Source organism: Sphingomonas morindae (genome assembly GCF_023822065.1).
Classification (GTDB): Bacteria; Pseudomonadota; Alphaproteobacteria; order Sphingomonadales; family Sphingomonadaceae; genus Solisphingomonas; species Solisphingomonas morindae.
Genome location: NZ_CP084930.1, coordinates 2213395 through 2266435 on the forward strand (window position 1 = coordinate 2213395; position 53041 = coordinate 2266435).

Genomic DNA, 53041 nt, shown 5'->3' on the forward strand with positions numbered 1-53041 from the left:
TGGTACAGCGCCGCCGCCGCCGCGCCCATCGGCACCGCCGCGTCCACGCCCTGCGCCGCGGCGAGCGCGAGCTTGAGGTCCTTCAGCATCAGCGCCGCCGCGAATCCGCCTTCATAGCCACGATCGGCCGGGCTTTCCGGCCCGACGCCGGGCAGCGGGCAATAGGCGGTGAGCGACCAGCTCTGGCCGCTGGCCTTGGAGGCGATCTCGTAGAAGGTGGCGGGATCGAGGCCGAGCCGCACCGCCAGCGCCAGCGCCTCGCAGGTCGCGATCATCGTGGCGCCGAGAATCATATTGTTGCAGATCTTGGCGGCCTGGCCCGCGCCCGCTTCGCCGGCATGGATCACCGCCTTGCCCATCGCCCGGAGGATCGGCGCGGCGCGGGCGAAGCCGGCCGCCTCGCCGCCGACCATGAAGGTGAGCGTGCCCGCCTGCGCCGCCGCGATGCCGCCGGAGACGGGCGCGTCCACCAGCACATGCCCCGCCGCCCCCGCCTCCGCCGCGACCGCGCGGGCGGTGGCGACGTCGATCGTCGAGCAGTCGATCAACAGCGTGTCGGGGGCGAGCGCCGGCAGCAGCGCGCGCACCGTGGACGCCACCGCGCCGCCCGCCGGCAGCATGGTGACGATCGCCGCCGCCCCGTCCGCCGCCGCCGCGGCCGACGAGGCGATCCGGCAGCCGCCCGCCTCGGCGCGCGCCAGCGCCGCCGGCGCGAGATCGAAGGCGCGGACATCATGGCCCGCCCGGGCCAGGTTGAGGGCCATGCCGCCCCCCATATTGCCGAGCCCGATAAAGGCGATGTCCATGTTCAGCTCCTCTCCGGCACCGGTCCGCTCTGGCGGCGGACGCGGGTGCGTCCTGGTCAGCGGCCGGTGTAATGGCCGGCGCGTTTCTCGACAAAGGCGCTCATGCCCTCGGCCTTGTCCTCGGTGGCGCAGAGGCCGTGGAAGAGGCGGCGCTCATAGGCGAGGCCCTGGGCCAGCCCGGTCTCGAAGGCGGCGTTGACCATCTCCTTGTTGGCGATGGCCGCGAGCGGCGGCATGGCGGCAACGAGCGCGGCGGTCTTGAGCGCCTCCTCGCGCAGCGCGGCGGCGGGAACGATCCGCGCCACCAGCCCGGCGCGCTCGGCTTCCTCGGCGTCGATCATGCGGCCGGTCAGGCACATCTCCATCGCCTTGGCCTTGCCCACCGCGCGGGTGAGGCGCTGCGAGCCGCCCATGCCGGGGCCGACCCCCAGCTTGATCTCGGGCTGGCCGAAGCGTGCCGTATCGGCGGCGAGGATGAAGTCGCACATCATCGCCAGCTCGCAGCCGCCGCCCAGCGCATAGCCGGCGACCGCCGCGATCATCGGCTTGCGGGTGCGGGTGAACTGCTCCCAGCCGGCGAAGAAATTGCCGGCATAGGCGGCGGCGAAGCCCATCGCCTCCATTTCCTTGATATCCGCGCCGGCGGCGAACGCCTTGTCGCTGCCGGTGAGCAGGAGGCAGCGCTGACCGGGATCGGCATCATAGGCGGCGGTCACCGCCAGCAGCTCGGCCAGAACCTGCGAATTGAGCGCGTTGAGCGCCTTGGGCCGGTTGAGCGTGACGAGCGTGACCGCGTCGTGCCGCTCCACGAGAAGGGTTTCGTAGGTCATTGCTTCATCATCTCCCGCGCCACGATCATGCGCATGATCTCGTTGGTGCCCTCGAGAATGCGGTGGACCCGGAGATCGCGCCAGAAGCGTTCGATCGGGTAATCCTGCAAATAGCCGTAGCCGCCATGCAGCTGGAGCGCGCGGTCCACCACGGCGGAGCCGGTATCGGTGGCGAGCCGCTTGGCCATGGCGGCGAACTGGGTGCGGTCCGCGCTGCCCTCGGTCACCTTGGCCGCCGCGACATAGAGCAGCGCCCGCGCCGCCTCCAGCTCGGTGGCCATGTCGGCAAGCACGAATTGCGTGTTCTGGAAATCGAGGATTCGCTGGCCGAACTGGCGGCGCTCGCCGGTATAGCGCAGCGCCTCGTCGAGGCAGCGTTGCGCGCCGCCGAGCGAGCAGGCGCCGATGTTCAGCCGGCCGCCGTCCAACCCGGCCATGGCGATCGCGAAGCCCTGGCCCTCGGCGCCGACAAGCTGGTCGGCGGGAACGCGCACATCGTCGAGATTCACCTGGGCGGTGGGCTGCGAATGCCAGCCAAGCTTGCGTTCGGGCGCGCCGAAGCTGAGGCCGGGCGTGTCCTTCTCGACCAGGAAGCAGGAAATGCCCTTCGGTCCGTCCGCGCCGGTGCGCGCCATCACCAGATAGAGATCATTGGCGCCGCCGCCCGAGATGAAGGCCTTGGATCCGGTCAGCCGATAGCTGTCCCCGTCGCGCACGGCCTTGGTGCGCAACGCCGCCGCGTCCGATCCCGAGCCGGGCTCGGTCAGGCAGTAGGAGCCGATCGTGCGCGCCGTCACCATGTCCGGCAGGAAGCGCGCCTTGAGCGCCGGGCTGGCGAAGCGGTCGAGGATCCAGGCCGCCATATTGTGGATCGAGATGAAGGCGCTGGTCGAGGGACAGCCATAGGCCATCGCCTCCATGATGAGCGCCGCCTCGAGCCGGCCCAGCCCGATGCCGCCGCTTTCCTCCGACACATAGATGGCGCCGAAGCCGAGCGCGGCGGCGGCCTCGATCGTCTCGCGCGGGAAGATGTGGTGCTCGTCCCAGTGGGCGGCGTGCGGGGTGATGGCATCGGCGGTGAAGCGCCGCGCCAGCGCCTGGATCTCGCGCTGCTCGTCGGTGAGGGCGAACTGGTTCATCGCTTCCATCCTCAGCCCATGGTCGGGATGACGAAGCTCGAATCGCCCTGGAGCGATCCGTCGGGCCAGCGTGCCGTCACCGTCTTGGTGCGCGTCCAGAAGCGCACGCCCTCCATGCCATGCTGGTTGGTGTCGCCAAAGCCCGAACGCTTCCAGCCGCCGAAGCTGTGATAGGCGACGGGCACCGGGATCGGCACGTTGATGCCGACCATCCCGACATTCACCCGGCTGGCGAATTCGCGCGCGGCATGGCCGTTGCGGGTGAAGATGGCGACGCCATTGCCATATTGGTGGGCGGACGGCAGCGCGATCGCCTCCTCGAAATCGCGCGCGCGGACGATCTGCAGCACCGGGCCGAAAATCTCCTCCTGATAGGTGCGCATCGCCGGGGTGACATGGTCGAACAGGGTGGGGCCGACGAAAAAGCCCTGCTCATGGCCCTGCAAGGTGAAGCCGCGCCCATCCACGACCAGCTCGGCGCCTTCGTCCACGCCCATCTGGATATAGTGCTCGATCCGCGCCTTGTGCTGCGCGGACACGACCGGACCATAGTGCGCGTCCGGATCGGTGGAGACGCCGACGCGCAACGCCTCGATCGCGGGGATCAGCCGCGCGCGCAGCGCCTCGGCCGTCTCGGCGCCGACCGGCACCACCACCGGCAGCGCCATGCAGCGCTCCCCCGCCGAGCCGAAGGCGGCGCCGGCGAGATCCTGCACCACCTGATCGAGATCGGCATCGGGCATGACGATGCCGTGATTCTTGGCGCCGCCCATCGCCTGCACCCGTTTGCCGGCGGCGGTTCCGCGCTGATAGACATAATGGGCGATGTCCGAGGAGCCGACGAAGCTCACCGCCGCGATGTCGGGATGATCGAGAATGGCGTCCACCATCTCCTTGTCGCCCTGCACCACCTGCAAAATGCCCTCGGGCAGCCCCGCCTCCTGGAACAAAGCGGCGAGCCGCAGCGGCACCGAGGGATCGCGTTCCGAGGGCTTGAGGATGAAGGCGTTGCCCACCGCGATCGCGACGCTAGCCATCCATAGCGGGATCATCGCCGGAAAGTTGAAGGGCGTGATGCCGGCGCCGATGCCGAGCGGCTGACGCATCGAGAAGACATCGATGCCGGGCCCGGCGCCCTGGCTATATTCGCCCTTGAGCGCGTGGGGGATGCCGCAGCAAAATTCCACCACCTCGAGCCCGCGCTGGATGTCGCCGCGCGAATCGGCGAGCACCTTGCCATGTTCGGCCGAGAGCAAGGCGGCGAGATCGTCCATCTCGCGCTCGACCAGCTCCTTGAAGCGGAACAGCACGCGCGCGCGGCGCTGCGGATTGGTGGCGGCCCAGCCCGGCTGGGCGGCGCGCGCGGCGGCGACCGCGCGCTCCAGATCGGCGGCGGTGCCGAGCGCGACCCGCTTGGCGACGGCCCCCAAATTGGGATCGTAAATATCGCCGAAGCGCTGCGCGGGCGCCCCAGCCTCGCCGGCGATGGCATGACCGATCTCGAGCATCGACCTCTCCTTGTCTTTTTACGCGCGCGCTGGCGCGGCCTAGTCTTTTCGCGCGCTTGGTGTCGCGGCTTGCGTTGTCGCCGGCAAGCCCTCCTTCCCGCAGGACGAGGCTGCGTTTATGCAGGGGCATGAACTGGGACGACATGCGCGTCTTCCTCGCGCTCGCGCGCGGCGGGACGCTGGCGGCGGCGGCGCGGCGCTGCAACCAGGATGCCACCACCGTCGCGCGGCGGCTGCAACGGCTCGAGGCGGCGCTGGCGCTGACCTTGTTCGAACATGGCCCTGCCGGCCAGACGCTGACCGAGGCCGGCCAGCGCCTGCTCGCCTCCGCCGAGGCGATGGAGGCGGGCGCGCGCGCCGTGCAGGCGCAGGCCGAAGCGGGGGCGGGGCTGGCGGGTCTGCTGCGCGTCAGCGTGTCCGAGGGGTTTGGCGCCTGGCTGGCCGGCCGGCTGGGCGGCTTTGCCGCCGCGCATCCCGGGATCGCGGTGGATCTCGTCGCCGCCACCGGTTTCCTCAACCCGTCGCGGCGCGAGGCGGACGTGGCGGTGATGCTCGCCCGGCCGCGCGGCGGCCCGTTGATCGCGGCCAAGCTCACCGATTACCGGCTGGGCGTCTATGCGGCGGACCCTTTGGTGGCGCGCGAAGGGGCGGTGCCCACGGTCGCAGCGCTGCGCCAGCGCGCGCTGATCGGCTATGTCCCCGATCTGATCTACGCGCCCGAACTGCGCTACCTGGCGGAGCTTGACGAGCGGCTCGAGGCGCGGCTGCGCAGCTCGAGCATCATCGCCCAGGCGCGGCTGATCCAGGGCGGCGCCGGCTACGGCATCCTGCCCTGCTTTCTGGGCGACGCGCTGCCGGGCGTGACGCGCCTGCTGCCCGGCGTCGCGATCCTCCGCAGCTTCTGGCTGGTGGTGCATCGCGACATGCGCCGGGTCGGCCGCGTCGCCGCCTTTCTCGATTGGCTGCGCGCGGAAACGGCGGCGGCGCAGGAAACGCTGCTGGGCGCGCCGCCGCCGGCGCGCGATTAGCGCCGGGCCTGCGCCTGCTCCAGCTGCTGCCGCCGATAGTCGCCCTGGCGTTCCAGCATCCAGCCGGGATATTCGGGCGCCAGCGCGCTCACCCGATCCAGCGTCGCCAGCTCTTCGGCATCGAGCCGGAGATCGGCGGCGGCGGTATTGTCGATCAGCTGCGCCTCGCGCTTGGCGCCGATGATGACACTGGTCACCGGCGGCTGGTGCAGCAGCCAGGCCAAAGCGACCTGCGCGACGCTGACATCGTGCGCCGCCGCGATCGGCCGCATGGCATCGATGATGTCGAAGCCGCGCGCCTTGTTCACCGGCGGGAAGTCGAAGGCGGCGCGGCGGCCCTCCCTGGCGTCGGTATCGCGATCATATTTGCCCGAGAGGAAGCCGCCGGCGAGCGGGCTCCACACCATCAGCCCGAGCGTCTCGGAGGCGAGCATCGGCGCGATCTCGCGCTCCAGCTCGCGGCCGGCGATGGTGTAATAGGCCTGGAGGCTCTGGAAGCGCGCGAGCCGGTCGCGCTCGGAAATGCCCAGCGCCTTCACGATCTGCCACGCCGCCCAATTGGACACGCCGATATAGCGCACATGGCCGTGGCGGACGAGCGTATCCAGCGCCTCGAGCGTCTCCTCGATCGGGGTGGCGGCGTCGAAGCCGTGGATCTGGTAAAGATCGATATGATCGAGCCCGAGCCGCGTGAGGCTCGCCTTGCAGGCATCGAGCAGATGATAGCGCGAGGCGCCGCGCTGGTTCGGTCCCTCGCCCGTGGGGCCGAAGGCCTTGGTGGCGACGACGATCTCGTCGCGGGCGAGGCCGAGATTGCGGATCGCGCGGCCGGTGATTTCCTCCGAGCGCCCGCCGCCATAGACATCGGCGGTGTCGACGAAGTTGATGCCCGCATCTACGGCGCGGCGCAGCAGGCCATCGGCTTCGTCCTGGCCGAGATTGCCGATCTGGCTCCACAAGCCCTCGGTCCCGCCGCCAAAGGTCATGGTGCCGAGGCAGAGTTCCGAGACGAACAGGCCCGTGCGGCCGAGGCGGTTCATGCGCATGGAAAAGTCTCCGGAGAGTAGGGGGGAGGCGGGGCGCGGACGCCCGGCTTAGCTGGGAAGCGGGTGCCGCCGTTCAATACGCGAAACCCCGCAGCGGCGGCTTGGTGCCGGCGCTCAGCGCATCTCGTCGATGCGGCCGGCCAGATCGTCCAAATCCTGCGCCAGTTCCTCGGCGGCAAAGGCGAGGCCGAAGAGGCGGCCGGCGCCGTCCACGTCGATCGCCTGGCCGGCCTCGTCGCGACGGAAGGCGTCGAACGCCTCGGTGAAGCGCCGCCGGGGCGCCGCGTCCGGGCGCTCGACCCGGCGTGTCTCGCGCAATGCCACGGCGCAGGCCCGCGCCAGCGCCGCCTGGGCGCCGAGCAGCGCCGCCATCGGCCCGGCGAGCGGTGCCCGCGCGGCGTCCGGCAGCGGCCGGGCCAGCGCCCGGCTGATCGGCACCAGATCATTGCGGATGCGCCAGAGGGTGCGCGGCACGGCGGGCGGCATGGCGCGCCGGCTGAGCAGCGAGGCGCGTTCGCGCGCGGCGTCGCTGATCGCCGCCTCGATCTGGCCGAGCTGCGCGCGCAGCGCGGCATGGGCGAGGTGATCGGGCGCCGCGCCGCGTCCGGACGCGGCCTCGGCCAGATGCTCCAGCATCGCCGCCACCGCCTCGAGCAGGCCGGCGATGCGGCCGATCGCCACGCCGTGCGAGCGCGCCGGCAGCACCAGCAACATGGTGATCACCGCGATCGCGCCGCCCAGCCCGATCTCCAGGATGCGATCGATCACGAAGCGGCCCACCGACAGGCCGGCCGGCGCGCTGAGCAGCATGATCGCCGCCGTCACCGGCGCGATCCGCAGCTGCGGGCGCAGCGCCGCGACGAAGGCGCCGACGGCGGTGACGAGCAGCAGCGCCAGGCCGATCCCCAGCGCCGAGCCATCGTGCGCGGCGGCGCCGATCCCGCCGAGCAGCGCGCCGATCAGCGTGCCGAGCATCCTGTCCCCGGCCGCGCCAAGCGTGCCGCCGAGCGAGCCCTGCATCACGATCATCACCGTCAGCACGGCCCAATAGCCCTGCTGCAGATGGAGCAGCCGATAGGCGACATAGGTGGCGGCGGTGGCGACCAGCACGCGCAGCGTCTGGCGCGCGGCGGCGGCGATCGCGGGCGAGGGCGGGGCCATCAGCTCAGCCGATCGAGCGCCTCCTCGTCGAGGCCGCCGGGCACGATCATCACCGGGCAGGGCATCTGCCCGGCACCGGCCGCGAAAAATTCCACCAGCGGGCCGGGTCCGCCGCCCGCTTGCGCGCCCAGCACCAGCGCCGCGATGCCCGGCCGCTCCGCCAGCAGCGCCTGGATGGCGCGGGCCGGCTCGCCCTCGCGCACGGTGATGACGGGGCGCACGCCCAGCTCGTCCAGCAGCTCGCCCGCCGCCTGGTGGAGCAGCGCCTCGGCGCCGAGCCGCGCCTCTTCCTCGATCGCATCCTGCACGCCGCCCCATTGCACGAACTCGGCCGGGGCGACGATCGCCAGCATTTCCACCGTTCCGGCGGTCTTCGCGGCCCGGCGCGCGGCGAAGCGCAGCGCCACCCGCGCCTCGGGACTGCCATCCAAAACCACAAGATAGGTGCGGGGCGCGGGGGCTTGGGTCATTGTGCGAGGCTGCGGCATCCGTGCGTCGCACGCAAGCGCCGAGCCTTGACCGACCTCGGTTCAGCGGCGAAATGGGGCGGCGACAGACAGGAAGGCTTACGCTCCATGCCGATCGAACTCAAAATGCCGGCCTTGTCCCCGACGATGGAAGAAGGGACGCTGGCTAAGTGGCTGGTCAAGGAGGGCGATACCGTCGCCTCCGGAGACATACTGGCCGAGATCGAGACCGACAAGGCGACGATGGAGTTCGAGGCGGTGGACGAGGGCACGATCGCCCAGATCCTCGTGCCCGAGGGCACGGACGGGGTGAAGGTGGGTGCCGCCATCGCCATTCTCGCGGCCGAGGGCGAGGATGCCGCCGCCGCCAAGCAGGCGCGCCCGGCGGCCGCGGCCTCCGCGCCCGCCGCGGCCGCCGGCCAGGCACTGCCGCCCGAGGAGAAGGGCTATGGCGCCTCGCCCGTGGAGGATGCGCCCGTCATCGCCAAGGCCGAGGCCGCCGCTCCCGCTCCGGCGCGCGCTGAGGGCCGGGTGAAGGCGAGCCCGCTCGCCCGCCGCCTCGCCGAGCAGCAGGGGATCGACCTGGCCTCGCTCAGCGGCTCCGGTCCGAACGGGCGCATCGTGAAGGCCGATCTCGCCAAGGGCGGCACGGCCACCGCCCCGGCGGCCGCCGCCGCGTCGCAGCCGGCCGCCGCCGCCTCGGCCCCGGCCGCCGCGCCCGCGCCGAGCCCGGCCGTCATCCCCGACGTGCCGCACGAGATCGCCAAGCTCAGCAACATGCGCAAGACGATCGCGCGCCGCCTGACCGAGAGCAAGCAGCAGGTCCCGCATATCTATCTCACGGTGGATATCCGGCTCGACGCGCTGCTTGCGCTGCGCGGCGATCTCAATGCCGGGCTGGCCGCGCGCGGCGTCAAGCTGTCGGTCAACGACATGCTGATCAAGGCGCTGGCCGTGGCGCTGATCGAGGTGCCGGCGTGCAACGTGATGCTGGCGGGCGATCAGTTGGTCAGCTTCAAGCGGGCCGATATCTCGGTGGCGGTGTCGATCCCCAACGGGCTGATCACGCCGGTGGTGACGGGCGCCGACACCAAGAGCCTCTCGGCCATCGCCACCGAGGTCAAGGATCTCGCCGGCCGCGCGCGCGAGGGCAAGCTGAAGCCGGAGGAATATGCCGGCGGCACCGCCAGCCTGTCCAATATGGGCATGTATGGCATCAAGCAGTTCGAGGCGGTTATCAACCCGCCGCAGGCGATGATCATGGCGATCGGCGCGGGCGAGAAGCGCCCCTATGTGGTGGATGACGCGCTCGGCGTCGCCACCGTCATGTCGGCGACCGGCAGCTTCGACCATCGCGCGATCGACGGCGCCGACGGCGCCCAACTGATGGCGGCGTTCAAGCGGCTGGTCGAGAACCCGCTCGCGATGCTGGCCTGAGGCGACGCGCGTGCTGCATCCCGAGGAGCTGCCGCCGCCGGGCCTGCCGGCGGTCCGCGTCATCGCCATGCCGGCCGATACCAATCCCTATGGGGACATATTCGGCGGCTGGCTGATGAGCATGATGGATTCGGCGGCGGGTTCGGTCGCGTCGCGGCACAGCCATGGCCGCGCCGTCACCATCGCGGTGGAGGGCATGACCTTCCACCGCCCGGTGGTGGTGGGCGACGAGGTGTCCGTCTATGCGCGGCTGGTGCGGGTGGGGCGGACCTCGATGACGATCGACGTCGAGAGCTGGCGCCGCGCCCGCCACGATGACCGCAGCTACAAGGTCACCGAGGCCAAATTCACCTTCGTCGCGATCGGCGAGGATCGGCAGCCGCGCCGGGTGCCGCCGCTGCCGGACGAGACTGTCGCGGCCGCCTGACGGGCGGCGCGGCGCCTATTACCTATGCGGCGGCGCGGGCCGGCGGCGAATTGTCCGGCCGCGCGGATCGGCCGGAAACCAGTGGAAGGGTTGAGATGGCGGATACCTACGATCTCATCGTGCTCGGCTCGGGGCCGGGCGGCTATGTCGCGGCGATCCGCGCGGCGCAGCTCGGGCTGAAGGTGGCCATTGTCGAGCGCGAGAGCCTGGGCGGCATCTGCCTCAATTGGGGCTGCATTCCGACCAAGGCGCTGCTGCGGACGTCCGAGATCTACCATTATATGACCCACGCCTCGGCCTATGGGCTGACGGTGGAGAAGCCGGGCTTTGATCTGCCGGCCGTGGTGAAGCGCTCGCGCGGCGTTGCCGGCCAGCTCAACGCCGGCGTCAAGGGCTTGATGAAGAAGAACAAGATCACGGTGGTCGAAGGCTTCGGCACGCTCACCGGCAAGGGCGGCCTGCGCGTCGAGAAGGACGGCAAGACCACCGATCTTTCCGCCAAGAACATCATCGTCGCCACCGGCGCGCGGGCGCGCGAGCTGCCCTTCGCCAAGGCCGATGGCGAGCGGATCTGGACCTATCGCCACGCCATGACGCCCAAGACGATGCCGACCAAGCTGCTGGTGATCGGTTCGGGCGCGATCGGAGTCGAATTCGCCAGCTTCTATTCGGATCTCGGCGCCGAGGTGACGATCGTCGAGATGCTCGACCGGATCCTGCCGGTGGAGGATCATGAAGTCTCCGAATTCATGGCCAAGGCGCTCACCAAGCAGGGCATGCGCATCCTCTCCAAGGCCGGCGTGGAAAGCCTCGCGGCGACCGGATCGGGCGTGACCGCGAAGATCAAGCTGGCCGACGGCACGATCGAGGAAGGCAGTTACAGCCACGCCATCGTCGCGGTCGGGATCGTGCCCAACACCGAGGCGATCGGGCTGGAGGCGCTCGGCGTGAAGACGACGCGCGGCCATATCGACACCGACGCGATGGGCCGCACCAATGTGCCGGGGCTCTGGGCGATCGGCGATGTCACCGCGCCGCCGTGGCTGGCGCACAAGGCGAGCCATGAGGGCGTGATCGCGGCCGAGGCGATCGCCGGCAAGCATCCGCATGCCATGGACAAGCGCAACATCCCCGGCTGCACCTATTCGCGTCCGCAGGTCGCCTCGGTCGGGCTCACCGAAGCCCGCGCCAAGGAGGAGGGCTATAGCGTGAAGGTGGGCAAATTCCCCTTCATCGGCAACGGCAAGGCCATTGCGCTGGGCGAGGCGGAAGGCTTCATCAAGACGGTGTTCGACGCCAAGACCGGCGAGCTGCTCGGCGCGCACATGGTGGGCGCCGAAGTGACCGAGCTGATCGAGGGCTATACCGTGGCCAAGCAGCTGGAGACGACCGAGGCCGAGCTGATGGAGACGGTCTTCCCCCATCCGACGCTGAGCGAGATGATGCACGAGAGCGTGCTCAGCGCCTATGGCCGGGCGCTGCATTTCTAGCGCCGGCTTTCCCCCATCCGCACCAACGAAGGTGAATGCGCGGCGGGAATCGGTCCCCCATCCGGAACGGGTCCGGTCCTTCCGCGTTGCACCATGCCTGCGGACCTACGACACAGGAGACTAGAATGCGTAAGACCTTTACGATCCTTGCCGCGTCCGCGCTGGTGCTCGGCGCCGCCGCGTGCAGCAAGAGCGAGAACAGCGCCAACACCTCGGCCGGCGACAATATGCTCGTCCCGGCCGACGACAATGCGATGTCGGGCGACATGAACGCCACCGCCGACTCGAACATGGCCGGCGACAACAGCATGGCGATGGACAACGCCGCCGGTGGCGACAACATGATGAGCAACAGCTCGAACGCGCAGTGAGCCCCGTGCGCCGGCCGATCGCTCCGCAAGGACGCCGGCCGGCGCGCGGCGCCGCCGCCTGGCCCGCCACGCGATGAGCGGCGCCGAGCGGGCGGCGCCCCCGGCCGAAGGCGAGAGCCGCCTCGTCCTCTTCGCGGCGTTGGCCGCCAATCTCGGCATCGCCGTCGCCAAATTCGTCGCCGCTGCGCTGACCGGCTCCTCGGCGATGCTGACCGAGGGATTCCACTCGGTCGTCGACAGCCTCAATCAGATGCTGCTGCTCTGGGGACAGCGCCAGTCCGCGCGCCCGGCCGACGAGCAGCATCCCGCCGGCTATGGCCGCGAGCTCTATTTCTGGAGCTTCGTCGTCGCCATCCTGATCTTCGCGACCGGTGCCGGCCTCTCCGTCTATGAAGGCGTGGCGCATCTGCGCGCCCCCGAGCCGCCGCAGGACGCGACCGTCGCCTATATCGTGCTCGCCATTTCCGCCGCGCTGGAAGGCGCCAGCTGGTTCACCGCCGTGCGCGCCTTTGGCCGCGCAAAGGGCGGGCAGGGCTGGTGGCAGGCCATCCGACGCTCCAAGGATCCGCCCAATTTCATCGTGCTGTTCGAGGATAGCGCGGCCTTGCTGGGGCTGCTCATCGCCGGCGCCGGCATCTTTCTCAGCCACGCGCTCAACGATGCGCGCTGGGATGGCATCGCCTCGATCGCGATCGGCGTGGTGCTGGGGCTGGTCGCCATCGTGCTCGCCCGCGAATCCAAGGGGCTGCTGATCGGCGAGCGCGCCTCCCCCCAACTGATCGCGGCGATTCGCGCGGACATAGCGCGGCGTGCCGGCGTCACCTCGGTGGGCGATGTGCTGACGGTGCATATCGGCCCGCGATCGGTGTTCGTCGCGGCCAATGTCGATTTCGACGATGCGGTGCCGGTCGGCCGGATCGAGGCGCTGATCGCGGAGGTGGAGGCGGACCTGCGCCGCGACTGGCCGCAGATCGGCTCGCTCTACATCAAGCCGGTGGCGGCGGGCGGCCGCGCCGGCTGAGCCGCGCCGGCGACGACGCCGGGCTTGTTGACCGCGCGCCCCGGCCTCGGTATAGGGCCGCTCGCCTGCGGGACATGGACCGCCGGCGCGCTTGAACATTGCCGACGCTTGGGAAGGCTCGGGCGGGTCTGTAGCGACCGCCGAGCCTTGTTGCATTTTCGCGACCCCGCTCAGGGAATGGTCCGGGCTTGGCAAAGTAACCACTTGAAAGGTGAAGGCTTCAATGCCGACGATCAACCAGTTGGTCCGCAAGGGCCGCGAACCGCAGAAGGCCAAGAGCAAGGTCCCTGCGATGGAGCAGAACCCGCAGAAGCGCGGCGTCTGCACCCGCGTCTACACCACGACTCCGAAGAAGCCGAACTCGGCGCTTCGCAAGGTGGCCAAGGTGCGTCTCACCAACGCCCGCGAGGTCATCAGCTACATCCCCGGCGAGGGGCACAATCTCCAGGAGCACTCGGTGGTGCTGATCCGCGGCGGCCGCGTGCGCGATCTGCCCGGCGTGCGCTACCATGTGCTGCGCGGCGTGCTCGACACGCAGGGCGTCAAGGATCGCCGCCAGTCGCGGTCCAAGTACGGCGCCAAGCGGCCCAAGTAAGCTCCTGATCGGAAGGTAGACCCAATGTCCCGTCGTCGTCGCCCCGAGAAGCGCGAAATCCTGCCGGACCCGAAGTTCGGTGATGTCGTGCTCTCCAAGTTCATGAACTCGGTCATGCTGGACGGTAAGAAGTCCGTGGCCGAGAACATCATCTATTCCGCGCTGGACACGATCGAGGCGCGCGCCAAGCGCGACCCGCTCCAGGTGTTCCACGATGCGCTCAACAATGTCCGTCCGGGCATCGAGGTCCGGTCGCGCCGCGTCGGCGGCGCCACCTATCAGGTGCCGGTCGAGGTGCGCCCCGAGCGCGCCCAGGCGCTGGCGATCCGCTGGGTGATCTCGGCCGCGCGCGGCCGTTCCGAGCACACCATGGACGCGCGCCTTTCGGCCGAGCTGATGGACGCCGCCAACAATCGCGGCAACGCCGTGAAGAAGCGCGAGGACACGCACCGCATGGCGGAGGCGAACCGCGCCTTCTCGCATTACCGCTGGTAATGCCTATATGGGGTTGAACGCCTTCGGGCGCTCAACCCCATTCTCTTTGGTACAAAGCCCGCCGCGCCGCGCGGCATCGGAGTGAACGATCATGGCCCGCAGCCATCCGCTCGAGAAGTATCGCAATATCGGCATCATGGCGCACATCGATGCCGGCAAGACGACGACGACCGAGCGCATCCTCTATTACACCGGCAAGTCCTACAAGATCGGCGAGGTCCATGAGGGGACCGCGACGATGGACTGGATGGAGCAGGAGCAGGAGCGCGGGATCACGATCACCAGCGCCGCCACCACCTGCTTCTGGGACGATCACCGCATCAACATCATCGACACGCCCGGCCACGTGGACTTCACCATCGAGGTGGAGCGCTCGCTGCGCGTGCTCGACGGCGCGGTCGCCTGTTTCGACGGCGTGGCGGGCGTGGAGCCCCAGTCCGAGACGGTGTGGCGCCAGGCGGAGAAGTACAAGGTTCCGCGCATGTGCTTCGTCAACAAGCTTGACCGCACCGGCGCCAATTTCGAGCGCTGCGTGGAGATGATCAAGGATCGTCTCGGCGCGCGTCCGCTCGTCCTGTATCTCCCGATCGGCATCGAGGGCGGCTTCAAGGGCCTGGTCGATCTGGTCGAGAACCGCGCGATCATCTGGCTCGAGGAGAGCCTGGGCGCGAAGTTCGAATATCAGCCGATCCCCGACGATCTGAAGGACGCGGCCGAGGCCGCGCGCCTGGAGCTGATCGAGGCCGCGGTCGAGCAGGACGACGCCGCGATGGAGGCCTTTTTCGAGGGCACCGAGCCTTCGCCCCAGGAGCTGAAGCGTCTGATCCGCAAGGGCACGCTCAACTTCTCCTTCGTCCCCGTGCTCTGCGGCTCGGCCTTCAAGAACAAGGGCGTGCAGCCGCTGCTCGACGCCGTTGTCGATTATCTGCCGAGCCCGCTGGACATCCCGCCCGTCGAGGGCGTGAAGATGGACGGCGAGACCAAGGACACGCGCCCGGCGGACGATTCCGCGCCGATGGCCGCGCTCGCCTTCAAGATCATGAACGATCCGTTCGTCGGCTCGCTCACCTTCGCGCGCATCTACTCGGGCAAGCTCGAGAAGGGCACGGTCCAGAACACGGTGAAGGACAAGAAGGAAAAGATCGGCCGCATGCTCCTCATGCACGCCAATTCGCGTGAGGACATCGAGGAGGCCTATGCCGGCGACATCGTCGCCCTGGCCGGCCTGAAGGACACCACGACGGGCGACACGCTCTGCTCGCCTTCGGCGCCGATCATCCTCGAGCGGATGGAATTCCCCGAGCCCGTGATCGAGCTTTCGGTGGAGCCCAAGACCAAGGCGGACCAGGAGCGGATGGGCATCGCGCTCAACCGCCTCGCCGCCGAGGATCCCTCGTTCCGCGTCTCGACCGATCATGAATCGGGCCAGACGATCATCAAGGGCATGGGCGAGCTTCATCTCGAGATCCTGGTCGACCGCATGAAGCGGGAGTTCAAGGTCGAGGCCAATGTCGGCGCGCCGCAGGTCGCCTATCGCGAATATCTCGCGAAGAAGGTGGACGTGGACTATACCCACAAGAAGCAGTCGGGCGGCTCGGGCCAGTTCGGCCGCGTGAAGGTGACGGTGGTCCCCGGCGAGCGCGGCTCGGGCTTCCAGTTCTTCGACGAGGTCAAGGGCGGCAATATTCCGCGCGAATATATCCCCTCGGTCGAGAAGGGCTTCCGTGAGACCGCCGAGACCGGCTCGCTGATCGGCTTCCCGATCATCGATTTCGAGGTCCACCTGACCGACGGCGCCTATCACGACGTCGACTCGTCGGCGCTGGCCTTCGAGATCTGCGCCCGCGGCGCGATGCGCGAAGTGGCGCAGAAGTCGGGCATCAAGCTGCTCGAGCCGATCATGAAGGTCGAGGTCGTGACGCCGGAGGATTATCTCGGCGACGTGATCGGCGACATGAATTCGCGGCGTGGCCAGATCCAGGGCACCGACAGCCGGGGCAATGCCCAGGTCGTCGAGGCGATGGTTCCGCTGGCCAACATGTTCGGGTACGTCAACCAGCTCCGCTCCTTCACTCAGGGGCGCGCGCAGTACTCGATGATCTTCTCGCACTACGACGAGGTTCCCTCGAACGTGGCGGAAGAGGTCAAGGCGAAGCTGGCGTAAGGTCAAAACATTGGGTATGGGGCACGCCGCCTTTGGCGGCCGAGTCCCGCCGACGGATTGAGAGAAGGTAGGGAATAATGGCCAAAGCGAAGTTCGAGCGGAACAAGCCGCACTGCAACATCGGCACCATCGGTCACGTCGATCACGGCAAGACGTCGCTCACCGCGGCGATCACCAAGGTTCTGGCCGAGACCGGCGGCGCGACGTTCGTGGACTACGCCAATATCGACAAGGCGCCCGAGGAGCGTGAGCGCGGCATCACCATCTCGACCGCGCACGTCGAGTATGAGACCGCCGAGCGTCACTATGCGCACGTCGATTGCCCCGGCCACGCCGACTATGTGAAGAACATGATCACCGGCGCGGCGCAGATGGACGGCGCGATCCTCGTCGTGTCCGCCACCGACGGCCCGATGCCGCAGACCAAGGAGCACATCCTGCTCGCCAAGCAGGTCGGCGTGCCCACCATGGTCGTGTTCATGAACAAGGTCGACCAGGTCGACGACGAAGAGATCCTGGAGCTCGTCGAGCTGGAGATCCGCGAGGAGCTGTCCAAGCGCGATTTCGACGGTGACAATATCCCGATCATCAAGGGTTCGGCGCTGGCCGCGCTCGAGGGCACCAACGACAAGATCGGCAAGGAAGCCATCCTGCAGCTGATGCGCGCCGTCGACGAGTTCATCCCGCAGCCGGAGCGTCCGCTCGACAAGCCGTTCCTGATGCCGATCGAGGACGTGTTCTCGATCTCGGGTCGCGGCACCGTCGTCACCGGCCGTGTCGAGACCGGCACCGTGAAGGTGGGCGAGGAAGTCGAGATCGTCGGCATCTCCGACACCCGCAAGACCACGGTCACCGGCGTCGAGATGTTCCGCAAGCTGCTCGACTCGGGCCAGGCGGGCGACAATATCGGCGCGCTGCTGCGCGGCGTCGGCCGTGAAGAGGTGGAGCGTGGCCAGGTGCTCGCGAAGCCGGGTTCGATCACCCCGCACACCGAGTTCACCTCGGAAGTGTACGTCCTGTCGAAGGACGAGGGTGGCCGTCACACGCCGTTCTTCGCCAACTACCGTCCGCAGTTCTACTTCCGCACGACCGACGTGACGGGCGAAGTGACGCTGCCGGAAGGCACCGAGATGGTCATGCCGGGCGACAACGTCACCCTCGGCGTGAAGCTGATCGCGCCGATCGCCATGGATCCGGGCCTGCGCTTCGCCATTCGCGAAGGCGGCCGTACCGTGGGCGCCGGCATCGTCGGCACCATCACCAAGTAATCTGCTCAAGGGCCGCCCGGCTTCCTCCTGGAGGCCGGGCGGCCTTCTCTTTGCCCCGTGTACGCCCGGAAACGGGCAGGGGTTGGCTCTTTCGCATCGGTGGGAATCATGGACACGCAGAATATTCGTATTCGTCTCAAGGGCTTCGATCATCGGGTCCTCGACCAGGCGACCGGCGAGATCGCCGACACCGCCCGCCGCACCGGCGCGCTCATCCGTGGTCCGATTCCGCTGCCGACGCACATCGACAAGTTCACGGTCAACCGTGGCCCGCACATCGACAAGAAGTCGCGCGAGCAGTTCGAGGTGCGCACCTACAAGCGCCTCCTGGATATCGTGCAGCCCACCCCGCAGACGGTCGACGCGCTGATGAAGCTCGATCTCGCGGCGGGTGTTGCGGTCGAGATCAAACTGGCCTAAAGGGCCTGCACCGCGCGGGACGACTCGTCTCGCGCGTATTCGTTTCCCGCCGCGGCGATTCGTCGCCGCCCGGTCGAGACGGAGAAAGCTAGGGATACCGAACGGCGTATCTCCCCGGTTCTGCCGGGCATGCCGTTGTCCTGGTCCCCGCCTTTCGGCACCGGCGCCTGGCGCTTATGGCCGAGAACCGAGCCCGGGGCGGGGGCATGGCGGAATTGGGCTGGAGGTCTGCGGCGACGCAGGCCTTTTTCGTTGGCACGCTCCCCGGATCGGGGAGCCTCTGTGTGAGGAGTGGATCATGCGCACCGGCGTGATCGCGAAGAAGATGGGGATGACCCGGCTGTTCCAGGAGGATGGGCGCCACGTGCCCGTCACCGTGCTGCAGCTCGAGGGGCTTCAGGTTATCTCCCGCCGCGAGGCGGACCGTGACGGCTATACCGCCGTCCAGCTTGGCGCGGGTACGGCCAAGGCGAAGAATCTGAGCAAGCCCGAGCGCGGCCATTTCGGCAAGGCCGAGGTGGAGCCCAAGGCGGTGGTCGCGGAGTTCCGCGTCTCCGAGGAGAATCTCCTCGATGTCGGCGCCGAGATCTCGGCCGATCACTATGTGCCGGGCCAGCTGGTCGACATCCAGGGCCGCACCCAAGGCAAGGGCTTTGCCGGCGCCATGAAGCGCTGGGGCTTCGGCGGTCTGCGCGCCACCCACGGCGTGTCCGTCAGCCACCGTTCGCATGGTTCGACCGGTAACCGTCAGGATCCGGGCCGCGTCTTCAAGAACAAGAAGATGGCCGGCCATATGGGCGACCGGAACCGGACCCAGCAGAATCTCGAGATCGTCCGCACCGACGCGGAGCGCGGCCTGCTGTTCGTGAAGGGCTCGGTGCCCGGCTCGAAGGGTGGCTGGCTGTTCGTGAAGGATGCGGTGAAGGTGAAGATGCCCGAGGGCGTGCCCTTCCCGGCCGGTCTGCTCGATCGCAAGGCGGCCAATGCCGAGCAGCCGGCGGCCGTCGAGGCGCCTGCTGCCGACACCACGCCGGGCCAGGAGGGCTGAGCGCCATGAAGTTCGAAGTGAAAACGCTCGCCGCCGGCGCCGCCGGTGAGATCGAGCTCAACGATGCGGTGTTCGGCCTCGAGCCGCGTGCCGACATCCTCCACCGGGTGGTCACCTGGCAGCTCGAGAAGCGCCGCGGCACCGCGCGCGGCACCCGCGAGCGCGCCGATGTCGCGCGGTCGGGCAAGAAGCTGGGTCGTCAGAAGGGCGGCGGCACCGCCCGTCACGGCGATCGCCGCGCCCCCGTGTTCATCGGCGGCGGCAAGGCGCACGGCGCCCGCGTTCGCGACTTCAACCCGTCGCTGAACAAGAAGGTGCGCGCGCTCGGCCTCAAGATGGCGCTGAGCGCCAAGGCGAAGGACGGCGGCCTCATCATCATCGACACGCTCGATGTCGATGGCGGCAAGACCAAGGCGCTGGCGAACCAGTTCGCCGCGCTCGGCATCGCCTCCAAGGCGCTGGTGATCGATGGCGAGGCGCTGAACCTGAGCTTCGCGCATGCCTCGTCGAACCTGAAGGGTGTCAACCTCCTGCCGGCGATCGGCGCGAATGTGTACGACATCCTGAACCATGACACGCTCGTGCTGACGCGCGCCGCTGTCGAGAAGCTGGAGGCGCGCTTCCATGGCTAAGAAGCAGGAGCAGGGCCCGATCGATCCGCGTCACTATGACGTGATCGTCGGCCCGCACATCACCGAGAAGGCGACGCTGGTCTCGGAGCATAACGCGGTCGTCTTCAAGGTGGCGAAGGACGCCACCAAGCCGGCGATCAAGGCGGCGGTGGAAGCGCTGTTCAACGTCCAGGTTCTGGGCGTGAACACGCTGACGCAGAAGGGCAAGACCAAGCGCTGGAAGGGCGCGCCCTATCGCCGCACGGACGTGAAGAAGGCGATTGTGACGCTGGCCCAGGGCCAGTCGATCGACGTCACGACGGGGATCTGACGCCATGGCGCTCAAGCATTATAATCCCACTTCGCCGGCGCGCCGCGGCCTGATCCTGGTCGACCGTTCCGCGCTGTGGAAGGGCAAGCCGGTCAAGTCGCTGGTCGAGGGCCTGCGCAAGTCGGGCGGCCGCAACAACCAGGGCCACGCCACCGCGCGCGGCATCGCGGGCGGCCACAAGCAGAAGTACCGCTATGTCGACTTCAAGCGTCGCAAGTGGGATCAGCCGGCCACGGTGGAGCGGATCGAATATGATCCCAATCGTTCGGCCTTCATCGCGCTGGTGAAGTATGAGGATGGCGAGCTCGCCTATATCCTCGCGCCGCAGCGCCTTGCCGCGGGCGACGTCGTCGTCTCGGGCAAGAAGACCGACGTGAAGCCGGGCAATGCGATGGAGATCGGCCAGGCGCCGGTCGGCACGATCGTCCACAATGTCGAGCTGAAGCCCGGCAAGGGTGGCCAGATCGCGCGCGCCGCCGGCACCTATGTGCAGGTGGTGGGCCGCGATCGCGGCATGGTGATCGTGCGCCTCAATTCGGGCGAGCAGCGCTTCGTGCGGGCCGATTGCATGGCGACCGTGGGCGCGGTGTCGAACCCCGACAACGCCAACACCAACCTCGCCAAGGCCGGCCGCAACCGCTGGCTGGGCTATCGTCCGCTCACCCGCGGCGTCGCCAAGAACCCCGTCGACCACCCGCATGGCGGTGGTGAGGGCCGGACCTCGGGCGGCCGTCATCCGGTCACGCCGTGGGGCAAGCCGACCAAGGGTGCCAAGACCCGGCACAACAAGGCGACGGACAAGATGATCATCCGCAGCCGCCACGCGAAGAAGAAGAGGTAAGCGATGGCTCGTTCCGTCTGGAAAGGTCCGTTCGTGGACCTCAGCCTGCTCCGCAAGGCGCAGACCGCGCAGGAGACTAGCGCGCGCGCGCCGATCAAGACCTGGTCGCGCCGCTCGACGATCCTGCCGGACTTCGTCGGCCTGACCTTCAACGTCTACAACGGCCGCAAGTTCGTGCCGGTGTCGGTGAATGAGGAAATGGTGGGCCACAAGCTGGGCGAGTTCGCGCCGACGCGCTACTTCCCCGGCCACGCCGCCGACAAGAAGGGCAAGCGCTGATGTCCAAGCCCGCATCCCCCCGCAAGGTCGGTGACAAGGAGGCGCTCGCCGTCGCCACCGCCGTCCGTGGTTCGCCCTATAAGCTCAATCTTGTCGCGGGCCTGATCCGCAACAAGAAGGCCGGCGACGCGCTCAACATCCTCGCCTTCTCGAACAAGGCGATGGCGGTTGACGTGCGCAAGTGCCTGGCTTCCGCGATCGCCAACGCCGAGAACAACCATAATCTCGACGTCGACGCGCTCGTGGTGAAGGAAGCTTCGGTCGGCAAGGGCCTTGTCATGAAGCGCTTCGCCACCCGCGCCCGCGGCCGCAGCGCCCGCATCATCAAGCCGTTCTCGCGGCTGCGCATCGTCGTCCGCGAGCAGGAGGCCGAATAATGGGTCATAAGTCCAATCCGATCGGCATGCGCCTCCAGATCAACCGGACCTGGGACAGCCGCTGGTATGCCGACGGCGCCGATTATGGCCGCATGCTGCTGGAGGATCTCCGCATCCGCCAGTACATCTTCAAGTCGCTGCCGCAGGCCGCGATCTCGAAGGTGGTGATCGAGCGTCCGGCGAAGCTGTGCCGCATCTCCGTCTATGCCGCGCGCCCCGGCGTGATCATCGGCAAGAAGGGCGCGGACATCGAGAAGCTGCGTCGCACGCTCGGCAAGATGACCGCGGCCGATGTGAGCCTGAACATCGTCGAGATCCGCAAGCCGGAGATCGACTCCAAGCTCGTCGCCCAGTCGGTGGCCGATCAGCTCGAGCGTCGCGTCGCCTTCCGCCGCGCGATGAAGCGCGCGGTGCAGTCGGCGCTGCGGCTCGGCGCCGAGGGCATCCGCATCACCTGCGCCGGCCGTCTGGGCGGCGCGGAGATCGCGCGCACCGAATGGTATCGCGAGGGCCGGGTGCCGCTGCACACGCTCCGCGCGAATATCGACTATGCCGAGGCCGAGGCGCACACCGCCTATGGCGTGTGCGGTATCAAGGTCTGGATCTTCAAGGGTGAGATCCTGGGCCACGATCCGCTCGCGCAGGACCGGCTGATGATGGAAGCTCAGACGTCCGGAGTTCGGCCGGCGCGCTGAGGGGTGAATAACCCCCAGCTTGCCTGATCGACCGTCGTCACGGTGTCAGAAGGTAAGTAAGACATGCTGCAACCGAAGCGCACCAAGTTCCGCAAGGCCCATAAGGGCCGCATCCACGGCGATGCCAAGGGCGGAACCACGCTGAACCAGGGCGCCTATGGCCTGAAGGCCATGGAGCCCGAGCGGATCACCGCCCGCCAGATCGAGGCGGCGCGCCGCGCGATCACGCGCCACATCAAGCGCCAGGGCCGCCTGCACATCCGCATCTTCCCGGATGTGCCGGTTTCGTCCAAGCCCGCCGAAGTCCGCATGGGCTCGGGCAAGGGCGCGCCCGAATATTGGGTCGCCCGGGTGAAGCCCGGCCGGATCATCTTCGAGCTCGAAGGGGTCGCCGGCCCGCTCGCCGCCGAGGCGTTCAGCCGCGCGGCCGAGAAGCTGCCGATCAAGACCAAGGTCGTCGCCCGTCTCGGCGACACCAGCCATCTCGGCGGGGAGGCCTGAGGCACCATGGCGAAGTATGACGACATCAAGACGGCTTCGGACGATCAGCTCACCACCCAGCTGGGCGAGCTGAAGCGCGAGGCTTTCAATCTGCGCTTCCAGGCGGCGACCGGCCAGCTCGAGAAGCCCGCCCGCGTGAAGGAGGTCCGCCGGACCATCGCGCGCATCAAGACCGCCCAGGCGCAGCGCGCCCGGGCCGCGAAGTAAGGAGGAGCAGCCATGCCGAAGCGCGTGCTGACCGGAACGGTGGTCTCCGACAAGACCGACAAGACCGTGGTCGTCTCCGTGGAGCGTCGTGTGAAGCACGAACTCTATGGCAAGATCATCAAGCGGTCGAAGAAGTATCACGCTCACGACGAGAACAACGAGTATCGCACCGGCGAGACCGTTCGGATCGAGGAGTGTGCGCCGATCTCGAAGCTGAAGACCTGGAAGGCGATTGAGCGCGTTGGCGCCCAGCTCGTCGCGCCGGTCCCCAGCGATAACGCCTGAGCCGGAGGGACTGACTAATGATTCAGATGCAGTCCAACCTGGACGTGGCCGATAACTCGGGCGCCAAGCGCGTCCAGTGCATCAAGGTGCTCGGCGGCTCCAAGCGTCGGTTCGCGACGGTCGGCGACATCATCGTCGTGTCGATCAAGGAAGCCGCTCCGCGCGGCAAGGTGAAGAAGGGCGACGTGCATCGCGCGGTCATCGTGCGCACCGCCAAGGACATTCACCGTCCGGACGGCTCGACGATCCGCTTCGACGGCAACGCCGCCGTCCTCGTCAACAAGAACGAGGAGCCGATCGGCACCCGTATCTTCGGCCCGGTGGTGCGCGAGCTCCGTGCCAAGAACCACATGAAGATCATTTCGCTCGCGCCCGAGGTGCTGTGAGATGAGTGCGCTGAAGATCAAGAAGGGCGACCGCGTCGTCGTCCTGTCCGGCAAGGACAAGGGCAAGACCGGTGAGGTGACCAAGGCTCTCCCCAAGGAGAGCAAGGTGATCGTCGCCGGCGTGAACGTCGCGACCCGCCATCGCAAGCCGACCCAGGCCAATCCGCAGGGTGGCCTGGAGCGCGTCGAGGCGCCGCTCCATGTCTCCAAGGTCGCGATCGCGACCAAGGACGGCAAGCCGAGCCGCGTGCGTTTCGAGACGCAGGACGGCAAGAAGGTCCGCGTGGCCGTCAAGACCGGGGAGAAGATCGATGGCTGAGTATAAGCCTCGTCTCCAGAAGCTGTACGAGGACACGGTCGCCGAGGCGATGACGGCCAAGTTCGGCTACAAGAACAAGATGGAAGTGCCGAAGATCGAGAAGATCGTGCTCAACATGGGTGTCGGCGACGCCACCCAGGACAAGAAGCGCGTCGATCAGGCGGCCGCCGAGATGGAGCTGATCGCCGGCCAGAAGCCGGTGGTCACCAAGGCGAAGAAGTCGATCGCGCAGTTCAAGCTGCGCGAGGGCATGCCGATTGGCTGCAAGGTGACCCTGCGTCGCGAGCGGATGTACGAGTTTCTCGACCGCTTCGTGACCATCGCGCTGCCGCGCGTCCGCGACTTCCGGGGGCTCAACCCCAAGTCGTTCGATGGCCGGGGCAATTATGCGACTGGTCTCAAGGAGCAGCTGATCTTCCCGGAGATCAGCTACGACAAGGTCGACCGCGTGCGGGGCATGGACGTGATCATCACGACCACCGCCAAGACCGATGATGAGGCCCGCGAGCTGCTGCGTCTGTTCGGTTTCCCCTTCCCCCAGGAAGGTGGCACCGAGCAGAAGCAGGCGGCGTAACGGATAGGAAGAACTTAAGTCATGGCGAAACTGAGTTCGATCAACAAGAACGAGCGTCGCAAGCAGCTCGTTAAGAAGTATGCGGCGAAGTACGCGAAGCTGAAGGCGATCGCGAACGACCAGAGCCTGGATGAGGGTGAGCGGCTGATCGCGCGCCTTCGCCTGGCCGAGGTGCCGCGCAATGGTAACCCGACCCGGGTGCGCAACCGCTGCGAGCTGACGGGCCGCCCGCGTGCCTATCACCGCAAGTTCCGCCTCGCGCGCGTCATGCTGCGCGATCTGGCGAACAAGGGGATGATCCCCGGCGTGGTCAAGTCGAGCTGGTAAGGGCAGACAAATGGCGATCAACGATCCCGTGGGCGATCTGCTCACCCGCATCCGCAACGGCCAGCGCGCGCGCAAGGATTCCGTGCTCACGCCGGCGTCCAAGCTGCGTGCCCGTGTGCTCGACGTGCTCCAGCGCGAGGGCTATATCCGCGGCTACACCGAGGAGACTCTGAACGAGCATCCCGGCATCCGCATCGAGCTGAAATATTTCGAGGGCCAGCCGGCGATCCAGCATCTGGCGCGCGTCTCGAAGCCGGGTCGGCGCGTGTATAGCGGTTCCAAGGAGCTGCCGCGCGTCCGCAACGGGCTTGGCATCACCATCGTCTCGACGCCGAAGGGCGTTCTCTCCGACGCGGAAGCGCGCGAGCAGAATGTCGGCGGCGAGGTTCTCGCGGAGGTCTTCTGATGAGCCGCATCGGTAAGAAGCCGGTCCCCGTGCCGGCCGGCGTCACCGCCACCATCGCGGACGGTGCGCTGACCATGAAGGGCCCCAAGGGCGCGCTTGCGATCAAGCTCGCCGACGAGGTGACCTATTCGGTCGAAGAGGGCGCCGTTTCGGTCCAGCCCGCCAACGACACCAAGCGCGCGCGCTCCTTCTGGGGCATGCAGCGCACCCTGGTGCAGAATCTCGTGGTCGGCGTGACCGAGGGCTTCACCAAGACGCTGCAGATCACCGGCGTCGGCTACCGCGCCGCGGTTCAGGGCAAGAACCTGAAGCTGCAGCTCGGCTACAGCCATGACGTGGATTTCGCGATCCCCGAGGGCATCACCATCGTGACGCCCGATCCGGTGACCGTGAACATCAGCGGGATCGACAAGCAGAAGGTCGGCCAGGTCGCCGCCGAGATCCGCCGCTGGCGCAAGCCGGAGCCCTATAAGGGCAAGGGCATCAAGTATGCGGGCGAGTTCATCTTCCGCAAGGAAGGCAAGAAGAAGTAAGATGGCCAAGCAGCTCTCCCTCTTCGCCAAGCGGCGCCAGCGCGTCCGCACCGCCCTCCGCGCCAAGGCGGGTGGCCGTCCGCGTCTGTCGATCCACCGCTCGGGGCGTCACATCTACGCCCAGGTGATCGACGACAGCGCCGGCCGGACCGTCGCCTCGGCCTCGACGATCGACAAGGACGTCAAGGGCCAGGGCTCGGGCGCCGGGATCAAGGCCGCCGCCGAGGTGGGCAAGCGCGTCGCCGAGCGCGCCAAGGCCGCCGGCATCTCCACGGTCGTGTTCGATCGTGGCGGCTTCCTCTTCCATGGGCGCGTCAAGGCGCTCGCCGATGCCGCCCGTGAGGGCGGTCTGGAGTTCTGATGATGGCTGACGAAACGCAGACCGAAGCGCCCGTCGAGGCGACCGCTGCGCCGGAAGGTGCGCGCGAGGCCCGTGGCCCGCGCGGCGGCCGCGGCCGTGGTGGCGGCGACCGGGGCGGCCGTGGCCGCGATGGTCGCGGCCGTCGCGACGATCGCCGCAACCAGGAAGAGGGCGGCGAGGAATTCGTCGAGAAGCTCGTCCACATCAACCGCGTCTCGAAGACGGTGAAGGGCGGCAAGCGCTTCGGCTTCGCGGCGCTGGTCGTGGTCGGCGACGCCAAGGGCCGGGTCGGCTTCGGCCATGGCAAGGCGCGCGAGGTGCCCGAGGCCATCTCCAAGGCGACCGCCTCGGCCAAGAAGGCGATGATCCGCGTGCCGCTCAAGGAAGGGCGCACGCTGCACCATGACGGCGCGGGCCATTTCGGCGCGGGCCAGGTCTATGTGCGGTCGGCGCCGCAGGGCACCGGCATCATCGCCGGCGGTCCGATGCGCGCCATCTTCGAGTCGCTCGGCGTCCACGACGTGGTCACCAAGTCGACCGGCACGCAGAACCCGTACAACATGATCCGCGCCACCTTCGAGGCGCTCAAGGATCAGACCAGCCCCAAGTCGGTCGCGGCGCGCCGCGGCAAGAAGATTGCGGACCTGCTCGGCCGCGGCGGTTCGCACACCGCCGAGGCGGATGCCGCCGCCATCGTGGAGTGACGATCATGGCGACCATCAAGGTGACGCAGACCGGATCGCCGATCCGGCGGACCCAGGATCAGCGTGCGACGCTGATCGGCCTGGGCCTGAACAAGATGCACCGGAGCCGCGAGCTCGAGGACACCCCCGAGGTGCGCGGCATGATCCGCAAGGTGCAGCATATGGTGACGGTGAGCGAGGCCTGAGCCTCGCCATCGGCGGCGCCGCCTCGCGGGTGGCGCGGCCTTGCGGCGGCGGCGCCTGGCCGGTTCCAAATCCGCTTTGCAGCGGAGGCGGGATGGGCTAAGGGCCGCCGCTCCCATTTTATCGACGGGGCGGCCGGGCCGCCCATGCGCGACCATAGCGAAAGCGAGTGCAAGACATGAAGCTGAACGACATCCGCGACAATCAGGGTGCCCGCAAGTCCCGCGTCCGCGTGGGCCGGGGCATCGGCTCGGGCCTGGGCAAGACCGCCGGCCGCGGCCAGAAGGGCCAGAAGAGCCGCGAGGGCGTCTCGATCAAGGGCTTCGAGGGCGGTCAGATGCCGCTCCACATGCGGCTGCCGAAGCGCGGCTTCAACAATATCTTCGCCAAGGATTATGCCGAGGTGAATCTCGGCCAGATCCAGGCGCTGGTCGATGCCGGCACGCTGGCCACCGACGGCACCATCGATCATGCCGCGCTCAAGGCGGCGGGTGTCGCGCGCGGCGGCAAGGATGGCGTGCGCCTGCTCGGCAAGGGCGCGATCACGGCGGCGGTGCGCTTCCGCGTGGCGGGCGCATCGGCCTCGGCCAAGGCGGCGGTGGAAGCCGCCGGCGGCGCGGTGGAGGTGATCGAGGTGGTTCCGGCCGCCGAGAAGGCCGCCGCCAAGAAGAACAGCGTGCGCGACGCCAAGAAGGCCGCCCGCGCCTGATCGGCGCCGGCCGCCGGGCTTTGGCGATCGGGGCTTAGACAAGCCGGACGATCGCTACTATGAGGCGGCGGGCGCGACCTTGCGTCCCGCCGTCTTTCCGTTTCGGGGACTCTGAACTTCATGGCAACCGCCGCCAACCAGATGGCCGCCGGCCTCAGCCTTTCCAAATTCGCCCAGGCGGGCGATCTGAAGAAGCGGCTGTGGTTCACCGTGGGCGCGCTGATCATCTTCCGCCTGCTCAGCTTCGTGCCGCTGCCCGGCATCGATCCCCGCGCGCTCAACTCGCTGTTCCAGCGGACCAATGGCGGCGTGCTGGACTTTTTCAACACCTTCTCCGGCGGCTCGCTGCACCGCATGAGCCTGATCGCGCTCGGCGTGATGCCCTACATCACCGCCTCGATCGTGGTGCAGCTCTCGACCTCGCTTTCGCCCCAGCTTGAGGCGATCAAGAAGGAAGGCGAGAGCGGGCGGAAGAAGCTCAATCAATATACTCGCTATCTCACCGTGCTGCTCACCGCCGTGCAGGGCTATTTCATCGCTGTCGGCCTTGAGGGCTGGGGCGCGTCCAACGGCGTGTCGGCGGTGGTCGAGCCGGGCATGATCTTCCGCATCTCCACCGTCATCTCGCTGATCGGCGGCACCATGTTCCTGATGTGGCTGGGCGAGCAGATCACCAGCCGCGGCATCGGCAACGGCGTCTCGCTCATCATCATGGCCGGCATCGTCAGCCAGTTCCCGACCGTGATCAGCAATTTGCTGGAAAGCGGCCGGACCGGCGCCATCTCGCCGCTGGTGATCGCGCTGGCGCTGGGCGGCTCCTTCGCGCTGATCGCCTTCATCTGCTTCATGGAGCGCGCGGTCCGCAAGGTGCTGATCCAATATCCCAAGCGCCAGACGGCGCGGGGCATGATGCAGGGCGACAAGAGCTATCTGCCGCTCAAGATCAACACCTCGGGCGTGATCCCGCCGATCTTCGCCTCCTCGCTGCTGCTGATGCCGCTCACCATCGCCCAGTTCGCGGGCAATCGGGTGCAGGGGCAGGGCTGGTGGTCGGATGCGCTGATCACCATGACGACCTCGCTCCAGCGCGGCGCGCCGCTCTACATGGCGCTCTACGCCGTCGGCATCATCTTCTTCTGCTTCTTCTACACGGCCGTGGTGTTCAACCCGGAGGAGACTGCGGACAATCTGAAGCGCTATGGCGGCTTCATCCCCGGCATCCGCCCGGGCAAGGCGACCGGCGACTATCTCGATTATGTGCTCACCCGCATCACCGTGATCGGCGCCGCCTATCTGACGGTGATCTGCCTGCTGCCCGAATTCGCCGAAAAGGCGGTGAGCCTGCCGACCATGGCGCTCGGCGGCACCAGCCTGCTGATCGTGGTTAATGTCACCATGGACACGGTGACGCAGATCCAGAGCCATCTGCTCGCCCATCAATATGGCGATCTGATCAAGAAGGCGAAGCTGAGGGGCCGCGTGCGCTGAGGCGCACGCCGGAATAGCAGGGAGGGGACGCGCGAATGAACATCATCCTGCTCGGGCCGCCGGGGGCGGGCAAGGGCACCCAGGCGCAACGGCTCGTGCACGAGCGCGGCATGGTCCAGCTCTCGACGGGGGACATGCTGCGCGCCGCGATCAAGGCGGGTTCGCCGGTCGGGCTTCAGGCCAAGGCGGTGATGGAAGCGGGCGCGCTCGTCTCCGATGCGATCGTGTCGGGCATCATCGGCGAGCGGCTCGATCAGCCCGACACCGAGAAGGGCGCGATCTTCGACGGCTATCCCCGCACCCAGGCGCAGGCCGAGGCGCTGGACGCGCTGCTCGCCACGCGCGGCCGCGTGCTCGACCGGGTGATCGAGCTTGAGGTGGACGAGGATGCGCTGGTGGCGCGGATCGTCGGCCGCTTCACCTGCGCGGTGTGCGGCACGGGCTATCACGATGTGTTCAAGCTGCCGCGCGTGCCGGGCGTGTGCGACGTGTGCGGCGCGACCGAGTTCAAGCGCCGGCCCGACGATAATGAGGCGACGGTGCGCACGCGCATGGCCGAATATCGCGCCAAGACCGCGCCGATCCTGCCCTATTACGAGGCCAAGGGCCTGGTCAGCCGGGTCGACGGCATGGCCGATATTGAGGCCGTGGGCGCCGCGATCGACGCGCTGCTCGACGGCTGAGCCGCACGGCCCGGCGTCCGCGCAAAACCTTGCACGGAACCAAATCGCCGATCGGCGCGCGCCTCGCTTGACGGGGCCCGAGTCGGTCTTTATGAGCGCCCAATCCCGAAACCCGGCGTCCGGCGGTGCGCGTTCATGCGCGCGCCGGCCTTCCTCCGTACCGGCGGACCGGCTTTTCGGGTCGAAGCGACGAGATGGGGCGCCTGGCCAGGGTGCCCTGTGGAGCAGGAGTTAAACGTCACATGGCACGTATTGCGGGTGTCAACATCCCGACCAACAAGCGCGTCGAGATCGCGCTGACCTATATCCACGGCATCGGTCCGGCCAAGGCCAAGGAAATCACCGGCAAGCTCGGCATCGCGCGCGAGCGCCGCGTGCAGGACCTGTCCGACCAGGAAGTGCTGCAGATCCGCGAGGCGATCGACGCCGGCTACACCGTGGAGGGCGATCTCCGTCGCCAGACCGCGATGAACATCAAGCGGCTGATGGATCTCGCCTGCTATCGCGGCCTGCGCCACCGCAAGGGTCTGCCGGTCCGCGGCCAGCGCACGCACACCAATGCGCGCACCCGCAAGGGCAAGGCCAAGCCGATCGCCGGCAAGAAGAAGTAAGCGGCTCGCGTCGGCCGCCCGGCGGCCGATGCCCCTGCTTCGCGCCGGCCGGCCGCGCGGCCCCGGCGATCCACGAGATCAAGGTCAGGATTATCAATGGCACGTGAACCGCAGCGCCTTCGCCGTCGCGAGCGCAAGAACATCACCGCCGGCGTCGCCCATGTGAACGCCAGCTTCAACAACACCATGATCACCATCACCGATGCGCAGGGCAATGCGATCGCCTGGTCCTCCTCGGGCATGATGGGCTTCAAGGGCTCGCGCAAGTCGACGCCCTATGCGGCGCAGGTCGCCGCCGAGGATGCCGGCAAGAAGGCCGCCGAACATGGTGTCCGCACCCTCGAGGTCGAGGTGAAGGGTCCGGGCTCGGGCCGTGAATCGGCGCTGCGCGCGCTCCAGGCCGTGGGCTTCCAGATCACCTCGATCCGCGACGTGACGCCGATCCCGCACAACGGTGTCCGTCCGTCCAAGCGTCGCCGCGTCTGATCGACAGTTCCGGCCGGGGTCGTGTGGCTCCGCGCCGTATTTCCGGCCGGGGGCGGACGCGCCACCCGGCCCAACCCTTGAGGGAAGACACATGGCCGTCAACGCCAAGAACTGGCAGGAACTGAAGAAGCCGAACGGCCTCGAGAAGAAGGCCGGCGGCGACACCAAGCGCCGCGCCACCTTCGTCGCCGAGCCGCTGGAGCGCGGCTTCGGTCTGACGCTCGGCAATGCGCTTCGCCGCGTTCTGCTCTCGTCGCTTCAGGGCGCCGCCGTCACCTCGATCAAGATCGAGAATGTGCTGCACGAATTCTCGTCGCTGGCGGGCGTGCGCGAGGACGTGACCGACATCGTTCTCAACGTCAAGCAGATCGCCCTGCGGATGCAGGGTGAGGGCACCAAGCGGCTCCAGCTCACCGCCACCGGCCCGGCCGAGGTGACCGCGGGGATGATCGCCACCACCGGCGATATCGAGGTGATGAACCCCGATCTGGTGATCTGCCATCTCGATAATGGCGCGACGCTCAACATGGAGCTGACCGCCGCCGCCGGCAAAGGCTATGTCGCCGCCGCGATGAACCGTCCGGCCGATGCGCCGATCGGTCTCATCCCGGTCGATGCGCTCTACTCGCCGGTCCGTCAGGTCGCCTACAAGGTCGAGAACACCCGCGTCGGCCAGGAACTGGACTATGACAAGCTGACGCTCACCGTCGAGACCGACGGCACCGTCACGCCCGAGGACGCGCTCGCCTATGCCGCGCGCATCCTGCAGGACCAGCTCCAGCTCTTCGTGCATTTCGACGAGGGCATGCCGCTCTCGGCCGGGGTGCCGCAGATGGCCGGCATCGCCGCGCCGGCGCCGGGCGCCGAGCCCGAGGCCGACGCCAACCAGCTCAACCGCTACCTGCTCAAGAAGGTGGACGAGCTGGAGCTTTCGGTGCGTTCGGCCAACTGCCTGAAGAACGACAATATCATCTATATCGGCGATCTCGTGCAGAAGACCGAGGCGGAGATGCTCCGCACCCCGAATTTCGGGCGCAAGTCTCTGAACGAGATCAAGGAAGTCCTTTCCTCCATGGGCCTGCGGCTCGGCATGGATATCCCCGGCTGGCCGCCGGAGAATATCGAGGAAATGGCGAAGAAGCTCGAGCAGGAATATTGATCCTGCCGGCTCCGCCCAGTCTCGGGCGGGGCGCAAGGGTGAGGGCGGTGCCCTGTTCCACCGCCCGGTCCGGAGTACCTGAAACGGCTCCGGGACGAACATGAGGACTATACCATGCGTCATCGCGTCGGAGGCCGTAAGCTTCAGCGGACCGCCTCGCACCGTACCGCGCTGTTCCGCAACCAGGCGGCCGCGCTGATCAAGCACGAGCAGATCACCACCACGCTCGCCAAGGCGAAGGAGCTTCGCCCCTATGTCGAGAAGCTGGTGACGCTGGCGAAGAAGGGCGGCCTCTCCAATCGCCGTCTCGCCCATGCCCGGCTGCAGGACGATACCCAGCTGACCAAGCTGTTCGATGTGCTCGCCGATCGCTATGCGGCGCGCAACGGCGGCTATACCCGCATCATCAAGGCGGGCATCCGCGCCTCGGACGCGGCGGCGATGGCGATCATCGAGTTCGTGGATCGCGACGTCTCCGCCAAGGGCCAGGATTCGGGCCCGGTCGAGAGCGACGAGGCGCTCGACGAGGCCGCCTGATCGGCGCAATCTCCGGCCCGTGCCGGCGTGCCAGGCCGCTCCCGCCATGCGGGGGCGGCCTTGTCGTATCTGGCGCGGCAGAACCGGATTTCCCTAATTTGCTGAGGTCGTTAGACTTGGGCTTCGACAGAGAGGGCCGCATGATCTTGGACGAAGCCGACATCAGCTATCCACCCACTTGGGCGAGCGGCCAGGTCGATACGCTGCATGGGGTTGCGGTGCCGGATCCCTATCGCTGGCTCGAGGCGGATGTCCGCTCCAGCGCCGAGGTGCGCGCCTGGGTCGAGGCCGAGGCGGCGCTCACCGATGCCTATCTGGCGCGGCTGCCGGCGCGGGCGGCGATCGCCGCGCGGCTCACCGAATTGTGGAACTATGCGCGCGTGTCGCTTCCCGTCCGCCGGGGCGACCGCTATTTCTTCCGCCGCAACAGCGGGCTCGATGCCCAGGCGCCGCTCTATGTGCGCGACGGGCTGGACGGCGAGGCGCGGCTGCTGATCGATCCCGCCCAATGGTCCGAGGACGGCGCCACCGCGCTCGCCGAATGGGCGCCTTCGCCCGACGGGACGCGGCTTGCCTATGCGGTGCAGGATGGCGGCAGCGACTGGCGCTCGATCCACATCCTCGATCTTGCCAGCGGCGAGACCAGCGACGTGCTGGCCTGGGTGAAATTCTCGGGGCTCGCCTGGGCGGGCAATGGCTCGGGCATCTTCTATTCGCGCTTTCCCGAGCCCAAGCCGGGCGCCGAGTTCCAGGCCGCCAATCTGGATCATGCGGTGCATTTCCATCGCCTCGGCACGCCGCAGAGCGCCGACTTTCTCGTCCATGCCACGCCCGATCGGCCCAAGCTCAGCCATGTCGCCGAAGTCACGGAGGATGGCCGCTGGCTGCTCATCACCTCCGCCGAAGGCACCGAGGCGCGCTACGAGCTGACGCTGATCGATCTCACCGCACCCCGGCTCAAGGCGCGCACGCTGGTGCGCGGGCTGGAACAGGATTGGCGGCTCGCCGGCGCGGTGGGCGACCATTTCTATTTCGTCACCGATCTCGACGCGCCGCGCCGGCGCGTGGTGGCGATGGATGTCGCCTCGCCGATGCGGCGGCTGCGCGAGATCGTGCCGGAAAGCGAGGATGTGCTGGAAGAGGCGCGGGTGGTCGGAGACCGGCTGCTCCTCTCCTATCTGCACGATGTCGCCGGACGGCTGCGGCTGGTGGGGCTGGACGGGCGCGGCGCGCGCGACGTGATGCTGCCGGGGATCGGCAGCGTGCTGGGCCTGTCGGGGCGCGCCGATGGCGCGGAGGGCTTCTACGCCTTCGCCAGCTATGACCGGCCGACCGAGATCCACCGCATCGACACCGCCACCGGCGCCCAGGCCTGCCACTTCGCGCCGCGCCTCACCTTCGATCCCGCGCGCTTCGTGGTCGAGCAGCACAAGGTGGTGGCGCGCGACGGGGTCGAGGTGCCGCTCTTCCTGCTGCGGCGGCGGGATTGCGTGCTGCCCGCGCCGACCCTGCTCTATGGCTATGGCGGCTTCGCCATCGCGCTCACCCCCGGCTTCAGCCCCGCCGCGCTCGCCTGGGCGGAGATGGGCGGTGTCTATGCGGTGGCCAATATCCGGGGCGGCGGCGAATATGGCAAGGCGTGGCACGATGCCGGCCGGCGCCACGCCAAGCAGACCGTGTTCGACGATTTCATCGCCTGTGCCGAGCATCTCGTGGCGAGCGGCATCGCGCGTGCCGATGGGCTGGCGATCCATGGCCATAGCAATGGCGGGCTGCTCGTCTCGGCGGTGACCAACCAGCGCCCCGAGCTGTTCGCCGCCGCGCTGCCGGCGGTGGGGGTGCATGATATGCTGCGCTTCACCCAGTTCACCGCCGGCCGCTATTGGACGGACGATTACGGCGATCCCGCGGATCCGCAGGATTTCGCCACGCTCCACGCCTATTCGCCGCTGCATCGCATCCGGGACGGCGTCGCCTATCCGGCGGTGCTGGTGGCGACCGCCGACACCGACGATCGCGTCGTGCCCGCGCACAGCTTCAAATATGCCGCCGCGCTCCAGGCCGCCGCGCTCGGCCCCAGGCCGAGGCTGATCCGCATCGAGACCCGCGCCGGCCATGGCGCCGGCAAATCCACCCAGGCGCAGATCGCCGAGATCGCCGATCTCTGGGCCTTCGCGGCCTATTGGACGGGGCTGCGCGGCTGAGGCGGCGCGGCGCGGCCCGGCTCAGCGCTCGCGCAGGCGCGGCATCAGCTCGACAAAGTTGCAGGGCCGGTGGCGATTGTCGAGCTGGGTCGCGAGGATGCCGTCCCACCCGTCCTTCACCGCGCCGGTCGATCCCGGCAGGGCGAAGAGATAGGTGCCGCGGGCGACCCCCGCGCAGGCGCGCGACTGGATGGTGGAGGTGCCGATCTTGGCATAGCTGAGCCAGCGGAACAGCTCGCCAAAGCCCGGGATCTCCTTGTCCCACACGCGCGCGAAGGCCTCGGGCGTCACGTCGCGCCCGGTCACGCCGGTGCCGCCGGTGGCGATCACGCAATCCACCTCCGGATCGTCGATCCAGCCGTGCAGCCGCGCGACGATGCGCTCGGCATCGTCGATCACGATCGCGCGCTCGGCGAGGATATGGCCGGCGCCGGTGAGCCGCTCCAGAAGCGCATCGCCCGACCGATCCTCCGCCAGCCCGCGTGTGTCGGACACGGTGAGCAGCGCGATGCGCACCGGCAGAAAGGGTCGGCTGTCGTCGAGCGGCATGATCGTCCTTCGGTCGGTCAGGGGCGGACCGCGCCGCTGCGCAGCGTCATGGTGGTGGTGGCGGTGGAAAGCCCGGCGCGGGCATCGCCGCCAAGGCCGGGGAAGCGTGGCCAGCGGCCCTGCGCCAGCGCCTTGAGGCTCAGCGGCCGCTCGCCCGCCTGGGCCTGGTACATCCAATAGTTGCGCAGCACCGTCGCGACATAGGCGCGGGTCTCGGCATAGGGGATGGATTCGATGTAGAGCAGCGGGTCGTTCTGGGCGCGGTTGTTGATGTCCCAGCGGGCGACGGCGTTCGGCCCCGCATTATAGGCCGCGATCACCTTGGGCAGCAGCCCGCCGGTGCCGGCCGCGCTCGCCAGCTGTTCGAGATAGGCCTGGCCATAGGCCATGTTGATCGCCGGGGTGGAGAGCGAAGTGCGCGCGACCGGCGAACCCCCGCGCCGCCGCTCGATCAGATCGGCGGTGCCGGGCAGCACCTGCATCAGCCCATAGGCGCCCGCCGGGCTGACCGCGTCGGTGCGGAAGCGCGATTCCTGCAGCGCATGGGCGAAGACGAGCGCGCGATCGATCTGCCAGCCGCCCTGGGGGATCCAGTTCGGCGCGGGATAGCGGGCCGAAACCTCCACCACCTGGCCCGCCGGCGCATTGTGCGCCAGCCAGATCTGGGTGGCGGGCAGGTTGAGCTGGGCGGCGAGGTGCAGCAGGGCGCGATGCTCGGCATCGGTGCCGATCTTGGCCTGCCAGCGCAGCATCTCGTCGGCGAGGCCGAGTTCCCCCACCTCGACCAGCGCGGCGGCGCGGCGCACATCGATATGGGTGGCGAGCTGCGTCCATTCGGACGGGGTGAGCACCGCGCGCGCGCCGGCGGCCTTGGGCGTCATGCCGAGCATGCGCGCGGCGAGCAGGCCGTAAAAGGTTTCGGGCACGCGCGCGGCGGCGCGCAGCTTCGCCTGGACGCGATCGAAGCGGCCACAGGCGAGTTCGGCGCGCGCCGTCCAGAACAGGCCGGCCGCCTTCATCTCGGCATCGCCGGCATTGCCGCTGACCCGCGCGAAATCCTCCTCGGCGGTCTGGCAGTCGCGCTGGCGCCAGGCGGAAAGGCCGGCCACCCAAGCCGCCTGCACCGCCCAGCCGCCTGGCCCGCGCGCGGCCTCGCCGGCGAGGCGGGTGGCGCTGGCATCGTCGCCGTTCAGATAATAGCTCCACGCGATGCGCTGCTGCCACTCGGTGCGCGCCTCGGGGGTGAGCTGGAGCGCGCTGGTGGCGAGCAGCGCCTCGGCGGCGGCGGGCTGATCCGCCTTGAGCAGCGGCCGCGCCTGCTGGGCCAGCGCGGCGGCGGCGACATCGCCCGCCGTCGCCGAGGCGGCGACGCGCGCGGGCGCGCCGTTCAGCCAATCGAGATCGCGCGGCTGCGGCAGGAGCGGCAGATCGGTGACGCCGCGCTTGCGGGCGAGCAGCGCGAGCTGCGGCGCCTGCGGCAATTCCGGCGCGCGGGCGAGCAGCGCGAGCAGATCGTCGCGTTCCACGCGCGGCGAATTCTTGGCGAGGAACAGCTCGGCGGTGGCGACGGGCGCGAGCAGGCTGTCGGGCGCCGCCGCGATGCCGGCGCGCGCATCGGACCAGGCGCCGGCGCGGATCGCATCGAACACGGCGCGATAGGTCTGGCGTTCCTGCGGATCGAGCAGCCCGGCCTGGCCCTGCGCCGCGGCGGTGGCGGCGCGCGGGGCGGGGGCGGGCGGTGTGGCCGGGGCGGGGGATGGCGCGGGCGCGGGCGCGTCCGCCGCCAGGGCGGCCGAGGCGAGCATGCTGCCGGCCAGCGCCAGCGCGGCGAGGGATCGGACGTGGGGCTTCACCGGACAAGCGCTCCAAGCAGGTGCTGCAGCGAACGCCATGCCTCGGCCTTGAGCGGAGGCTGGCGTCGCAGGGTGCGGGGATGGAAGGTGGCGATCGCCGCCACCTCGTGGCCGCCATGGTCGAGCGGCGTGAGCGCCTGGCTGGCGGCGAGCAGATCCCGATCGAACAGCGCCCGGCTCGCTTCCTCGCCGAAGCAGAGCAGCGCGCGCGGCCGCACCAGCGCGATCTGCGCGCGCAGCAGCTCCACCAGCGCGGGCGCGGCGGCGCCGAGCCGGCCGCCGGGCAGCCGCCCCGGCGAGAGCGGCGCGCAATACAGCGTCTCGCGCCGCTGGCCGATCGCGGTCAGCATGGCGTCGACCAGCGCGGCCTCCTCGGCGAAGAGGCGGCCGGCGCGCAGATCGGCCTCGTCGGGCATATCGGCGACGATCATCAGCGTGGCACCGGCGGCGCCGCTGGGCGCCACCCGGCGGCGCGGCGGCGGCGCTTCGGGCAGATAGGCCTCGGTCGCGAGCCAGGCCTGGAGCGCGGCGAGATCGTCGAGCGGCGCGGCGGCGGCCGGGGCGGCGATGGCGAGCGGCGCGGCGGGATCGGGCGCGACCGGCGCCGCGTGCGTGGCGGGCGGCGGCGGCGCCAGCCAGTCGCGCGGGGTTTCGAGAATGGCGCTGTCCACCCCCGCGTCGGACCACCAGCCCAAGGCGCTGGCGATCAGGTCGCCGAAGCGATGCTCCCCCCCGTTCAACATGGCCTGCTTTCACCCGGGGTTGACGCGCACGTCAAGTTTCATGCACCGCGAAGCTGGCCAAAGCGTTGTCGGCCTGCGGCGATCCGTCGTCTGCACGGTGGCAGGCGCGCGATCAGGGCCGGGGAGTAGGCATGTCCACACGCGAATCGATGGAATATGACGTGGTCATCGTCGGCGCCGGGCCGGCCGGGCTGGCGGCGGCGATTCGGCTGAAGCAGCGCGCCGCCGAAGCCGGCGGCGACATCTCGGTCTGCGTGCTCGAAAAGGGCTCCGAGGTCGGCGCGCACATCCTGTCGGGCGCGGTGATCGATCCCAAGGCGCTCGATGAGCTGCTCCCCGACTGGCGCGGGCAGGACAGCCCGCTGACCGTCGAAGTGACCGAAAATCATCACTGGGTGCTGCGCGAGCGCGCCCGCATCGCGCTGCCGCACTGGCTGATGCCGCCCTTCATGCACAATAAGGGCACCTATACGGGCTCGCTCGGCGCGCTCTGCCGCTGGCTGGCGGGCCAGGCCGAGGCGCTGGGCGTGGAGATCTTCCCCGGCTTCGCCGCCGCCGAGCTGCTGTTCGACGAGGCCGGCGCGGTCAAGGGTGTCGCCACCGGCGACATGGGCGTGGCGCGCGATGGCACGCACAAGCCCGATTATCAGCCCGGCATGGAGCTGCACGCCAAATATACCCTGTTCGCGGAGGGCGCGCGCGGCCATCTGACCAAGGAGCTGAAGCGGCTGTTCGAGCTGGAGCGTGCCTGCGATCCGCAGGTCTATGGCATCGGTCTCAAGGAATTGTGGGACGTGGATCCGGCCAAGCATGTGCCGGGCCGGGTGATCCACACCCAGGGCTGGCCGCTCACCGACGCCTGGGGCGGCGGCTTCGTCTATCACCAGGCCAACAACCAGGTCGCGATCGGCTTCGTGGTGGCGCTGGATTACAGCAATCCCTTCCTCTCGCCCTTCGAGGAATTCCAGCGCTGGAAGCAGCACCCCGCGATCCGGCCGCTGCTGGAAGGCGGGCGGCGCGTCTCCTATGGCGCGCGCGCGATCAACGAGGGCGGCTGGCAATCGGTGCCCCAGCTCGCCTTTCCGGGCGGCGCGCTGATCGGCTGCTCGGCCGGCTTCGTCAATGTGCCGAGGATCAAGGGCACGCATACCGCGATGAAATCGGGCATGCTGGCCGCCGAGCAGGCCTTTGCCGCGATCGCCGCGGGGCGCGGGCGGGATGTGCTGGACGGCTATCAGCCCGCGGTCGAGGCGAGCTGGATCGCGCGCGAGCTGAAGGGCGTGAAGAATGCCGAGCCGGCGGTCGCCAAGTTCGGCGGCACCATGGGCACCATGGTGGCGGGCGCGGACATGTGGATGCGGCTGCTCAAGATCGGCCTGCCCGTCACGCTGCGCCACAAGCGCCGCGACGCCGAGATGCTGCGCCCGGCGGCGGCCTGCACGCCGATCGCCTATCCCAAGCCGGACGGCGTCATCAGCTTCGACCGGCTGTCCTCGGTCTTCCTCTCGGGCGTCAATCACGAGGAGGATCAGCCGATCCACCTCACGCTCCGCGACACGGCGGTGCCGATCGAGGTGAATCTCGCCCTCTATGACAGCCCCGAGCAGCGCTACTGCCCGGCCGGCGTCTACGAGATTATCGGGCGCGAGGAGGGCGCGCCGCGCCTCCAGATCAACGCGCAGAACTGCGTCCACTGCAAGACCTGCGACATCAAGGATCCCACCCAGAATATCAACTGGGTGGTGCCGGAGGGCGGGGGTGGCCCCAATTATCCCAATATGTGAGCGGCGGCGGCGGCCGCCCGCCGGCCCTTGCGCAACGGGCGCCGATCGAACAAGGAGGGCTGGGGGCTGATGGTGCCGGATGCCGCTGACTGATATGACACCTCGCCTGCTCCTCCCGATCCTGCTGTCCGTCGCCGCCGCGCCGGCCTGTGGCCGCGCCAGCCTGCCGCCGCCCGCGCCCGCGCGATCGCCGCTGGCCGACTATGTGCTGGCGCGCGCCGCCGGGGATAATGGCGATCTCGATATTGCCGCGCGCGCGGTGGCGGCCGCGCTCGCCGACAATCCCGCCGATACCAGGCTGGGGCTCACCGCCTTCCGCCAGGCGCTGGCGGCGGGCGACATGGCGCTCGCCCGCAGCGCCGCCGAAGCGCTCGAGGCGCGCCAGGTGCTGCCGCCCGATGGCACGCTGCTGCTGCTCGCCGCCGCCGTCGCCGACAAGGATTATGGCCGCGCCCGGCTGTTGGCGGCGCGGGTGCGCAGCGAGAAGCTGTTCGGCTTCGTCGCGCCCGTCGCCGAGGCGTGGATCGCCTTTGGCCGACACGATCGCAACGCCGCTGCGCTGCTCGCCGCGCCGCAGCCGACCAAGCTCGCCGCCGCCGTCGCCGCCGAGCATCGCGCGCTGCTGCTGCTCGCGGGCGGCAAGCCGGCCGAAGGCATCGCCGCGCTCAACGCGCTCGAGCTGCCCGACACGGCGCGCGCGGCGCGGCTGCGCATTGCCGCCGCCGCGACGCTGGCGGCGCGCCACAAGCGCGATCTCGCGCTGACGCTCTTGACCGGCACGTCCGCGCCCGAACTCCGCGCCCGCGCGCTGCTGACGGCGCATCGCGCGCTGCCCGGCGGCGTCACCAGCGCGCAGACGGGGCTGGCGCGGCTGTTCACCGAGGTCGCGGCGGAAATTAATCGCGAGCAGGCGGCCGCGCTCGCGCTCGGCTTCGCCCGGATGGCGACGATGCTGGCGCCGCAGGACAGCGAGGCGCGGCTGCTCACCGCCAGCCTCCTGGCGGGTGGCGGCGATATCGATGCCGGGCTGGCGGCGCTCGGCCCGATCGGTCCGGACGATCCCTTCGCGGGCGCGGCGCGCGACGCGCGGGTGACGCTGCTGGTCCGCGCCGGCCGCGCCGATGCCGCGCTCGCCGATGCGCTGGCCGCGACGCGCGAGCCGGACGCCTCGGCGGCGGACTGGTCGCGCTATGCCGATCTGCTCGTCGGGCGCGAGCGCTATGGCGAGGCGGCCGCCGCCTATGACAAGGCGCTGGCGCTGGCCGGCGGGGCGCGCGCGCCGGCCGATCTCGCCTGGCCGCTGCTGCTCCAGATGGGCAATGCCCAGCTCGAGAGCGGCGATTGGCCGCAGGCCGAGGCGACCGTGAAGCGCGCGCTCGCGATCGCGCCCGATCAGCCGGCGATCCTCAACTTTCTCGGCTATTCGCAGCTGGAACATGGCGGCGATCCGGCGGCCGCCTCGGCGCTGATCGCCAAGGCGGCGGCGCTGGCGCCCGACGATCCCGCCATCACCGATTCGCTCGGCTGGTCCTGGTATGTGCGCGGCGATTATGCCCGCGCGATCCCGCTCTTGGAGCAGGCGGTGCGCGCCTCGCCCGCCGAAAGCGACATCAACGAGCATCTCGGCGACGCCTATTGGAAGGTCGGCCGCCAGCTCGAGGCGCGCTATGCCTGGCGCGCCGCGCTGGTGCCGGCCGGCCCCAAGGATGCCGCGCGGCTGCGCGCCAAGATCGACAATGGGCTGCCCGCCGCGCCATGATCGACGATGTCGGCTATGCCAAGCTCAACCTGGCGCTGCATGTGCGCCGGCGGCGGCCGGACGGCTATCATGATCTCGAGACGCTGTTCGCCTTCTGCGAAGCCGGCGACGGGCTCTCCGCCGAACCGGCCGATACGCTCGGCCTGACGATCGAGGGGCCGTTCGGCGCGGGGCTGTCCGCCGGGCCCGACAATCTCGTGCTGCGCGCGGCGGCGGCGCTGCGCGCGGCGGCGGGGATCGATGCCGGCGCCGCGATCCGGCTCGACAAGCGGCTGCCGGTCGCGGCCGGCATCGGCGGCGGCTCGGCCGATGCGGCGGCGGCGCTGCGCGTGCTCGCTCGGCTCTGGACGCTCGCGCCCGACGCGGCGGATCTGCGCGCGCTGGCGGCGGGACTGGGCGCCGATGTGCCCGCCTGCCTGGAGTCGCGCTCCTGCCGGGGCGAGGCGCGCGGGGATGCGCTGGTGCCGGTGGCGGACGAGGCGCTGCGCGGCACGCCGGTCCTGCTCGTCAATCCGCGCGTGCCGACGCTGACCGGGCCCGTGTTCCGCGCCTGGGACGGGGTGGATCGCGGACCGCTGGCGACCGGCGACGCCCTGCTCGCGATCGCGCGCGCGGGCCGCAATGATCTGGAAGCGCCGGCGATCCGGCTCGAGCCGGTGATCGCCACCGCGGTGGCCGCGCTGGCCGCCTGCGCGGGGGTGGTGCTGGCGCGCATGTCGGGCTCGGGCGCGACCTGCTTCGCCCTGTTCGAGAGCTCGGCCGCGCGCGACGCCGCCGCCGCGACGATCGCCGCCGATCACCCCGGCTGGTGGCAGCTGGCGACCCGGCTCCGCTGAGGCCGCGCGGGCGCCGCCGGATCAGGCGCTAACCTGCGCCATCGGCCGCGGCCCGCCCTGCAGGACGTGCTCGTGAAAGGCCTTGGCGTCGAACTTGCGCCCGGCGGCGTGGCGCGCCGTCTCGCGTAGCTCGAGCAGGCGGGCGAGGCCCAGCACCGGCGCCGCCGCCTCGCCCGGCATGGCGGTGATGCGATCCAGCGCGGCGGCCTGGGGGGCGCCGGTCATCTCGATCATGCGCTGCTCGGCCTCGGCGCGGGTCCAGCGCTGCTGGTGGATGCCGACATCGGCGACGAGGCGCGCGGCGCGCAGCAGCTCGTCCGCGAGCCGCGCGACATCCCCCCAGGGATCGCGCGCGAACAGCCCGGCCTCGGCGGCCAGCCGGTCGCCATAGGCGGCCCAGCCCTGCTCGAGCGCCGGCCAGGCGGCGGCCGCCACCAGCCGGGGCCGCGCCACGCCCGCCGCGCCGGCGGCGAGCAGATGGCGGCCGGGCAGGCCCAGCCGGTCCACGATCGGCGCCACGCCCGGGATCGGCAGCGCATAGACTGAACGCGCGTCGAGCCAGAGCCGCGCCGGCGCGCCCGCCAGCGCGGGCAGGTAGAAGGAGCCGCCCGGCTGCCCCGGCCCCAGCGCGGGCAGCGGCGCCACCTCGAGCGGCGGGGTGGTGGCGAGCGCGGGCGGCACCAGCCGGCCGAGCAGCGCGTGGGCCGCATCGAGATGCGTCCGCGCCGCCTCCACCAGCCCTTCGCGGCCGGCCGCGTCGTCGCTCGCCACCAGGCCGGGATGCGCGGCGAACAGCGCGGCGATCCGCTCCGCCAGCGTGCCCGTCTTGTAGCCGCGCAGCGCCAGCCGCTTGGTCAAGAGGCCGTTGATCCGCGCCACCTCCTCCCGCGCGTAGGATTGCGCCGCCTCGGGCGCGAGATTGGTATCGCCGGCCCGCGCGATATTGGCGGCGTGGAGCGCGTCACCGCCCTTCTGCGCCCACAGGCCGGGCTCGGCGCGGCCGGCGCGGGTCAGCGCGGCCAGCGTGTCGCGCAGCAGCGCCATGGCCGGCTGGACGCGGCGGGTGAGGCTCGCCTCGGCGCGCGCGCGGGCGGGGCCCTGGGGCAGGCGGACCAGCAGCGGATGATCCGCCGTCGGCGCCAGCAGCAGCCCGTCCAGCGCGGCGAGCGCGGCGCGGCCGGTGAGCATGGGCGGCAGGCAGCCGGCGTCGCGATCCGCGCGCAGCCCGCGCGCGGCGCCGAGCGTCGCGTCGGCGAGCGCGTCGAGCTTGGCGAGCCACGCCGCGAGCAGGTCCGGCGTATCGAGCGGCTGCCAGGCGGCGAGCGCGGTCACCGTCTCGGTCTGCGGACCGCAATAGGCGGTGACGCGATAGGGGCGGTGGATCGCGGCGAGCGGATCATTGCGGCCATAGCGCAGATCGCCGGTGCGCCCGGCCCGCTCGACCAGCGCGCGCAACCCCGCCTCTTCCGGCGTCGCGCAATCGGCGGGCAGGCTGGCGCGCAGATGCGCGAGCGCCAGCGCCACCAGCGCGTCGCCGTCGGGCGAGAGATCGTCGCACCGCGCGAGCAGCGCCGCATCGCCGTCGCCGCCGCGCACCATCGCCTCGGGCAGCGCGCCGGCCAGCGGATCGCCCAGCCGATCGAGCCCGGCGGCATCGGGGCAGACGGGCTGGGCCCGCGCGGAGCGGCCGCCCCACAGAAGAAGCCCGGCGGCGAGGCCGAGGGCTTGGCGTCGGGTGGCCATCGAAATCCGCTCCCTTTCGATCCAAATGGGTGACATGGCCGCCCGACTCTGGCAAGATGCCGGCATGTTCAGGCTAGAGACCCAAGGTGCTGTGGCGCGGGTCGTGATCGATCGCGGCGCCGCGCGCAACGCCATTCCGATCGCCGGCTGGACGGCGCTTGAAAAGCTCGTGAACGAGGCCGGCGCCCGCAAGGAGACAAGGCTGATCGTGATCGAATCGGCCGATCCGCACAGCTTCTGCGCGGGCGCCGATCTCGCCGAGCTTGCCACGCTGCGCGACAATCCCCGTCAGCGCCATGTCTTCCGCTGCGCCATGCTGAGCGCGTTCAAGCGCATCCGCGCGATCGGCAAGCCCACGCTCGCGGTGATCGAGGGCGGCTGCTACGGCGCCGGCGTGTCGCTCGCCATGGCGTGCGATCTGCGCGTCGCCGGGCCTGAGGCCGATTTCGCGATCACGCCGGCGCGCTTCGGCATCTCCTATCCGCAGGAGGATCTCTCGGCGCTGATCAAGCTCGTCGGCCCCGGCCAGGCGGCGCGGCTGGTGTATAGCGCCGAGCGGATCCCGGCGGACGAGGCGCTGCGCATCGGCCTGGTCGAGCTGATCGACCGCGAAACGCCGACCGGCGCCGCCATGGTCAAGGCCATAGCCGACAAGGCGCCGTACAGCCTGCTGGCGCTCAAGGCGACGATGGCGGGCCGCTTCGGGGTCGATCAGCGCTTCGACGATGCCTTTGGCGGGCGCGATTTCGCCGAAGGATTCGAGGCCTTCCGCCACAATCGCACGCCCGATTTCACGTGAGCGACGCGGCCACGCCGGCGTGGCGGGCGATTGCGGGCGGCGAGGCGATCCTGATCGTGGCCGATCACGCCTCGGCGCACGTCCCCGCCGATATCGCGCTGGGTGTCGACGCGGCGGTGCTCGGCCGCCATGTCGCCGTGGACATCGGCGTGGCGCCGCTGGCCGAGGCGCTTTGCGCCACGCTGCCCGCCTCGGCGCTGCTCGGCGGCGTGTCCCGTCTCGTCTGCGACTATAATCGCGAGCCCGACGCGCCCGGGCTGATCCCGCTGGAGAGCGATGGCATCGCCGTGCCCGGCAACCGGCTGGATGCGGCCGGCCGGGCCGCGCGGCTGGCGCGGTTCTACGAGCCCTATCATGCCGCCGTGGCGGCGGCGGTGGCGGCGCGGCCGACCGCGCTGATCGTCTCGCTGCACAGCTTCACGCCGCGCCTCGCCACGCGCCCGCACGAGGCGCGACCCTGGGAAATCGGCATCCTTTACAATCAGGATCGCCGCGCGCCGGCGGTGGCGCTGCCGCTGCTCACGGCGGCGGGGATCGTTGCTGGCGACAACCAGCCCTATTCGGGGCGCCTGCTCAACGCGACGATGAACCGCCATGCCGAAGCGGCGGGGCGGCCCTATCTCGGCGTCGAGGTGCGGCAGGATCTGATCGGCGACGCGGCGGGGGTGGCGCGCTGGGCGGCGCGGCTGGCGCCGGTGCTTGCCGCCACGGCGGCGGCGATGGCAACGCAATCGGACATGACGCGGCGGCGCGCCTAGCCTATGGCAGGGCCATGCGTCGTCGCTTCGCCCTGCTCCTGCTTCCGCTCGTCTTGGCCGCCTGCCAGAAAAAGGCCGAGGATCCCGTGATCGACGCGGCGGCGCGCGCCACCTCGCTGCCCTGCGCGCTGTCGGGCTCGGTGACCTTCCAGACCCAGTGCACGGTGGAGCGGATGGTCTCCGGCGACGGGCTGGCGCTGCTCATCCACCACCCCGATGGCGGATTTCGCCGGCTCACCGTCACCACCGACGGGCGCGGCGTGGTGACGGCCGATGGCGCCGAGACGGCGCGGGTGACGGTGATCGATCCGGGCACCATCCAGGTCGCCATCGACGATGATCGCTACCGCCTCCCCGCCACGGTGGAAGGCGCGACGCTGCCCGCGCGATGAGCCGGCCGATCCTCACCGCGGCCGAGACGCGCGCCGCCGAGCAGGCGCTGTTCGACAGCGGCGTGACGGTCGAGGCGCTGATGGCGCGCGCCGGCCGCGCCGTCGCCGATCGCGCCTGGGACAGGTTCGGCCCGGTGCCCGCGCTGGTCGCGTGCGGGCCGGGGAATAATGGCGGCGACGGCTATGTGGTGGCGCAGCGGCTGCGCCAGCGCGGCGTGGCGGTGCGCGTCTGCGCCTCGGCGCCGCCGACGAGCCCGGCCGCGCAGGCCGCGCGCGCGGCCTGGGAGGGTCCGGTCGAGCCGCTCGCCGAAGCGGCGCCGGCGCCGCTCTTCTTCGACGCGCTGTTCGGCACGGGGCTGACGCGGCCGCTGGACGAGGCGGTGGCGGCGCCCGCGCGGGCGCTGGCGGCGGCGGCACGGCACCGCGTCGCGATCGACCTGCCGAGCGGCATCGCGAGCGACGATGGCGCGGTGCTGAGCACGCCCCCGGCGGCCGATCTCTGCGTCGCCCTGGGCGCGCTCAAGCGCGCGCACCGCCTGATGCCGGGCCTCGCCGCCTGTGGCGAGGTGGTGCTGGCCGAGATCGGGCTTGATGCCGCCTCGTCGGTGGTCGAGATCGAGCCGCCACGGCTCGCCGCGCCCGGCGTGGAGAGCGACAAATACAAGCGCGGCAAGCTGCTGGTGGCGGCCGGCGCAATGCCGGGGGCGGCGCTGCTCGCCGCCTTGGCCGGTCAGCGCGCGGGCGCCGGCTATGTCGAGCTGCTCGGCCTTTCCGGCGATGCGCCGCCGCACGCGCTGGTGCGCCGGGCCTGGGACGATGCCGCGCTCGAGGATCGCCGCATCGGCGCGATCGTGATCGGCCCGGGCCTCGGCACCGAAAGCGAGGGCGCGCGGCGGCTGGCGCGGGTGCTGGCGGGCGACCGGCCGCTGGTGCTGGATGCCGATGCGCTGACCCTGATCGCGCGGCAGGGACCGGCGACGCTCCGCGGCCGCGCGGCCCCGAGCGTGCTGACCCCGCATATGGGCGAGTTCGCCCGGCTCTTCCCGGATGCGACCGGCAGCGCGCTGGACAAGGCGCGCCACGGCGCCGCCGCGACGGGCGCGGTGCTGCTGCTCAAGGGCGCGTGCACGGTCGTCGCCCATCCGGATGGCCGCGCCGCGATCAACCCGCCCGCGCCGGCCTGGCTGGCGAGCGCCGGCACGGGCGATGTGCTGGCCGGCACGATCGGCGCGCTGCTGGCGCAGCGCAGCGATGGCTTCGCGGCGGCCCAGGCGGGCGCCTGGCTCCATGCCGAGGCGGCGCGCCTGGCCGGCCCGCTGTTGATCGCGGACGATCTGCTCGCCGGGCTGCGCGCCGCCGCCCGCGCGTGCCTCTGAACGGGGCGGCGCGGATGCAGCGCATCACCCGCCTCGCCGCCCAGGGGGACGGCCTCACCGAACAGGGCAGCGCCGTGCCGCTGGCCGCGCCGGGCGACACGATCGACGCGGCGGGCGAGGTGCGTCCCGGCCCGCATCGCGCGGTGCCGCCGTGCCGCCATTTCCCGCAGTGCGGCGGCTGTCAGCTCCAGCATGTCGACGACGGCGCCTATGCCGATTTCCTCGTGGACCGCGTGATCGCCGCGCTGCACGCCCAGCAGATCGACACGCCCGCGATCCGCGCGCCCTATCTCTCGCCGCCGCGCACCCGACGCCGCGCCGCGCTGCGTGCCGAGCGGCAGGGGCGCGGCGTGCGGCTCGGCTTCAACGAGCAGGCGAGCCGGCAGATCGTCGACCTAGCCGAATGCTGGATCCTGGCGCCGCCGCTCTGGGCGCTGGTCGCGCCGCTGCGCACGCTGCTCGCCACGCTGCTGCCGGCGCGCAGCGTGGGCGAGGTGCAGATGACGCTCACCGATCAGGGCGTGGATCTGCGGCTCGCCGGCGTCGCCGCCGAAGGGCTGGCCGAGGCGGAGGCGCTGACGCGCTTCGCCGAGACGCACCGCCTCGCGCGGATCGCGGTCGATGCGGGCCATGGCGCCGAGACGCGCTGGGAGCCGCAACCGGTGACCGTGACGCTCGGCGGCACCGCGGTCGGCTTCCCGTCCGGCGGCTTTCTCCAGGCGACGGCGGACGGCGAGGCGGCGCTGGTCGCGGCGGTGCGCGAGGGCGTGGGCGCGGCGCGCACCGTGGCCGATCTCTTCGCCGGGCTCGGCACCTTCGCGCTGGCGCTGCCCGGCCGCGTGCTGGCGGCGGAGGGCGCCCGCGATGCGCTGCTCGCGCTCAAGGCGGCCGGGGCGGGGCGGATCGTGGCGGATCATCGCGATCTGTTCCGCCGCCCCTATGCGCCGGCCGAGCTTGCCCGCTTCGATGCGGTGGTGCTGGATCCGCCGCGCGCCGGCGCGCGCGAGCAGGTGGCGCGGCTGGCCGAAGCGCCGGGGCCGCGCGTCGTCTATGTGTCCTGCAATCCCGCCACCTTCGCGCGCGATGCGCGGATGCTCCTCGCCGGCGGGCGGCGGCTCGCCTGGGTGCAGCCGGTCGGCCAGTTCCGCTGGTCCACCCATGTCGAGCTTGTCGGCGTCTTCGATAGCCCCGCGGCCACACCGGGCTGATCGCGCGCCCGCCGGCCCAGGCCCCTTACAGCAAGCGGGGGCCGGCGCGCGGGCGCCGGCCCCCTCCTGTCGCATGCCCGGAGGCGCGGAGGCTCAGTCGTTGAAGAGCTTCGCGAAGGCGCGCTTCTCGCGATTGCGCCAATGGCCGCGATGATAGGCGTCGGACGCGATCAGCGGCATCACCGAGGTCGCCTCGGCGAACACCATCTGCTCCATCGCGGTGGACACCTTGCCCCAGGACGCGGCTTCCTGCAGCGTCGAGGAGGAGCAGGCGCCGTCGCGCACGTCCGCCACGGTGATCTGCACCGCATATTTGTGCACATCCACCTCATGGCCGAGGATTTCGGCGCAGACGACCGTATCCTGGATGAAGTTCTTGGGCACGCCGCCGCCGATCATCATCAGGCCGGTGGTGCCCGCCTTGATCTTGATGTCGGTCAGCTCGCGGAAATCGGCGATCGAGTCGATCGTCAGATAGGGCTTGCCCGCCTTCATGCTGTCGACCTGATGCTTCACGAGGCCGAAGCCCGCCGAGCTGTCGGTGAAGGCCGGGCAGAAGATCGGCACGTCATGCTCATAGGCGAGCTTGACGAGGCTGTTCTCCTTCTTGCCGTGCTGCACGAGATATTTGCCCATCTCGCGGATGAAGGCGCGCGAGCTATAGGCCTTGGGCGCGAGGCTCTCGGCGATCTCGAAGATGGTGTGATCGACGTTCTGCAGCGCCACCTCGTCAATATAGGTGTCGTAGATGCGGTCGATGTAGAGCGAGCGCAGCGTATCGTCGTCAGGCACTTCGTTGGCCTGATAATGTTTGTGGCCGAGGCCCTCGAAGAAATCCATGTCGACGATGGTGGCGCCGGTGGCGACGATCATGTCGACCATGTTGTTGCGCACCAGCTCGGCATAGAGATCCATGCAGCCGCCGGCCGAGGTGGAGCCGGCCACCACCAGCGCCACCGCGCAATCCTGGTCGGCCAGCATCATGTTGTACAGCTCCGCCGCGCGGCCGGTATCGCGCGAGGTGAAGCTCATCTTCTTCATCGCGTCGATGATCGGGCGCGCGTCGAAGCTCTTGATATCGATATGCTCGACCTGGGTCGCCAGCAGCTCGGCCTTGCGCCCGTCGTTGATCTTGGTTTCGTTGGTCATGGTGTCACTCCAGCACTAGCCGGCCGGCCCGCCCTGTGCGGGGGCGGGCGGCCTGCGGCATGCGCGGCCCAAGCCGCGAAGGCATGCCGGCAACCGCCGGCATGGCAAGGGGATCTTACAGCTTGACGACGCGGCCGGCGGCCGGCCGGGCGTTCGTCCCGACATAAAGGCTGACCATCGGCTCGTCATCCACCGCCACCGTCGCTTCGGTGCCGAAGCCGTTGAAGCCGGTGCGCATCGCCGAGCCATAGGCGCCGAGCATGCCGATCTCGATATAATCGCCCGGCTGCACGTCGGCGGGCAGCTCGAACGGGCCGACCATGTGATCCATATCGTCGCAGGTCGGACCGTAGAAGCTGAACGCCATCGTCTTGGCCCGGCTCTCCGACGCGCGGAGCAGCTGGACCGGGAAGCGCCAGGCGATGTGCGCCGCATCGAACAGCGCGCCATAGGCGCCGTCGTTGATGAACAGCTCGTCGCCGCGGCGCTTCTCGACGCGCACGATCAGGCTCGCATATTCCGCCGACAGCGCGCGGCCCGGCTCGCACCACAGCTCGGCCGAATAGCTGACCGGCAGGCTCTCGAAGCCCTCGTGGATGGTCCGGAAATAGGCCTCGAGCGGCGGCGGCTCCATGCCGGGATAGCAGGAGGGAAAGCCTCCGCCGACATCGATCACGTCCACCGTCACCGCCGCCGCGACGATCGCGGCGCGCACCCGGGCGATCGCCTCCGCATAGGCGGCCGGGCTCATCGCCTGGCTGCCGACATGGAAGCAGATGCCGAGCGCGTCGGCGACCTGGCGGGTGGCCATGAGCAGCGCCGGAGCCTCGCTCAGATCGGCGCCGAACTTGGACGCCAGGCTGAGCTTGGAGTGATCCGACGAGACGCGCAGCCGCACGCAGAGCGTGAGATCGGTCGCGCCTTGGGTGGCGCGCACGATCTTGGCCAGCTCCTCCTCGCTATCGAGCGAGAAGGTGCGGACGCCATGCTCGAAATAGGCCTCGGCGATCGCCTCTTCCGCCTTGACGGGGTGCATGAAGCACAGCGTCGCTTCGGGCAGGGTGGCGCGCACCAGACGGACTTCGCCGATCGAGGCGACGTCATAGTGCGTGATCCCGCCCGCCCACAGCGACTCGAGGAGCGCCGGGGACGGATTGGCCTTCACGGCGTAGAGCGACCGGCCCGGAAACTTCTCCGAGAAGAAGCGAGCGGCGCGCTCCGCGGCGTGCGGACGGACGAGCGTGACCGGGGCAACCGGACGGAGGGCGGCAGCTACCCCCAGCGCGCTATGATGCTTGTGCAATTCAAGGGACCTCCAACGGGTAGTTTCGGACGAAAGCTGCCTTGCGGTTGGAAGTCCCATGGGGCAGCGAGGGGGCGCATATAGAAACAGCGGACCCCCCTGTAAAGACCTTCAGGAAACCCCGCGTTTCCGGGCTTTTTGGCTGCGAATCACGGATGGCGTTAACGAGTGTCGGCGCGATTGGTGCGCGCCGGCCGCGCGGAGGCGGCGTCAGGCGCGGCGAATGGCGCCTGCGCGACGACAAATCGCATGCCGGACAGCAAAAAGGCCCGGCGGGCGGGCCGGGCCTTCAGCGGTTTTTCAAGGCGCGGGGAAGGGGCTCAGCCCTTCAAGCGCATGTCCAGATAGCCGTCCACCGAGCGCATCAGCTCGTCCATCTCGTCGGCGAAGAAGTGGTTGGCCTTGGGGATGGTGTCGTGATGGATGGTGATGTGCTTCTGCGTGCGCAGCTTGTCGACCAGCTTCTGCGTCGCCGCCGGCGTCGCCACCTCGTCCGCATCGCCCTGGATGATGATGCCCGAGGAGGGGCAGGGGGCGAGGAAGGAGAAATCATAGAGGTTCGCGGGCGGCGCGATCGAGATGAAGCCGCGCACCTCGGGCCGCCGCATCAGCAGCTGCATGCCGATCCAGGCGCCGAAGGAGAAGCCGGCGATCCAGGTCTGCGAGGCTTCGGGGTGGATCGATTGCACCCAGTCCAGCGCCGAGGCGGCGTCGGACAATTCGCCGATGCCGTTGTCGAACACGCCCTGCGACTTGCCGACGCCCCGGAAGTTGAAGCGCAGCGTGGCGAAGCCGCGCCGCACGAAGGTCTGGTAGAGGGCCTGGACGATGCGGTTGTTCATCGTCCCGCCCGCCTGGGGGTGCGGGTGCAGGATCAGCGCCACCGGCGCGCGCGGACGGGGCGCCGGGCTGAAGCGGCCTTCGAGACGGCCCTCGGGGCCGGGGAAAATGACTTCGGGCATCGGTCCTGACGCAAAGACGGCGACTATCGCCGGAGAAGCGGCGTCCTATATAGAAAAGCGCGCAGGCCGCGCAATCTTCGCGTGGCTAAGGAATTGAACCGGGAGCGCCGCGTCGCGTCATGGGCCTTCGCATCTATCTGGATCACGCCGCCACCACCCCGCTGCGACCGGTGGCGCGGGAGGCGCTGCTGGCGACGGCGGAGCGCTGGGCCAATCCCTCCTCGCCCCATGCCGAAGGCCGCGCCGCGCGCGCCGCGCTGGAACAGGCGCGCGCCCGCCTGGCCGATCGGCTCGGCTGGCGCGGGGCCATCCTCTTCACCAGCGGCGCGAGCGAGGGGCTGGCGACGGTGTTCGACCGCGCCTTCGCCGGACAGCATTTGATCTCGGCGGTGGAGCATGATGCGGTGCGCCGCGCCGCCCGCGCGCCGGTGATCGTGCCGGTGGAGCGCGATGGCCGGGTGGGCGCGCTCGGTCTCGCGCTCGCGCTCGAGCGCGGCGGCGAGCGGCCGCTGGTGGCCATCCAGCATGTCAACAGCGAGACGGGCGTCCTCCAGCCGCTCGACATCATCGAGGAGGCGGTGCGCGCGGCGGGCGGCCTGTGGCTGTGCGACGCGACCCAGTCGGTCGGCAAGCTGGCTCTGCCGGCGGGTGCCGATTTCATCGCCTTTTCCGCGCACAAGTTCGGCGGCCCGCCGGGCGTGGGCGCGCTCCTGGTGCGCGATCTCGCCACGCTCGCGCCCACCGGCGGCCAGGAGCAGGGCTATCGCTCGGGCACCGAGAACGGCCCCGGCATCGCCGCCATGGCCGCCGCGCTCGACGAGGGCGATGCCTGGATGGAGCGCGCGGCGGAGCTGCGCGCCCAGTGCGACGGCGCGATCGAGGCCGCCGGCGGCGAGATCGTCGCCCGCGCCGGCCCGCGCATCCCCACCATCGCCGCCTACCGCATGCCCGGCGTCGCCGCCGCCGCCCAGCTCATCCACTTCGATCTCGCCGGCTTCGCCGTGTCGGCGGGCAGCGCCTGCTCGTCCGGCACGCTGCGCACCAGCCCCGTGCTGGCGGCGATGGGCTTCGACAATATGGCGGCGGGCGAGGTGATCCGGATCAGCTTCGGCCGCACCACGCGGCGCGAGGAGGTGTGGCGCTTCGCCGAAAGCTGGCGTCGCATCGCCGAGGAGGCGCGCGCGCGGGCGGCATGATCTATCTCGATTACCAGGCGAGCACGCCGCTCGCGCCGGAGGCGGCGGCGGCGATGCGGCCCTTTCTGGGGGATGACGGGGCCAATCCGCACGGCCCCCATGCCGCCGCGCGC

The 53041-nt window shown here is 69.9% G+C and carries 62 protein-coding genes (2 of these 62 running past the window's edge); 48 read left to right on the top strand and 14 right to left on the bottom strand.

Going from position 1 to position 53041, the window contains the following annotated elements:
* The 4 genes in view from mmsB to LHA26_RS10900 are tightly spaced (at most 56 nt apart) and all read right to left on the bottom strand, a layout consistent with a single transcriptional unit that may run on beyond the window.
* Nucleotides 1-806, bottom strand: the 5' portion of a protein-coding gene (gene mmsB / locus LHA26_RS10885; protein ID WP_252165640.1) for a 3-hydroxyisobutyrate dehydrogenase. Its footprint begins 79 nt before the window's first position; 806 of the gene's 885 nt are visible here — the first part of the coding sequence; the start codon lies at nt 804-806; the stop codon falls past the left edge of the window.
* Between the two features lie 56 nt (nt 807-862).
* Entirely contained in the window at nt 863-1636 is a 774-nt protein-coding gene (locus LHA26_RS10890) for an enoyl-CoA hydratase-related protein (protein ID WP_252165641.1), read from the bottom strand.
* Entirely contained in the window at nt 1633-2775 is a 1143-nt protein-coding gene (locus LHA26_RS10895) for an acyl-CoA dehydrogenase family protein (RefSeq protein ID WP_252165642.1), read from the bottom strand. The genes LHA26_RS10890 and LHA26_RS10895 overlap by 4 nt, the downstream gene beginning before the upstream one ends.
* A gap of 11 nt (nt 2776-2786) precedes the next feature.
* Entirely contained in the window at nt 2787-4283 is a 1497-nt protein-coding gene (locus LHA26_RS10900; RefSeq protein WP_252165643.1) for a CoA-acylating methylmalonate-semialdehyde dehydrogenase, read from the bottom strand.
* A 128-nt stretch (nt 4284-4411) separates the two neighbouring features.
* Here LHA26_RS10900 and LHA26_RS10905 point away from each other — a divergent pair, with 128 nt between their 5' ends.
* On the top strand, nt 4412-5311 hold the full coding sequence (locus LHA26_RS10905; protein WP_252165644.1) for a LysR family transcriptional regulator: 900 nt from the start codon (nt 4412-4414) through the stop codon (nt 5309-5311).
* Here the strand turns inward: LHA26_RS10905 and LHA26_RS10910 are convergent.
* The 3 genes from LHA26_RS10910 to LHA26_RS10920 form a co-directional block, all read right to left on the bottom strand.
* Nucleotides 5308-6357, bottom strand: coding sequence for an aldo/keto reductase (locus LHA26_RS10910; RefSeq protein WP_252165645.1), 1050 nt, complete (start codon nt 6355-6357; stop codon nt 5308-5310). The two genes, LHA26_RS10905 and LHA26_RS10910, sit on opposite strands and share 4 nt — an antisense overlap.
* Nucleotides 6358-6471: 114 nt before the next feature.
* Nucleotides 6472-7518, bottom strand: coding sequence for an FUSC family protein (locus tag LHA26_RS10915; RefSeq protein WP_252165646.1), 1047 nt, complete (start codon nt 7516-7518; stop codon nt 6472-6474).
* Nucleotides 7518-7988, bottom strand: coding sequence for a universal stress protein (locus LHA26_RS10920; RefSeq protein ID WP_252165647.1), 471 nt, complete (start codon nt 7986-7988; stop codon nt 7518-7520). The genes LHA26_RS10915 and LHA26_RS10920 overlap by 1 nt, the downstream gene beginning before the upstream one ends.
* 105 nt (nt 7989-8093) lie before the next feature.
* Here LHA26_RS10920 and LHA26_RS10925 point away from each other — a divergent pair, with 105 nt between their 5' ends.
* From LHA26_RS10925 to LHA26_RS11105, 37 genes are all read left to right on the top strand, one after another.
* The gene (locus LHA26_RS10925; RefSeq protein WP_252165648.1) at nt 8094-9422 is read left to right on the top strand and encodes a pyruvate dehydrogenase complex dihydrolipoamide acetyltransferase; all 1329 of its coding nucleotides are present in this window, start codon (nt 8094-8096) and stop codon (nt 9420-9422) included.
* A gap of 67 nt (nt 9423-9489) precedes the next feature.
* A complete protein-coding gene (locus tag LHA26_RS10930) occupies nt 9490-9849 on the top strand; it encodes an acyl-CoA thioesterase (protein ID WP_252168355.1) in 360 nt (119 codons plus the stop codon).
* Between the two features lie 95 nt (nt 9850-9944).
* Nucleotides 9945-11339: a dihydrolipoyl dehydrogenase gene (gene lpdA, locus LHA26_RS10935; protein WP_252165649.1), complete on the top strand. Its 1395-nt coding sequence runs from the start codon at nt 9945-9947 to the stop codon at nt 11337-11339.
* Between the two features lie 125 nt (nt 11340-11464).
* Nucleotides 11465-11710, top strand: a complete 246-nt coding sequence (locus LHA26_RS10940; protein WP_252165650.1) for a hypothetical protein — start codon at nt 11465-11467, stop codon at nt 11708-11710.
* 73 nt (nt 11711-11783) lie between these two features.
* Complete coding sequence (locus LHA26_RS10945) at nt 11784-12731, top strand: cation diffusion facilitator family transporter (RefSeq protein WP_252165651.1); 948 nt, start codon at nt 11784-11786, stop codon at nt 12729-12731.
* A 223-nt stretch (nt 12732-12954) separates the two neighbouring features.
* Complete coding sequence (gene rpsL / locus LHA26_RS10950; protein WP_252165652.1) at nt 12955-13326, top strand: 30S ribosomal protein S12; 372 nt, start codon at nt 12955-12957, stop codon at nt 13324-13326.
* Between the two features lie 24 nt (nt 13327-13350).
* Nucleotides 13351-13821, top strand: coding sequence for a 30S ribosomal protein S7 (rpsG, locus tag LHA26_RS10955; RefSeq protein ID WP_252165653.1), 471 nt, complete (start codon nt 13351-13353; stop codon nt 13819-13821).
* A gap of 91 nt (nt 13822-13912) precedes the next feature.
* Nucleotides 13913-15985, top strand: a complete 2073-nt coding sequence (gene fusA / locus LHA26_RS10960; RefSeq protein WP_252165654.1) for an elongation factor G — start codon at nt 13913-13915, stop codon at nt 15983-15985.
* Nucleotides 15986-16062: 77 nt separating this feature from the next.
* The gene (tuf, locus tag LHA26_RS10965) at nt 16063-17253 is read left to right on the top strand and encodes an elongation factor Tu (protein WP_252165655.1); all 1191 of its coding nucleotides are present in this window, start codon (nt 16063-16065) and stop codon (nt 17251-17253) included.
* Between the two features lie 108 nt (nt 17254-17361).
* Entirely contained in the window at nt 17362-17673 is a 312-nt protein-coding gene (rpsJ, locus tag LHA26_RS10970) for a 30S ribosomal protein S10 (protein ID WP_252165656.1), read from the top strand.
* Between the two features lie 298 nt (nt 17674-17971).
* Nucleotides 17972-18721: a 50S ribosomal protein L3 gene (rplC, locus tag LHA26_RS10975; protein ID WP_252165657.1), complete on the top strand. Its 750-nt coding sequence runs from the start codon at nt 17972-17974 to the stop codon at nt 18719-18721.
* Between the two features lie 5 nt (nt 18722-18726).
* Entirely contained in the window at nt 18727-19353 is a 627-nt protein-coding gene (rplD, locus tag LHA26_RS10980) for a 50S ribosomal protein L4 (RefSeq protein ID WP_252165658.1), read from the top strand.
* Nucleotides 19346-19663, top strand: coding sequence for a 50S ribosomal protein L23 (locus LHA26_RS10985; protein WP_252165659.1), 318 nt, complete (start codon nt 19346-19348; stop codon nt 19661-19663). The genes rplD and LHA26_RS10985 overlap by 8 nt, the downstream gene beginning before the upstream one ends.
* A gap of 4 nt (nt 19664-19667) precedes the next feature.
* Complete coding sequence (gene rplB / locus LHA26_RS10990; RefSeq protein WP_252165660.1) at nt 19668-20504, top strand: 50S ribosomal protein L2; 837 nt, start codon at nt 19668-19670, stop codon at nt 20502-20504.
* A 3-nt stretch (nt 20505-20507) separates the two neighbouring features.
* Complete coding sequence (gene rpsS, locus LHA26_RS10995) at nt 20508-20783, top strand: 30S ribosomal protein S19 (protein ID WP_252165661.1); 276 nt, start codon at nt 20508-20510, stop codon at nt 20781-20783.
* Complete coding sequence (rplV, locus tag LHA26_RS11000; protein ID WP_252165662.1) at nt 20783-21160, top strand: 50S ribosomal protein L22; 378 nt, start codon at nt 20783-20785, stop codon at nt 21158-21160. Before rpsS ends, rplV begins: the two co-directional genes overlap by 1 nt.
* Complete coding sequence (gene rpsC / locus LHA26_RS11005) at nt 21160-21855, top strand: 30S ribosomal protein S3 (RefSeq protein WP_252165663.1); 696 nt, start codon at nt 21160-21162, stop codon at nt 21853-21855. The genes rplV and rpsC overlap by 1 nt, the downstream gene beginning before the upstream one ends.
* Nucleotides 21856-21918: 63 nt before the next feature.
* Complete coding sequence (gene rplP, locus LHA26_RS11010) at nt 21919-22356, top strand: 50S ribosomal protein L16 (RefSeq protein ID WP_252165664.1); 438 nt, start codon at nt 21919-21921, stop codon at nt 22354-22356.
* A gap of 6 nt (nt 22357-22362) precedes the next feature.
* Nucleotides 22363-22563, top strand: a complete 201-nt coding sequence (gene rpmC, locus LHA26_RS11015) for a 50S ribosomal protein L29 (protein ID WP_252165665.1) — start codon at nt 22363-22365, stop codon at nt 22561-22563.
* A 12-nt stretch (nt 22564-22575) separates the two neighbouring features.
* The gene (gene rpsQ / locus LHA26_RS11020) at nt 22576-22848 is read left to right on the top strand and encodes a 30S ribosomal protein S17 (RefSeq protein ID WP_252165666.1); all 273 of its coding nucleotides are present in this window, start codon (nt 22576-22578) and stop codon (nt 22846-22848) included.
* Between the two features lie 17 nt (nt 22849-22865).
* Nucleotides 22866-23234 (top strand): 50S ribosomal protein L14, encoded by a 369-nt coding sequence (rplN, locus tag LHA26_RS11025; protein ID WP_076072653.1) that lies wholly within the window; start codon nt 22866-22868, stop codon nt 23232-23234.
* Between the two features lies 1 nt (nt 23235).
* Nucleotides 23236-23553 carry a 50S ribosomal protein L24 gene (gene rplX / locus LHA26_RS11030; protein ID WP_252165667.1) on the top strand — a complete coding sequence of 106 codons (318 nt, stop codon included), beginning with the start codon at nt 23236-23238 and terminating at the stop codon, nt 23551-23553.
* Nucleotides 23546-24127: a 50S ribosomal protein L5 gene (gene rplE, locus LHA26_RS11035; protein ID WP_252165668.1), complete on the top strand. Its 582-nt coding sequence runs from the start codon at nt 23546-23548 to the stop codon at nt 24125-24127. Before rplX ends, rplE begins: the two co-directional genes overlap by 8 nt.
* 21 nt (nt 24128-24148) lie before the next feature.
* The gene (rpsN, locus tag LHA26_RS11040) at nt 24149-24454 is read left to right on the top strand and encodes a 30S ribosomal protein S14 (RefSeq protein ID WP_252165669.1); all 306 of its coding nucleotides are present in this window, start codon (nt 24149-24151) and stop codon (nt 24452-24454) included.
* A 10-nt stretch (nt 24455-24464) separates the two neighbouring features.
* A complete protein-coding gene (gene rpsH, locus LHA26_RS11045; RefSeq protein WP_252165670.1) occupies nt 24465-24860 on the top strand; it encodes a 30S ribosomal protein S8 in 396 nt (131 codons plus the stop codon).
* Nucleotides 24860-25393 (top strand): 50S ribosomal protein L6, encoded by a 534-nt coding sequence (rplF, locus tag LHA26_RS11050; protein ID WP_252165671.1) that lies wholly within the window; start codon nt 24860-24862, stop codon nt 25391-25393. Before rpsH ends, rplF begins: the two co-directional genes overlap by 1 nt.
* A 1-nt stretch (nt 25394) precedes the next feature.
* Nucleotides 25395-25754, top strand: coding sequence for a 50S ribosomal protein L18 (rplR, locus tag LHA26_RS11055; protein WP_252165672.1), 360 nt, complete (start codon nt 25395-25397; stop codon nt 25752-25754).
* A gap of 2 nt (nt 25755-25756) precedes the next feature.
* Complete coding sequence (gene rpsE, locus LHA26_RS11060) at nt 25757-26458, top strand: 30S ribosomal protein S5 (RefSeq protein WP_252168356.1); 702 nt, start codon at nt 25757-25759, stop codon at nt 26456-26458.
* Nucleotides 26459-26463: 5 nt separating this feature from the next.
* A complete protein-coding gene (gene rpmD, locus LHA26_RS11065) occupies nt 26464-26643 on the top strand; it encodes a 50S ribosomal protein L30 (protein ID WP_252165673.1) in 180 nt (59 codons plus the stop codon).
* 176 nt (nt 26644-26819) lie between these two features.
* Nucleotides 26820-27350, top strand: coding sequence for a 50S ribosomal protein L15 (gene rplO, locus LHA26_RS11070; protein ID WP_252165674.1), 531 nt, complete (start codon nt 26820-26822; stop codon nt 27348-27350).
* Nucleotides 27351-27470: 120 nt separating this feature from the next.
* The gene (secY, locus tag LHA26_RS11075) at nt 27471-28838 is read left to right on the top strand and encodes a preprotein translocase subunit SecY (protein WP_252165675.1); all 1368 of its coding nucleotides are present in this window, start codon (nt 27471-27473) and stop codon (nt 28836-28838) included.
* Nucleotides 28839-28873: 35 nt separating this feature from the next.
* On the top strand, nt 28874-29521 hold the full coding sequence (locus LHA26_RS11080; RefSeq protein WP_252165676.1) for an adenylate kinase: 648 nt from the start codon (nt 28874-28876) through the stop codon (nt 29519-29521).
* A 242-nt stretch (nt 29522-29763) separates the two neighbouring features.
* The gene (gene rpsM, locus LHA26_RS11085) at nt 29764-30132 is read left to right on the top strand and encodes a 30S ribosomal protein S13 (RefSeq protein WP_252165677.1); all 369 of its coding nucleotides are present in this window, start codon (nt 29764-29766) and stop codon (nt 30130-30132) included.
* A 96-nt stretch (nt 30133-30228) separates the two neighbouring features.
* The gene (rpsK, locus tag LHA26_RS11090; protein ID WP_252165678.1) at nt 30229-30618 is read left to right on the top strand and encodes a 30S ribosomal protein S11; all 390 of its coding nucleotides are present in this window, start codon (nt 30229-30231) and stop codon (nt 30616-30618) included.
* A gap of 91 nt (nt 30619-30709) precedes the next feature.
* Nucleotides 30710-31777 (top strand): DNA-directed RNA polymerase subunit alpha, encoded by a 1068-nt coding sequence (locus LHA26_RS11095; protein WP_252165679.1) that lies wholly within the window; start codon nt 30710-30712, stop codon nt 31775-31777.
* A 114-nt stretch (nt 31778-31891) separates the two neighbouring features.
* Nucleotides 31892-32314, top strand: coding sequence for a 50S ribosomal protein L17 (gene rplQ, locus LHA26_RS11100; protein ID WP_252165680.1), 423 nt, complete (start codon nt 31892-31894; stop codon nt 32312-32314).
* A gap of 140 nt (nt 32315-32454) precedes the next feature.
* Complete coding sequence (locus LHA26_RS11105; protein WP_252165681.1) at nt 32455-34518, top strand: prolyl oligopeptidase family serine peptidase; 2064 nt, start codon at nt 32455-32457, stop codon at nt 34516-34518.
* 21 nt (nt 34519-34539) lie between these two features.
* Here the strand turns inward: LHA26_RS11105 and moaB are convergent, their stop codons facing one another.
* Genes moaB through LHA26_RS11120 form a run of 3 tightly spaced genes read right to left on the bottom strand, consistent with a single transcriptional unit; the run spans nt 34540 to nt 37663 of the window.
* On the bottom strand, nt 34540-35067 hold the full coding sequence (gene moaB / locus LHA26_RS11110) for a molybdenum cofactor biosynthesis protein B (protein WP_252165682.1): 528 nt from the start codon (nt 35065-35067) through the stop codon (nt 34540-34542).
* A gap of 17 nt (nt 35068-35084) precedes the next feature.
* The gene (locus LHA26_RS11115) at nt 35085-36920 is read right to left on the bottom strand and encodes a lytic transglycosylase domain-containing protein (RefSeq protein WP_252165683.1); all 1836 of its coding nucleotides are present in this window, start codon (nt 36918-36920) and stop codon (nt 35085-35087) included.
* A complete protein-coding gene (locus LHA26_RS11120) occupies nt 36917-37663 on the bottom strand; it encodes a uracil-DNA glycosylase family protein (protein WP_252165684.1) in 747 nt (248 codons plus the stop codon). Before LHA26_RS11120 ends, LHA26_RS11115 begins: the two co-directional genes overlap by 4 nt.
* A gap of 131 nt (nt 37664-37794) precedes the next feature.
* On the opposite strand from LHA26_RS11120, the gene LHA26_RS11125 reads away from it, so the two are divergent.
* The 3 genes from LHA26_RS11125 (at nt 37795) to LHA26_RS11135 (ending at nt 42042) form a co-directional block, all read left to right on the top strand.
* Entirely contained in the window at nt 37795-39447 is a 1653-nt protein-coding gene (locus LHA26_RS11125) for an electron transfer flavoprotein-ubiquinone oxidoreductase (RefSeq protein WP_252165685.1), read from the top strand.
* A 94-nt stretch (nt 39448-39541) separates the two neighbouring features.
* Nucleotides 39542-41206, top strand: a complete 1665-nt coding sequence (locus tag LHA26_RS11130) for a tetratricopeptide repeat protein (RefSeq protein ID WP_252165686.1) — start codon at nt 39542-39544, stop codon at nt 41204-41206.
* Complete coding sequence (locus LHA26_RS11135) at nt 41203-42042, top strand: 4-(cytidine 5'-diphospho)-2-C-methyl-D-erythritol kinase (protein ID WP_252165687.1); 840 nt, start codon at nt 41203-41205, stop codon at nt 42040-42042. Before LHA26_RS11130 ends, LHA26_RS11135 begins: the two co-directional genes overlap by 4 nt.
* Nucleotides 42043-42063: 21 nt before the next feature.
* Here LHA26_RS11135 and LHA26_RS11140 read toward each other — a convergent pair whose 3' ends face one another.
* Entirely contained in the window at nt 42064-43785 is a 1722-nt protein-coding gene (locus LHA26_RS11140) for a DUF885 family protein (protein WP_252165688.1), read from the bottom strand.
* A gap of 64 nt (nt 43786-43849) precedes the next feature.
* Between LHA26_RS11140 and LHA26_RS11145 the strand changes: the two genes are divergently transcribed.
* Genes LHA26_RS11145 through LHA26_RS11165 form a run of 5 tightly spaced genes read left to right on the top strand, consistent with a single transcriptional unit; the run spans nt 43850 to nt 48318 of the window.
* Nucleotides 43850-44584 carry an enoyl-CoA hydratase/isomerase family protein gene (locus tag LHA26_RS11145; protein ID WP_252165689.1) on the top strand — a complete coding sequence of 245 codons (735 nt, stop codon included), beginning with the start codon at nt 43850-43852 and terminating at the stop codon, nt 44582-44584.
* On the top strand, nt 44581-45342 hold the full coding sequence (locus tag LHA26_RS11150) for an N-formylglutamate amidohydrolase (protein WP_252165690.1): 762 nt from the start codon (nt 44581-44583) through the stop codon (nt 45340-45342). The genes LHA26_RS11145 and LHA26_RS11150 overlap by 4 nt, the downstream gene beginning before the upstream one ends.
* A gap of 14 nt (nt 45343-45356) precedes the next feature.
* A complete protein-coding gene (locus LHA26_RS11155) occupies nt 45357-45734 on the top strand; it encodes a hypothetical protein (protein ID WP_252165691.1) in 378 nt (125 codons plus the stop codon).
* Entirely contained in the window at nt 45731-47110 is a 1380-nt protein-coding gene (locus tag LHA26_RS11160; protein WP_252165692.1) for an NAD(P)H-hydrate dehydratase, read from the top strand. The genes LHA26_RS11155 and LHA26_RS11160 overlap by 4 nt, the downstream gene beginning before the upstream one ends.
* A gap of 14 nt (nt 47111-47124) precedes the next feature.
* The gene (locus tag LHA26_RS11165; RefSeq protein WP_252165693.1) at nt 47125-48318 is read left to right on the top strand and encodes a class I SAM-dependent RNA methyltransferase; all 1194 of its coding nucleotides are present in this window, start codon (nt 47125-47127) and stop codon (nt 48316-48318) included.
* A 93-nt stretch (nt 48319-48411) separates the two neighbouring features.
* Here LHA26_RS11165 and LHA26_RS11170 read toward each other — a convergent pair whose 3' ends face one another.
* The 3 genes from LHA26_RS11170 to LHA26_RS11180 all read right to left on the bottom strand — a co-directional run bounded on the left by LHA26_RS11170 (nt 48412) and on the right by LHA26_RS11180 (nt 51732).
* Nucleotides 48412-49467, bottom strand: coding sequence for a 1,9-bis(guanidino)-5-aza-nonane synthase (locus tag LHA26_RS11170; RefSeq protein ID WP_252165694.1), 1056 nt, complete (start codon nt 49465-49467; stop codon nt 48412-48414).
* Between the two features lie 115 nt (nt 49468-49582).
* On the bottom strand, nt 49583-50770 hold the full coding sequence (locus LHA26_RS11175) for a type III PLP-dependent enzyme (RefSeq protein WP_252165695.1): 1188 nt from the start codon (nt 50768-50770) through the stop codon (nt 49583-49585).
* Nucleotides 50771-51090: 320 nt separating this feature from the next.
* A complete protein-coding gene (locus LHA26_RS11180) occupies nt 51091-51732 on the bottom strand; it encodes an alpha/beta hydrolase (RefSeq protein WP_252165696.1) in 642 nt (213 codons plus the stop codon).
* A gap of 119 nt (nt 51733-51851) precedes the next feature.
* On the opposite strand from LHA26_RS11180, the gene LHA26_RS11185 reads away from it, so the two are divergent.
* Entirely contained in the window at nt 51852-52928 is a 1077-nt protein-coding gene (locus LHA26_RS11185; protein WP_252165697.1) for a cysteine desulfurase family protein, read from the top strand.
* A protein-coding gene (locus tag LHA26_RS11190) for a cysteine desulfurase family protein (RefSeq protein ID WP_252165698.1) crosses the window boundary here: on the top strand, nt 52925-53041 show its beginning. It continues 999 nt past the right edge of the window; only the first 117 of its 1116 coding nucleotides appear in the window; its start codon is at nt 52925-52927; the stop codon falls past the right edge of the window. The genes LHA26_RS11185 and LHA26_RS11190 overlap by 4 nt, the downstream gene beginning before the upstream one ends.

Coding starts and splice junctions, on each gene's coding strand:
- LHA26_RS10890 (WP_252165641.1), bottom strand. CDS start 1,636: ATGACCTACGAAACCCTTCTCGTGGAGCGGCACGACGCGGTCACGCTC.
- LHA26_RS10895 (WP_252165642.1), bottom strand. CDS start 2,775: ATGAACCAGTTCGCCCTCACCGACGAGCAGCGCGAGATCCAGGCGCTG.
- LHA26_RS10900 (WP_252165643.1), bottom strand. CDS start 4,283: ATGCTCGAGATCGGTCATGCCATCGCCGGCGAGGCTGGGGCGCCCGCG.
- LHA26_RS10905 (WP_252165644.1), top strand. CDS start 4,412: ATGAACTGGGACGACATGCGCGTCTTCCTCGCGCTCGCGCGCGGCGGG.
- LHA26_RS10910 (WP_252165645.1), bottom strand. CDS start 6,357: ATGCGCATGAACCGCCTCGGCCGCACGGGCCTGTTCGTCTCGGAACTC.
- LHA26_RS10915 (WP_252165646.1), bottom strand. CDS start 7,518: ATGGCCCCGCCCTCGCCCGCGATCGCCGCCGCCGCGCGCCAGACGCTG.
- LHA26_RS10920 (WP_252165647.1), bottom strand. CDS start 7,988: ATGACCCAAGCCCCCGCGCCCCGCACCTATCTTGTGGTTTTGGATGGC.
- LHA26_RS10925 (WP_252165648.1), top strand. CDS start 8,094: ATGCCGATCGAACTCAAAATGCCGGCCTTGTCCCCGACGATGGAAGAA.
- LHA26_RS10930 (WP_252168355.1), top strand. CDS start 9,490: ATGCCGGCCGATACCAATCCCTATGGGGACATATTCGGCGGCTGGCTG.
- lpdA (WP_252165649.1), top strand. CDS start 9,945: ATGGCGGATACCTACGATCTCATCGTGCTCGGCTCGGGGCCGGGCGGC.
- LHA26_RS10940 (WP_252165650.1), top strand. CDS start 11,465: ATGCGTAAGACCTTTACGATCCTTGCCGCGTCCGCGCTGGTGCTCGGC.
- LHA26_RS10945 (WP_252165651.1), top strand. CDS start 11,784: ATGAGCGGCGCCGAGCGGGCGGCGCCCCCGGCCGAAGGCGAGAGCCGC.
- rpsL (WP_252165652.1), top strand. CDS start 12,955: ATGCCGACGATCAACCAGTTGGTCCGCAAGGGCCGCGAACCGCAGAAG.
- rpsG (WP_252165653.1), top strand. CDS start 13,351: ATGTCCCGTCGTCGTCGCCCCGAGAAGCGCGAAATCCTGCCGGACCCG.
- fusA (WP_252165654.1), top strand. CDS start 13,913: ATGGCCCGCAGCCATCCGCTCGAGAAGTATCGCAATATCGGCATCATG.
- tuf (WP_252165655.1), top strand. CDS start 16,063: ATGGCCAAAGCGAAGTTCGAGCGGAACAAGCCGCACTGCAACATCGGC.
- rpsJ (WP_252165656.1), top strand. CDS start 17,362: ATGGACACGCAGAATATTCGTATTCGTCTCAAGGGCTTCGATCATCGG.
- rplC (WP_252165657.1), top strand. CDS start 17,972: ATGCGCACCGGCGTGATCGCGAAGAAGATGGGGATGACCCGGCTGTTC.
- rplD (WP_252165658.1), top strand. CDS start 18,727: ATGAAGTTCGAAGTGAAAACGCTCGCCGCCGGCGCCGCCGGTGAGATC.
- LHA26_RS10985 (WP_252165659.1), top strand. CDS start 19,346: ATGGCTAAGAAGCAGGAGCAGGGCCCGATCGATCCGCGTCACTATGAC.
- rplB (WP_252165660.1), top strand. CDS start 19,668: ATGGCGCTCAAGCATTATAATCCCACTTCGCCGGCGCGCCGCGGCCTG.
- rpsS (WP_252165661.1), top strand. CDS start 20,508: ATGGCTCGTTCCGTCTGGAAAGGTCCGTTCGTGGACCTCAGCCTGCTC.
- rplV (WP_252165662.1), top strand. CDS start 20,783: ATGTCCAAGCCCGCATCCCCCCGCAAGGTCGGTGACAAGGAGGCGCTC.
- rpsC (WP_252165663.1), top strand. CDS start 21,160: ATGGGTCATAAGTCCAATCCGATCGGCATGCGCCTCCAGATCAACCGG.
- rplP (WP_252165664.1), top strand. CDS start 21,919: ATGCTGCAACCGAAGCGCACCAAGTTCCGCAAGGCCCATAAGGGCCGC.
- rpmC (WP_252165665.1), top strand. CDS start 22,363: ATGGCGAAGTATGACGACATCAAGACGGCTTCGGACGATCAGCTCACC.
- rpsQ (WP_252165666.1), top strand. CDS start 22,576: ATGCCGAAGCGCGTGCTGACCGGAACGGTGGTCTCCGACAAGACCGAC.
- rplN (WP_076072653.1), top strand. CDS start 22,866: ATGATTCAGATGCAGTCCAACCTGGACGTGGCCGATAACTCGGGCGCC.
- rplX (WP_252165667.1), top strand. CDS start 23,236: ATGAGTGCGCTGAAGATCAAGAAGGGCGACCGCGTCGTCGTCCTGTCC.
- rplE (WP_252165668.1), top strand. CDS start 23,546: ATGGCTGAGTATAAGCCTCGTCTCCAGAAGCTGTACGAGGACACGGTC.
- rpsN (WP_252165669.1), top strand. CDS start 24,149: ATGGCGAAACTGAGTTCGATCAACAAGAACGAGCGTCGCAAGCAGCTC.
- rpsH (WP_252165670.1), top strand. CDS start 24,465: ATGGCGATCAACGATCCCGTGGGCGATCTGCTCACCCGCATCCGCAAC.
- rplF (WP_252165671.1), top strand. CDS start 24,860: ATGAGCCGCATCGGTAAGAAGCCGGTCCCCGTGCCGGCCGGCGTCACC.
- rplR (WP_252165672.1), top strand. CDS start 25,395: ATGGCCAAGCAGCTCTCCCTCTTCGCCAAGCGGCGCCAGCGCGTCCGC.
- rpsE (WP_252168356.1), top strand. CDS start 25,757: ATGGCTGACGAAACGCAGACCGAAGCGCCCGTCGAGGCGACCGCTGCG.
- rpmD (WP_252165673.1), top strand. CDS start 26,464: ATGGCGACCATCAAGGTGACGCAGACCGGATCGCCGATCCGGCGGACC.
- rplO (WP_252165674.1), top strand. CDS start 26,820: ATGAAGCTGAACGACATCCGCGACAATCAGGGTGCCCGCAAGTCCCGC.
- secY (WP_252165675.1), top strand. CDS start 27,471: ATGGCAACCGCCGCCAACCAGATGGCCGCCGGCCTCAGCCTTTCCAAA.
- LHA26_RS11080 (WP_252165676.1), top strand. CDS start 28,874: ATGAACATCATCCTGCTCGGGCCGCCGGGGGCGGGCAAGGGCACCCAG.
- rpsM (WP_252165677.1), top strand. CDS start 29,764: ATGGCACGTATTGCGGGTGTCAACATCCCGACCAACAAGCGCGTCGAG.
- rpsK (WP_252165678.1), top strand. CDS start 30,229: ATGGCACGTGAACCGCAGCGCCTTCGCCGTCGCGAGCGCAAGAACATC.
- LHA26_RS11095 (WP_252165679.1), top strand. CDS start 30,710: ATGGCCGTCAACGCCAAGAACTGGCAGGAACTGAAGAAGCCGAACGGC.
- rplQ (WP_252165680.1), top strand. CDS start 31,892: ATGCGTCATCGCGTCGGAGGCCGTAAGCTTCAGCGGACCGCCTCGCAC.
- LHA26_RS11105 (WP_252165681.1), top strand. CDS start 32,455: ATGATCTTGGACGAAGCCGACATCAGCTATCCACCCACTTGGGCGAGC.
- moaB (WP_252165682.1), bottom strand. CDS start 35,067: ATGCCGCTCGACGACAGCCGACCCTTTCTGCCGGTGCGCATCGCGCTG.
- LHA26_RS11120 (WP_252165684.1), bottom strand. CDS start 37,663: ATGTTGAACGGGGGGGAGCATCGCTTCGGCGACCTGATCGCCAGCGCC.
- LHA26_RS11125 (WP_252165685.1), top strand. CDS start 37,795: ATGTCCACACGCGAATCGATGGAATATGACGTGGTCATCGTCGGCGCC.
- LHA26_RS11130 (WP_252165686.1), top strand. CDS start 39,542: ATGACACCTCGCCTGCTCCTCCCGATCCTGCTGTCCGTCGCCGCCGCG.
- LHA26_RS11135 (WP_252165687.1), top strand. CDS start 41,203: ATGATCGACGATGTCGGCTATGCCAAGCTCAACCTGGCGCTGCATGTG.
- LHA26_RS11140 (WP_252165688.1), bottom strand. CDS start 43,785: ATGGCCACCCGACGCCAAGCCCTCGGCCTCGCCGCCGGGCTTCTTCTG.
- LHA26_RS11145 (WP_252165689.1), top strand. CDS start 43,850: ATGTTCAGGCTAGAGACCCAAGGTGCTGTGGCGCGGGTCGTGATCGAT.
- LHA26_RS11155 (WP_252165691.1), top strand. CDS start 45,357: ATGCGTCGTCGCTTCGCCCTGCTCCTGCTTCCGCTCGTCTTGGCCGCC.
- LHA26_RS11160 (WP_252165692.1), top strand. CDS start 45,731: ATGAGCCGGCCGATCCTCACCGCGGCCGAGACGCGCGCCGCCGAGCAG.
- LHA26_RS11165 (WP_252165693.1), top strand. CDS start 47,125: ATGCAGCGCATCACCCGCCTCGCCGCCCAGGGGGACGGCCTCACCGAA.
- LHA26_RS11170 (WP_252165694.1), bottom strand. CDS start 49,467: ATGACCAACGAAACCAAGATCAACGACGGGCGCAAGGCCGAGCTGCTG.
- LHA26_RS11180 (WP_252165696.1), bottom strand. CDS start 51,732: ATGCCCGAAGTCATTTTCCCCGGCCCCGAGGGCCGTCTCGAAGGCCGC.
- LHA26_RS11185 (WP_252165697.1), top strand. CDS start 51,852: ATGGGCCTTCGCATCTATCTGGATCACGCCGCCACCACCCCGCTGCGA.